Below are 56,460 nucleotides of genomic sequence, written 5' to 3' on the forward strand. Positions count from 1 at the left end.
ACACTTTGTGGGGGGCTGTTTTTTTTTATTACGCGCGGGGGGGGCCCCCCGGGCGCGCCCGCCCGGGGTCGGGGGGGGGGGCGGCCCCGCCCCCCCGGCCGCCCGCGCCCGGCCCTCAGCGGGCCGTGCCGCGGATCAGAGGCACAGCAGGGTGCTGACCGTGCTGGTGCCGCAGTTGAGGACGCTCAGCGAGCTGGTGCTGGCGAGGGTGTCGTCGATCGGGGCCGCCTCGGTCTCGGGCAGCTCCATGGTCTGGAGGTCGAGGATCGCCATGACTGTTCTCCTAACGGTGGTGAGGGGTGGAACCACCCGGCCGGGAGGCCGGGAGCAGGTGGGGCGCCTGGGCGCCGGGGGCGGACCTGGCGGGCCGTCAGCGGCCGGCGGAGGCGGCCGCGGTGCGCGGATGGCCGGTCCAGGGCAGGAACGGGGTGCCGGCCAGCGCGGTGCCGAGCGCGAGCAGCACGCCGGCGGAGCCGGTGGCGAGGTCGGTCGAAAGCCGGAGCAACTGGTCTCCGGGGAAGGCGAGTTCGCCGCGGTAGGTGACCTGGTGCAGGGCGAGCAGGCGGCGCTGCCGGTCGAGTTCGGCCGTGCCGGGGCCCCGCCCGGTGAGCGCGAGGTAGCCGAGCAGGCCGGCCCGGCCGTTGAACAGGCCCGGCTGGATCACGAACTCCGGCTCGGCGGCCCGCCGGATGCGGGGCACGGCGGAGGCCACGGGGCTGTCGGGCCGGTGGGCCAGCAGGGCGTCCAGGACCAGGCCGATCCCGGTGCTGCCGGTCTCGACGTACGGGAGCACGCGTCGCCCGTCGACCACCTGCAGCGTGCCGTCCGCGACGTCCGTGCACCGGTCGAGGTCGAGCTCCAGCAGGGACTCGGCCTGGTCGAGCAGACTCCACTCTCCCGTGTGCTCGTGGAGCCTGATCAGCGCGAGGGCGGCGCCGGAGGCCCCGGCCAGCAGGCCGGCCCGCCGCCGGGAGTCGCCGCGGCCGGCCTTCTCCAGGGCGTCGGCCGAGGCGCGCGCCAGCCCGACGGCCTGGTCCAGCAGGCCGGGTTCACCGGTGGTGGCGAAGTGCAGCAGGGCCAGCGCGATGCCGGGGCCGCCGGAGGCCAGTCCCGGGCCGGGGCTCTCGGCCGCCGGGTCGGGTAGGCGTCGCAGCAGGCCGAGCGCGGCCTCCCGCTCCCCGAGCAGGTCGAGCGCGTAGGCCACGCCGTGTCCGCCGTGGTACAGCCCGGCCGTGAGGGGACGGGTGCGGGCGGCCCGGACGAGCCACCGGACGTGCCCGGGGTCGATCTTGGAGCCGGTGGCGCGCAGGGCGTACAGGACGCCCGCCGCGCCGTGCGCGAGGCCGAGTCCGCCGTGGGTGAACTGTGCGACGTCGCCGGGGAAGAGCCGGTCGGGGCGGTCCGGGGTGGCCGTCCCGGCGATGCCCCGGGCCAGCGAGTCCCGGATCCGCGGCCAGTCGGGGACGGGCGCGGTGAGGAGGGCGCAGGCCTCGGCGCGGCGCCGGCCGACGTCGGGCCGGGGGGTGCGGCCGGCCTCGGCCGAGGGGCCGAGGAACCGCCGGATGTCGTCGGTGTAGCCGGGCGGTACGGGGAAGCGCCGTTCGATGGCGTCGGCCAGTTCGTCGGCCTTGCCGGGGTCGAGGGCCGGCAGCTGGGCCAGCGGGAGGAAGAGCCAGAGCCTGATGGCGGCCAGCGCGTACCGGTCGATGTCGGGCCCGGTGTAGCCGGCCGGTGCCGTGAAGCCGGCCGCGCCGAGCGCGGGGCGGACGAACGCGTCGGCGGGGCTGGCGAGTTCGAAGTCGATGAAGCAGACCTCGCCGGTCGGCCGGACGATCAGGTTGCGCGGGTGGAGGTCGCCGAAGACGATCCCGCGGGCGTGGATCGCGGCCAGCGACTCCTCGATCCGCCCGACGACGTCCAGCGCCTCCGAGGTGTACGTCGCGACCGCGGCCTCGTCGCTGTCCGGGTGGATGAGCGGGTAGCGGGCGGTGAGCCACTCGGTGAGCGACCGGCCGGTCACGAACTCCTCGGCCAGGAAGTGGTGTTCCCAGGCGGTCAGCAGCCCGTGCAGGGCGGGCACCCCGGGGACGCCGGCCAGGCGGGCCAGCACGTCGTGCTCGTGGTGCAGCCGGGTGACCGCGTCGACGCCGCGCTGGTCCAGGCCGGCGAACGGCCGCGCCTCCTTCAGGACGACCTGCGTGCCGTCGGGGCCTCCGCCCGCCAGGTAGACGCCGCCGGCGTTGGAGAAGTGCAGGACGCGTTCCACGGTGTAGGGCAGCCCGGAGTCCTGCTGGGCGGAGCGGGCGGCGAGGGCCGGGGCCAGGCAGTCCGGGACGGGCGCCCAGGGCGGGACGGCGAACCCGGCCCCCCGGACGTCGGGGACGAGCCGCCCGTCCGGTCCGGCGAGGGCGAGGACCCGCTCGCCGGCCTCGTTGCGGCAGTACCGCTCCGAGAACCCGCCGTAGCGCAGGAACAGTGGTCCGTCGCCCCACCGCAGGTCGCTGAGGATGTACGGCGCCCGGCGCCCGGCCAGCAGGCGGCCCAGGCCGTCGAGACATCGCTCCAGCTCGTCGTCGCCCACCGGGTAGAGGGTGCAGAACTTCCCGCTGGATCCGCGCGGTGCGTACTTGGAGTTCTGCACCTGGAGGATGGGCAGGCCGCGCAGGAACTTGAAGGTGACGCGGGTGTCCAGGCAGTAGCCGTGGACCAGTTCCAGCACCTCCTCGGCGTCCTCGACGCGGGCCGACACGTGGATCTTCCAGCCCTGCTCCGGCAGCTGGACCCCGGTCGGGCGGACGACGGACCACATCTCCAGGTCGCCGCGCTCCCAGCCGTCGGGCAGCGGCCGGGTGACGGCCTCGAACTCCTCGTGTGCGCCCCAGCGGCGGGGCGAGTCGTAGAACAGCGGGTCGGCGTAGGCGTAGGCCTCGTACCGGTTGTCCAACGGAGTCCTCCTCGGTATCGGGCCGGCCGGGTGCCACCGCGGTCGCGGGGGCGGGATCAGGGGGCGGCTGGTAACGGGCGAGGTCCTCGGCAGCCGGCTGGAAAACCGGCGGTCGATGTGACGATCCGAAGTATTGAGGTGCGACAAGTACCCCGGCAATGGCGCGAATTTCAATGTACCTGTCGCTCCAGCGCGCCGGTGCGCACGGCGTCGCGGATATTCGAGCCGGCGCGAGAACGCGATCCGTACGGCTCCGTGCCCGGTCGTCCCCGGGTTCTCCGGCGGTGCGGTGCGCCGGGCGCCGCCGGTCGGCGTGTCGGACGGCGGCCGGATCTCCACTGGCCGGGGGCCGTGTCCGGGGGGTGGACGCCCCGAGGGGTCGGTGAGGGCGCGGGGGAAGTGCGCTCCGCGGGCGCCCGGCGTACGGAGGGGAAACGTTTCCCTGCTCGACACCGTCGCGTCGCCGGCGCGATGGTGGAATCCGGCCCCGGCGGGCCCGGGGAATCCCGTCGGCCGCATCGTTGGGCTATTACGGGAGTATTTCGACAAGGGATGGGTGTGGCGCCTGTGTCGAACAGGAAAAGCGTGATCGATGGTGAATTCGACAAAGGGTTCGGAACCACCCGGAAAAGCGTCTCGCGGCCGCACCGCGGGCCCGGCCGGGCCGGTGGGGGGCGGCCGCGCCGGAAATGGGCGCGGAAGGCCGTGGGCGGGTCCGCGCGGCTCAGCGGCCGATGGGGGCGGTGCGGGCGCCGGTCAGCGCGACCAGGTCGGCGGGGGCGAGTTCGACCTCCAGGCCGCGGCGGCCGGCCGAGACGTACACCGTGGCGTGGGCGAGGGCGCTGTCGTCCACCACGGTGCGCAGCGGGCGCCGCTGGCCGAGCGGGGAGATGCCCCCGAGGACGTAGCCGCTGCTGCGCTCGGCCGCGGCGGGGTCGGCCATCGCGGCCCGCTTGCCGCCGACCGCCGCGGCGAGCGCCTTGAGGTCGAGCTGGCCGGCCACCGGGACGACGCCCACGGTGAGGACGCCGTCGACGTCGGCGACCAGGGTCTTGAACACCCGGTCGGCCGGGACGCCGAGCGCTTCGGCGGCCTCGCCACCGTAGGACGCGGCGGCCGGGTCGTGCTCGTAGGCGTGCACGGTGAACGCGACGGCGGCGCTCTCCAGGGCGACCGTGGCGGGCGTGCCCTGGCCGCCCTTCTTCGCTTTCCTGGCCATGGTGGAGGTCTCCGGGACGGGGCTTCGGCGTGCGGCCGGGTCAGTTCGGGCTGAAGGACTGGCGGGTGAGGTCGACCGCCGGGAGCGAGGGCAGCCAGCTGAGCACGGCCGTCTCGCGGCGCAGCAGCTCCAGCTCGGTGCGCAGCCGCTGCGCGGTGTCGGGGCAGGCGAGCAGCTGCTGCTTCACCGGGGTCTCGAACACCGAGGCCGCGGCCACCAGGTAGGAGAGCACCTGCGGGTCGTCCGGCAGCTCCTGGCGGCCGACCGTGCTGGCCTCCCGGGCGCCGGCCAACCGCTTCTGGTAGGCGCGGAAGGCCCGTTCGACGCCGGAGGCGAGCGCGCCCGCGCCCTCGCCGGGCTCCTCGTCGATCGGCTCGATCTCACCGGTCAGGTACGGGCCCGCGGTGTCCACCGAGCGGAGCCGGAACCGGGTGGTACCGGTGACCAGCAGCTCGTACCGGCCGTCGGGCTGCTCCTGGGCGGAGGCGACGTCGGCCACGCAGCCGACGTGGTGCAGGGCCTCCAGCGGGTCGCCGGTGGCGGTGCCGAGACCGTCGAGCGGGCCGGCCGGGCCGTCGTCGGCGCGGACCGGCGCGACCTCGCGGCCGTCCTTGATGGCGAGCACGCCGAACCGGCGCGGCTCGTCCTCGGGGAGGGCGAGCAGGTCGGCCAGCAGACGGCGGTAGCGCTCCTCGAAGACGTTCAGGGGCAGCACCAGGCCCGGGTAGAGCACGGTGTTCAGCGGGAAGAGCGGCAGCCGTTCTGTCACGGCCGACAGCGTAGTTCCCCGGGTGCCCGCCGTGCGCCCGGGTTTGCGCACGGGGAGTCCGGGCGGCCCGGGCCGCAGCCCGCGGCTATCCGCGCTGGAGCATCCGGCTGGCCCCGGCGGCGACGGTGGTGGCGAGGATCCAGCCGACGACGACCAGGCCGGAGGTGACCCACTGGTCGGCCCCGCCGGGGTTCCAGCCCTGCTGGCCGAGGTCGATGACGGGCAGCAGCTGGCCGAGCGCGTACAGCACCGGGTTCCAGTGCGGCCGCTCGTCGGCCTTGAGCGGCTGGAGCTCGTGCGTGGCGAAGTAGACGCTGCCGAGCGCCCAGGCGAGCAGCAGCCAGAGCGCCGCCCGGCCGGGGCGGAAGCCGTAGCCGACGGTGACGTCCTGGATCCGGCCCCAGACCCGGGCGGGCAGCGGCAGGGTCTGCCGGCGGCGGCGCTGCTTGGCGTAGAGCACCTCGCGGGCGTCGTCGTCGGCGCCGTCGCGGCGCAGGGCGGCGGCCAGCTGCTCGTAGGACTCGGGCTGGAACTCCACCGACGAGCCCTCCAGCCACGCGATCCGCTGCTGGACGGTGAACGGGGCGGCCGGGCGCAGGCACTCGTAGGTGAAGCCGGTGAGGCCCAGGTGCTTGCCCTGCGGCCAGGAGCCGGGGGCGTCGACGAGGTTGCCGACCTTGGCGCGGGAGAGCGAGACGGTGCCGCCCGCCGGGAAGCGGCAGGTGAACCGCAGCTCCGGGGTGTGGACGCGGCGCAGCGAGAGCTCCTGCTCCGGGCCGAGGTGGAACTCGGCGTCGGAGAGCAGGCAGGCGGCCTCGAACCGGGCGTCGGAGAGCCGGACCTCGCCGTGGGACCGGAACGGCGTGCTCGGAGCGCCGGCCGGCGGGATCTCGCCGTAGCCGGAGCCGTAGTACGTCTGCGAGCCGTACCAGCCGCCGTCCACCGAGCCGCTCAGGTAGAGGGTGTGGCCGACGGTGATCCGGACCAGGTTGAGGGCGCAGCGGTTGGCGGGGACGGCGTGCAGCTGGGCGCCGCGCAGCGAGAGCCGGCCGCCTATCCGGGCGGTGCGCAGGCTGACCTCGCCGCGGGACTCCAGCCGGTCGGCCTCGCAGTCCTGGTTGACGGCCATGCCGTCGGCGGACAGCGCCCGGCCGAACCGGTCGCCGCCCAGCACGGTCTGGTTGAGCAGCAGGTCGGTGCCGATCCGGGCGTCGGTGAGCCGGACGCCCTCGGGTATCCGGCAGCGGGCCAGGTGCAGGTCGCCCGAGGTGGCGAGGCGGGAGGCCTCCAGGCGCGGGATCAGGCAGCCGACGAAGCGCAGCGTGCCCGCCTCGGCCTCGGACATCAGGATCTTCTGTTCGAAGCGGCAGTCGTGCATCTCGACGTAGTGGTCGATGGTGCCGCCGGCCAGCCGCAGCGGGCCGGTGACCCGGACGCCGCTCAGCTTGAGCGAGGCGACCCGGCCGGGGGCGGCGGCCGGCCCGGCCAGCAGCAGCCGGGAGAGCACCTCGGCGCGGACGGTGCGCTCCGGGCCCCAGGCGACACCGCCGAACGGGTCGTCCTGCTCGGCGTCGCCCGTCCGCAGGTCGTGCACCCCGCCCTGCCGGAACGCCTCCCACAGGCCCTGCTCCACCGCGGTCCAGCCGTCCGGTGCCCGTTCCGCCATCGTTCCCCCGTCTCCCCCGGTCGTCTCGCCTTTCGTATCACGGACTGAAATGCCGGGGCGGCCAGATCCGGCCACTCCTTACACTGGGCTGCGTGATCTCACGAATCGACCTGCGCGGATCCCTCGACGACCCGCGCGACCTGCTGCCCCGTGCCGACTTCGACGTCGCGGCCGCCCTGGAGAAGGTGCGGCCGATCGCCGAGGACGTGCGCCATCGCGGGGTCGCGGCGCTGATCGAGATCACCGAGCGGTTCGACGGCGTGCGGCTGGAGTCCACCCGGGTGCCCGCCGAGCAGCTCGCCGAGGCCCTGGAGACGCTGGACCCGAAGGTCCGCGCCGCGCTGGAGGAGTCGATCCGTCGCGCCCGCATCGTCCACGCCGACCAGCGCCGCACCGGCCACACCACCCAGGTGGTGCCGGGCGGCACGGTCACCCAGCGCTGGGTGCCGGTGGACCGGGTCGGCCTGTACGTGCCGGGCGGCCTGGCCGTCTACCCGTCCTCCGTCGTGATGAACGTGGTGCCGGCCCAGGAGGCGGGCGTCCGGGGCATCGCCGTGACCTCGCCCCCGCAGAAGGCCTTCGGCGGCCGGGTGCACCCGACCATCCTGGCGGCCTGCGCGCTGCTCGGCGTCACCGAGGTGTACGCGGTCGGCGGCGCCCAGGCGGTCGCCATGTTCGCGCTCGGCACCGAGGAGTGCGAGCCGGTCACCATGGTCACCGGCCCGGGCAACATCTACGTCGCCGCGGCCAAGCGCTACTTCGCCGGCCGGATCGGCATCGACTCCGAGGCCGGCCCGACCGAGATCGCCGTCCTCGCCGACGACAGCGCGAACCCGGTGGACGTCGCCGCCGACCTCATCAGCCAGGCCGAGCACGGCCCGACCTCCGGCTCGGTGCTGGTCACCGACTCGGCCGCGCTGGCCGACGCGGTGGAGGCCGAGCTGAAGACGCAGGTCGCCCGGACGAAGCACGCCGAGCGGGTGGCCGAGGCGCTGGGCGGCCGCCAGTCCGGCATCATCCTGGTCGACGACCTCGACCAGGGCCTGGTCGTCGTCAACGCGTACGCCGCCGAGCACCTGGAGATCCAGACCCGGGACGCGCACGCCGTCGCCGCCAGGGTCCGCAACGCGGGCGCGATCTTCATCGGCCGGTGGACCCCGGTCTCGCTGGGCGACTACGCGGCCGGCTCCAACCACGTGCTGCCGACCGGCGGCTGCGCCTGCCACTCCTCGGGGCTCTCCGTGCAGACCTTCCTGCGCGGCGTCCAGGTTGTCGAGTACGACCGCGAGGCACTGGCCGGCATCGCCGCGCACGTCGTCAACCTCGCCGACGCCGAGGACCTGCCCGGTCACGGCGACGCGATCAAGGCCCGCTTCGACTGGACGGTACCCGGCACGTGACGAAGATCGACGACCTCCCCATCCGCGACGAGCTGCGCGGGCAGTCCCCGTACGGTGCCCCGCAGCTGGACGTCCCCGTCCAGCTGAACACCAACGAGAACCCGTACCGGCTCCCCGAGGAGCTGGTGGCCCGGATCGCCGAGCGCGTCGCCGAGGCCGCCCGCACCCTCAACCGCTACCCCGACCGGGACGCGGTCGAGCTGCGCACCGGCCTGGCCGCCTACCTGACCGCCACCACCGGCTTCGCCCGCACCCGCGAGCAGGTCTGGGCCGCCAACGGCTCCAACGAGATCCTCCAGCAACTGCTCCAGACCTTCGGCGGCCCCGGCCGCACCGCGATCGGCTTCGAGCCCTCGTACTCGATGCACGCCCTGATCTCCCGGGGCACCGGCACCGACTGGATCTCCGGTCCGCGCAACGAGGACTTCACCATCGACGTGGAGGCCGCCGTCGAGGCCATCGCCGAGCACCGGCCGAACGTCGTCTTCGTCTGCTCGCCGAACAACCCGACCGGCACCGCCGTCGCCGCCGACACCGTGCTGCGGCTGTACGAGGCCGCGCAGGCGGCCCGGCCCAGCCTGGTCGTCGTCGACGAGGCGTACGTCGAGTTCTCGCACCGCGCCTCGCTGCTGCCGCTGCTGGAGGGCCGCCCCAACCTGGTGGTCACCCGCACCATGTCCAAGGCCTTCGGCGCGGCGGGCCTGCGCCTGGGCTACCTGGCCGCCGACGCCGCCGTGGTGGACGCGGTGCAGCTGGTCCGGCTGCCCTACCACCTGTCGGCCGTCACCCAGGCCACCGCGCTGGCCTGCCTGGAGCACACCGACACCCTGCTCGGCTACGTCGGCCGGCTCAAGGACGAGCGCGACCGGCTGGTCGCCGCGCTGCGCGCACTGGGCCTGGAGGTGACCGAATCGGACGCCAACTTCGTCCAGTTCGGCCGCTTCGCCGACACCCACGCCGTCTGGCAGGCCATCCTCGACCGCGGCGTCCTCGTCCGGGACAACGGTGTCCCCGGGTGGCTGCGCGTCACCGCCGGCACCCCCGCCGAGAACGACGCCTTCCTGGACGCCGTCAGCACTGTGATCAAGGAGCTGTAACCCCGTATGTCCCGTATCGGACGCATCGAGCGCACCACCAAGGAGACCTCGGTCCTGGTCGAGATAGACCTCGACGGCACCGGCAGGACCGACATCTCCACGGGCGTCGGGTTCTACGACCACATGCTCGACCAGCTCGGCCGCCACGGCCTCTTCGACCTCACCGTGAAGACCGACGGCGACCTGCACATCGACACCCACCACACCATCGAGGACACCGCCCTCGCGCTGGGCGCCGCCTTCAAGCAGGCCCTCGGCGACAAGGTCGGCATCTACCGCTTCGGCAACTGCACCGTGCCGCTGGACGAGTCGCTCGCCCAGGTCACCGTCGACCTCTCCGGCCGCCCCTACCTGGTGCACACCGAGCCGGAGAACATGGCGCCGATGATCGGCGCCTACGACACCACCATGACCCGGCACATCCTGGAGTCGTTCGTGGCCCAGGCGCAGATCGCGCTGCACGTCCACGTACCCTACGGACGCAACGCCCACCACATCGTGGAGTGCCAGTTCAAGGCTCTGGCCCGGGCGCTGCGCTACGCCGCCGAGCGCGACCCGCGCGCGGCCGGCATCCTCCCCTCGACCAAGGGTGCGCTGTGAGCAAGGCCGCGATCGTCCTCATCTTCGTCGGACTCTTCCTGGCGGGCGGGGTGATCTCCTTCTGGAAGCAGAAGATCCCGAAGGGCGTCATCGCCGTGCTCGCCATAGGCTCGGTGCTCTGCCTGGCCTCCGGCGTCATGCGTCTCTGACGCCGCCGCGCCTCTGACGCCCGTGCCCCGGCCGCCGCCGCGGCGCAACGCCGCCGTACAGAGCCGCTCCGGAAACCGCCGAGCAGCCACCGAGAAAGTGGACACCTGAACATGGGCAAGAACGTCGTCGTACTCGACTACGGGTCGGGCAACCTCCGCTCGGCCCAGCGCGCCCTGGAGCGCACCGGCGCGAACGTCACCGTCACCTCCGACTTCCAGACCGCCATGGACGCGGACGGCCTGCTCGTCCCCGGCGTCGGCGCCTTCGAGGCCTGCATGCGCGGGCTGAAGGCCGTCCGCGGCGACTGGATCATCGGCCGCCGCCTCGCCGGGGGCCGTCCGGTCATGGGCATCTGCGTCGGCATGCAGATCCTCTTCGAGAAGGGGGTCGAGCACGGCGTCGAGACCGCCGGCTGCGACGAGTGGCCCGGCACCGTCGAGCCGCTGAACGCGCCGGTCGTGCCGCACATGGGCTGGAACACCGTGGACGCCCCCGAGGGCGGCCGGATGTTCGCCGGCATGGACGCCGACACCCGCTTCTACTTCGTGCACTCCTACGCGGTGCGCAGCTGGGAGCTGGAGGTGCACAGCGCGCGGATCAACCCCCCGCTCGTCTCCTGGTCCACCCACGGGGAGCCGTTCGTCGCGGCCGTCGAGAACGGCCCGCTGTGGGCCACCCAGTTCCACCCCGAGAAGTCCGGCGACGCCGGCGCCGCCCTGCTGACCAACTGGGTCGACACCCTCTGACCGGGCCGACCCCCTCTGACGATCTGAGAGTTGCAACGATGAGCCGCCTCGAACTGCTCCCCGCCGTCGACGTCCGCGACGGCCAGGCCGTCCGCCTGGTCAAGGGCGCCTCCGGCACCGAGACCTCCTTCGGCGAGCCGCTCGCCGCAGCCCTCGCCTGGCAGAGCGCCGGCGCCGAGTGGCTCCACCTGGTCGACCTCGACGCCGCCTTCGGGACGGGCTCCAACCGCGACCTGCTCCGCGAGGTCACCGGCGCGCTGGACATCAAGGTCGAGCTGTCCGGCGGCATCCGCGACGACGAGTCGCTGGCCGCCGCCCTCGCCACCGGCTGCACCCGGGTCAACCTGGGCACCGCCGCCCTGGAGAGCCCCGAGTGGGTCGCCAAGGTCATCGCCGAGCACGGCGACAAGATCGCGGTCGGCCTGGACGTGGTCGGCACCACCCTGCGCGGCCGCGGCTGGACCCGCGACGGCGGCCAGCTCTTCGACGTGCTGGCCCGCCTGGACGCCGAGGGCTGCGCCCGCTACGTCGTCACCGACGTCAACCGCGACGGCACCCTGACCGGCCCCAACCTCCAGCTGCTGCGCGACGTCTGCGCCGCCACCGACAAGCCGGTCGTCGCCTCCGGCGGCGTCTCCTCGCTGGACGACCTGCGGGCGATCGCCACGCTGGTCGGCGAGGGAGTCGAGGGCGCCATCGTCGGCAAGGCACTCTACGAGCAGAAGTTCACCCTCGAAGAGGCCCTGGAGGCGGTTTCAGGATGACGGAATGTCAGGTCGTGCGCGGCCGGGTCGCCGGATTCTCCCCCTGGGAGGGCGAGTTCGGCTACTCGCGGGCGGTCGCGGCCGGGGACCACGTGCACGTGGCCGGCTCCACCGCCTGGGTCGACGGGAAGATCGAGCACGAGGGCGACCCGTACGGGCAGACCCTCGCCGCCTTCGGCGTCGGCCTCCAGGCCCTGGCCGCGTACGGACTGACCGCGGACGACGTGGTCCGCACCCGGATGTACATCACCCACGTCCGCGACGCCGACGAGGTGGGCCGCGCCCACCGCGCCCTCTTCGAGGCCGCCCGCCCGGTCGCCACCATGGTGGTGGTCGCCGGGCTGATCGACACCCGGATGATGGTCGAGGTCGAGATCGACGCCTACCGCGCCGGGCTCGCAAGCACCATGGAAGCTCTGGAAGGCAAACAGCCGTGACCCTCGCAGTACGAGTCATCCCCTGCCTGGACGTCGACGCCGGCCGAGTGGTCAAGGGCGTCAACTTCCAGAACCTGCGCGACGCCGGCGACCCGGTCGAGATGGCCAAGCTCTACGACGCCGAGGGCGCCGACGAGCTGACCTTCCTCGACATCACCGCCTCCTCGGGGGACCGCGAGACCACCTACGACGTGGTGCGCCGCACCGCCGAGCAGGTCTTCATCCCGCTCACCGTCGGCGGCGGCATCCGCGCCGTCGAGGACGTCGACAAGCTGCTGCGGGCCGGCGCCGACAAGGTCGGCGTCAACACCGCGGCGATCGCCCGCCCGGAGCTGATCCGCGAGATCGCGCAGCGCTTCGGCCGCCAGGTGCTGGTGCTCTCGGTGGACGCCCGGCGCTGCCCGGAGGGCACCGAGACGCCGTCCGGCTTCGAGGTCACCACCCACGGAGGGCGCCAGGGCACCGGCCTGGACGCCGTCGAGTGGGCCGGCCGGGCGGCCGAGCTGGGCGCGGGCGAGATCCTGCTCAACTCGATGGACGCGGACGGCACCAAGGACGGCTACGACCTGGACATGATCCGGGCGGTCCGCAAGGCCGTCTCCGTCCCGGTGATCGCCTCCGGGGGCGCCGGCAAGCTGGGCGACTTCGCCCCGGCGGTGGAGGCCGGCGCGGACGCCGTGCTCGCCGCCAGCGTCTTCCACTTCGGCGACCTGCGGATCGGCGAGGTCAAGAACGCGCTGCGCGAGGCCGGGCAGCTCGTCCGCTGAGCCCCGGCCGGTGCCGTCCACGTCCTCACCGGACGCGGACGGCACCGGCGCACGCGCTCAGGACTCCTTCGGCGGCTCGCCCTTGATCAGGGCGAACGGCGCGCCGAACGGGTCCGCCAGCCAGGCGATCCGGCCGACGTCCGGGACCTGCTCGGGGCCCATCAGCACCGTGCCCCCGGCCGTCTGGCCCCGGCCGACCAGCTCGTCCACCTGCTCGGTGGCGAAGTACGGCGTCCAGGACGGCGGCTGGCCCTCGCCCATGATCGGTGCGATGCCGCCGAAGCTCGTCGCCCGCTGGTCGCCGTCGGCGGTGGAGACCACCAGGTACTCCATCCCCGGGGCCGGGAACTTCTCCGAGCGCCACCCGAACAGCGTCCGGTAGAAGCCGAAGCCGGCCTGCTGGTCACTGGTGTGCAGCTCGGCCCAGACCAGCGCGTTGTCGGTGGACACCGCGTCCAGGCCCTGGGTGGTGCCGGCCTGCCAGAGCGCGAACTGCGCCCCCTGCGGGTCGGTGATCTGGGCCATCCGCCCGGCGTCCATGACGTCGAACGGCGCGACCCGGACGGTGCCGCCGGCCTGCTCGACGGCCTTGGCGGTGGCATCCGCGTCGGGCGTCCTGAAGTACGTTGTCCAGCTGGACCGCGCGCCCTCCTCGGTGAGCGGCCCGATCGCGGCCACGGTCTTGCCGTCGGCCTGCAGGAATCCGTAGCCGCCGGCCTCCGGGCCGAGGCCCTGGTACGTCCAGCCGAACACCGCGCCGTAGAACGCGGCGGCCGCGGCCGGGTCCGGGGTGCCCAGGTCGATCCAGCAGGGCGCGCCGGTGGGGAAGTCGGTAGTGAGCATGGGGGTGGTGCTCCTTCGACGGGAAAGGGCGGCCGGGCGGTTTCGCGGGGGCGCGCACGCACCCCACCCCGGCCATCTGCGAGTCTGCACCCCGCCACCCACATCCGCAGCCGGACGCAGCCGAGCCGCCGGTCCCGTGTCGCCCGGCGGCCCTACGACGTCGCCGGGGGCAGCGGGAGGACGTGCCGCAGGGCGGTGACGGCGTCCGGCGGGCCGTCGACGGACAGCTCCGTCCGCTCGCCGCGGCCGTAGACGAAGAGCAGCAGCTCGCCCGGCTCGCCGGTGATCCGGACGGTCGGCGCGCCCGCCGGGCCGACCGTCAGGCTCCGTCCGTCGGGGTGGCGCAGCTCCAGCCGGGCGGGGGAGCGGCGGCCCGCCTCCAGCCGGGCGAGCAGCGGCAGCCGGCGCCAGAGCGCCTCGGCCCGCCCCGGCGGCACCGGCTGCGGCCGCCACTGCGGGCCCGCCCGGCGGACGTCCTCGGCGTGTACGAAGTACTCGACGGTGTTGCCGGCCTCGTCGGCGCCGGGCAGCGCGAACAGCGAGAGCAGCGGCGGGCCGGAGCGGAACCGCCGCACCAGCTCCTCGTAGGGGCGCTCGGCGTACCCGTCCTGCACCCGGTGGGTCCAGCCGGCCAGCGGGCCGAGCCGGATGCCCGCCGCGGCGTCCGGCCGGCCCTCCCGGATCACCAGGTGGGCGGCGAGGTCGCGGGTGGACCACCCGGCACAGAGGGTGGGGGCGTCCGGCCCGGCGGCGGCCAGCAGTTCGGCCAGCCGGTGGCGCTCGGCGAGGGCGTGGTTCGACATGGTCAGAAGCGTAGGGCCCGGGTGCCCCGGGGGTGTGCGGACGGGGGCTACTTCAGGTGCCCGGTGAGCCTGGTGCCGCCCGGGTGGTTGCTGGCCGTCAGGGTGCAGGTGTAGTCCCGCCAGCCCTGCTGGTAGAAGGTCATCGACGGGCCGACCGGGTACCCGTAGTACGGCCCGCCGCCGCCCTGGCGGGTTTCCGCCGCGGCCTGCGGCTCCTTGCACCCGTCCCGCATCGCCTTGCTGATCTGGCTGTCACCGGTCAGCCCGTCCGGCAGCAGCAGGGTGCCGATCGCCTCGCCGTCGTGCGCGCCCTCGCAGGGACGCGCCTCCGGCTTGGTGACCGACTTGTTCAGCTGCGGGTGGTCGAAGCAGGAGCCGGCCGTGAAGAAGGTGTACGGCACCGCCTTGGTGGGCGTCGGGGTGGGCGTCGGGGTGGGTGTGGGGGTCGGGCTCGGGGTGGTGGCGGCGGGGGCGGGCGGGGGAGGCAGCGCGGACGGCTTCCTCTCCGGCCAGAGCAGCACGGTGGCCACCACCGCGAGCAGGACGGCCAGCACGGCCGAGACGGCGAGGACCAGGCCCCGCGACGGGCGGGCGGCGGCTTCGTCCGGCCGCGCGGGGACCGGCGGCTCGGGGGACGGCTGCTCGGAGGTCATGGCCACGAGGATGGCCCAACCCGGGGCCGCCCGGCAGGCGGTTGGCACAACTCGTACGAACAGACCGGCGCGCCGGGGCGGGCGGCCGGCGTTCGGATAGGCTCGCCCCGGCACGACACGATCCCAGGAGCATGCGGATGCGCGTCGGAATCACCGGTCACCGGGGCCTGTCGGGTGGCATCACCGAGATGCTGGTCCGCGGGGACCTCTGGAAGCTGGTCACCACCTTCGGCCCGTACGAACTGGTCGGCGTCACCTGCGCCGACGAGGGCCCGGAGACCTGGTTCGCCAGGTCGGTACTGGAGCACGGCGGCAAGCTGGAGGTCATCGTCCCCGCGGGGGCGCCCGTCGTGGGCCGCGCCGACGACGCGCACCGGGGCACCCGGATGCGGCTGATGAACGAGGCCAACGCCGTCCACCGGCTGGCCGCGCCCGAGCACGGCGGCCTCGGCGACGACACCGGGCGGGCCATGGTCGGCATGATCGACGAACTGATCGCGGTCTGGGACGGCGGGCCCGGCAGCGAGCCCGCCCGGGTCGCCGCACTGGCGCAGCGGGCCGGGCTCTTCGTCCACCGGATCTGGCCCGCCGGCTGCGAACGGCCGCTCTGAACGGCCGGGCCCCGACGGGAGGTCCGCCCGCCCGCCGGTCCCCCGTCCACGCGCGCCCGCCGGCCCGGCCGCGATCCGGACGGGGGACCGGCGGGCCGGGCCGGGCTGACACAATGGCCCCATGTCCACCCCCACCACGCCCGCCGCCCCCGGCTCCACCGCCCTGGACCCCGCGATCGCCGCCCGGCTCAAGCGCACCGACGACGGCCTGCTCCCGGCCGTCGCGCAGCAGTACGACACCGGTGAGGTCCTGATGCTGGGCTGGATGGACGACGAGGCGCTGCACCGCACCCTCACCACCGGCCGCTGCACCTACTGGAGCCGCAGCCGCCGCGAGTACTGGGTCAAGGGCGACACCTCCGGCCACGTCCAGGAGGTCAAGTCCGTCGCGCTGGACTGCGACGGCGACACCCTGCTGGTCCGGGTGGACCAGACCGGCGCCGCCTGCCACACCGGCGACCGCACCTGCTTCGACGCCGACGTGCTCCCGCTCTCCTGACCCGTTCCTACCCTTTAAGGTGCCGCCCGCCATGGACCTCGAAGCCTTCCGCAAGCTCGCCGTCGACACCCGGGTCATCCCGGTCACCCGCAGGCTCCTCGCGGACGGCCTCACCCCGATCGGCCTCTACCGCAGCCTCGGCGGCGAGCGCCCCGGCACCTTCCTGCTGGAGTCCGCCGAGCAGGGCCGCAGCTGGTCCCGGTACTCCTTCGTCGGCGTCCGCAGCGCGGCCGTGCTCACCGCCGGCGAGGACGGCGAGGCCCGCTGGCACGGCGCCCCGCCGGTCGGCATCCCCACCACCGGCGACCCGCTGGAGGTGCTGCGCGCCACCCTGGTGGCGCTGCACACCCCGCGCCACACCGACGACGGCCTGCCCCCGCTCACCGGCGGCTTGGTCGGCTACCTCGGCTACGACGTCGTCCGCCGGCTGGAGAAGCTGCCCGACCTCAACCCGGACGACCTGAAGCTCCCCGAGCTGACCATGCTGCTGGCCACCGACCTCGCGGTCCTGGACCACGCCGACGGCACCGTGCTGCTGATCGCCAACGCGGTCAACCACAACGACCTGGCCAGCGGCGTCGACGAGGCCTACGCGGACGCGGTGGCCCGGCTCGACGCGATGGAGGCCGACCTGCTGCAGCCGGTCGACCCGGGCCTGGCCACCTTCACCCCGTCCGGCCCCGGCGAGGTCCGCTCGCCGTTCGGCGGCGAGCCGTACCGGGCCGCCGTCGAGGAGGTCAAGGAGCGGATCAGGGCCGGCGAGGCGTTCCAGGTGGTGCCCTCGCAGCGGTTCGAAGCCCCCTGCCCCGCCTCCGCGCTGGACGTCTACCGCGTGCTGCGCACCACCAACCCCAGCCCGTACATGTACCTCTTCCGGTTCCCCGGCCCGGACGGCGGGGCCGAGGGCGGCTTCGACGTGGTCGGCTCCAGCCCGGAGGCCCTGGTCAAGGTCACCGAGGGCGAGGCGATGCTGCACCCGATCGCCGGCACCCGGCACCGCGGCGCCACCCCGCACGAGGACGCCGGGCTGGCCGCCGAGCTGCTCGCCGACCCCAAGGAGCGGGCCGAGCACCTGATGCTGGTCGACCTCGGCCGCAACGACCTCGGGCGGGTCTGCGAGCCGGGCAGCGTCGAGGTGGTCGACTTCATGCAGATCGAGCGGTACAGCCACGTCATGCACATCGTCTCCACGGTCACCGGCAAGGTCGCCGAGGGGCGGACCGCCTTCGACGTGCTGACCGCCTGCTTCCCCGCGGGCACCCTCTCCGGCGCGCCGAAGCCGCGCGCCATGCGCATCATCGAGGAGCTGGAGCCCACCCGCCGGGGCCTGTACGGCGGCTGCGTCGGCTACCTGGACTTCGCCGGGGACTCCGACACCGCGATCGCCATCCGCACCGCCGTCCTGCGCGACGGCACCGCGTACGTGCAGGCGGGCGCGGGCGTGGTCGCCGACTCGGACCCGCACGGCGAGGACACCGAGTGCCGCAACAAGGCCGCGGCCGTCCTGCGGGCGGTGGCCACCGCGAATACGCTGCGCACGCCGACGCTGTGAGCCGCGGCAAGGAGGCGGGATGTCGGAGGAGCAGGACGCCGGATCGGCCTGGGACGCCCTGGAGGGTGTGAGGATCCCGCGCGGGTACCAGGTGGAGATCACCGCCGGGAAGATCATCATGACGCCGCGGACGGCGGAGCAGCCGGGCGTCGTCCGGGGCGCCGAACAGCAGGTCCGCGAGCAGCTCGCCGGGCACGGCACCGTGCTCTCCGGCGTCGTCGTGGACTTCCCGTCCCCGCAGTACGGCTACGCGCCGGACCTCGCCCTGGTCGCGCCCGGCGCGCGGCGCAACGCCCGGCAGCGGTTCGAGGCGCGTGACCTGGAGGCGGTGCTGGAGGTCGTCCCGCGCTCGCGCCAGGACGACGACTTCGTCCGCAAACAGCGGTACCTCGCCGCCTCCGGGATCCCGCTGTACGTGGTGGTCGACCCGGCCGCGGCGGTCTGCACGGTGCACAGCCACCCGCTGCAGGGCGGGACGTACCGGGAGGCGGAGCGGGTGCCGTTCGGCAACGACCTGTTCCTGCCGCTGCCGGGGCGGACGCTGGTGCTGCGCACCGACGACTTTCCCGCCGGGCCGCCGACCCCGGGTGCGGGCCCGGGGGCCGGGCGGGGGATAGTGGACGGGTGAGCGTTCCTACCCAGTCCCGTGCCGAAGCCGATCCCGCCGCCCCCGCCAAGGCCGGGCGGCGCACGCTCGGCCTGATGCTGCTGCTGACCGTGCTGGGCGCGGTGCTGGTGCTGACCGCCGTCGGCCGGGTCTGGGCCGAGGGCGTGGCCGGCACCCTGAAGGTGTCCGTCACCGGCGGGAGGATCTCCGAGCTGCCCGGCGGGCTGGCGCTGGTGGCGCTGGCGGCGGCCGTCGCGGTGTTCGCGGTGCGCGGCGCCGGTCGGGTCGCGGTCGGGGCGCTGACGCTCCTCGCCGGTCTCGGGGCGGCGGCCGCCGCCGCGGCCGGGGCGGGCGACACCGCCGCGCTGGACGGCGAGGCGGCCCGCAAGCTCGCCCTCTCCGGCACCACGGCGGCCGGGATCACCCACACCGCCTGGCCCTGGGTGGCCCTGCTCGGCGGGGTGCTGCTGGCGCTGGCCGGGCTGCTCACCACCTGGTACGGGCGCGGTTGGCCGGCCATGGGCAGCCGCTACGAGGCCCCCACCCGCAAGGCGCCGACGAAGGCCGCGGAGTCCCCGGCCGACCTCTGGAAGGCGCTGGACCGCGGCGAGGACCCGACCGCGCTCTGAGGCGTCGCGCCGCGGCGCGACGGTGCCCGCCGCCCGGTGGCCGCGGTGCGGGCGCAGTGTGACCCGATAGACGAGTACCCGCCTTGGGGCGCCGGTGTGTGGCCCGGCACAATGGAACACGTCAACCCGCCAGGGGCCGGCAGGCCCGGCCGGGCCCCGGAGAACCAAGGAGCAGCATCAGATGGCAGCAGCAGCACACGGCCACAACCCCGCCGCCTGGACCGGCGTGACCATCGCCTTCGTCGGTTTTGCGATCGCGGGTGTCGCGATGATCCTGCCGTCGGTGCTGCTGGTCTGTGCCGGCCTGGCGGTCGTCCTGATCGGTGGCGTGGTCGGCAAGGCCATGTCGATGGCGGGCATGGGCAAGCAGCCCAGCACCATGGTGTACACCCCGGAGGAGCAGGCCGCGCTGGCCGCCGCCTGACCTCCCCGGAACCCTGTGAACGGCGGGCGCCTGCCCGCCGTTTTCGTTTCCCGCCCGGGCGCGGTCTGCCGCCCCGCTGTGTCACGGTGCCCGCCGGCCGCACCGGACGGGCAGAATCAGGGGCGTGACCGCCTCCTCCGCCGCCCCCGCCCGGCCGCCCGTCCTGCGCCGGCTGGGCGCGCCGCTGACCGCCCTGGCCGCGGTGGCCGCCCCCACCGTGTACGTCGCCGCGGTGGACCCGAACGCCCCCGGCCACTACCCGACCTGCCCGTTCCTGACGCTCACCGGCTGGTGGTGCCCGGGCTGCGGCGGACTGCGCTGCGTCCACGCGCTCACCCATGGGGACCTCAGCGGCGCGCTGCACGACAACGCGCCCGCGGTGCTGCTGTTCGCGGTGCTGGCGGTGCTCTGGCTGCGCTGGGTGTGGGCGGCGGTGCGCGGCGGGCCGACGCCGCGGCTCGCGCTCGGTGCGCGGCGCTGGGTGCTGGTGGCGCTGCTCCTGCTGGTCTTCACGGTGGTGCGCAACCTGCCGGTCGGGGCGGGGCTGGCGCCGGCGTCGGTCTGAGCCGGACACTCGGTGTGAATACGGTGAAACCGCAGTTCGGGGCCGCCGTTGGGGGCGTCCGTTCCGCGAGACGCGCGCCGGGCGGATGCGCCCCGCGCCCCCGGGTGCCGATACCATCGAAGGGCCGGTGGCCCTCATGGCCCCCCGGCTCATCGCTAGAACGACTAGCAGATTAATGATGGGGGCGCTCGCGTGAGTGTGCTCGACACGATCATCGACGGGGTCCGCGAGGATCTCGCCGAACGGCAGGCCCGGGTCTCCCTGGACGAGCTCAAGGAGCTCGCCGCCAAGGCCCCGGACGCCAAGGACGGCGTCGCCGCCCTCAAGGGCGACGGCGTGCGGGTGATCTGCGAGGTCAAGCGCTCCAGCCCGTCCAAGGGTGCACTGGCCGCGATCGCCGACCCGGCCGCCCTGGCGGCCGACTACGCGGCCGGCGGTGCCGCCGCGATCAGCGTCCTGACCGAGCAGCGCCGCTTCGGCGGGTCGCTCGCCGACCTGGACGCCGTCCGCGCCGCGGTGGACACCCCGCTGCTGCGCAAGGACTTCATCGTCACCGCCTACCAGCTGTGGGAGGCCCGCGCCCACGGCGCCGACCTCGCGCTGCTGATCGTCGCCGCCCTCGACCAGCCGGCCCTCGTGTCGCTGATCGAGCGCGCCGAGTCGATCGGCCTCACCCCGCTGGTCGAGGTGCACGACGAGGAGGAGATCGCCCGCGCGGTGGACGCCGGCGCGAGGATCATCGGCGTCAACGCCCGCAACCTGAAGACCCTCGAAGTGGACCGCAACACCTTCGGCAACGTCGTCCACGCGATCCCGGACGGCATCGTCAAGGTCGCCGAGTCCGGCGTGCGGGGCCCGCTGGACGTGATCTCCTACGCCAACCTCGGCGCCGACGCGGTGCTGGTCGGCGAGTCGCTGGTGACCGGCAAGGACCCGCGCGCCGCCGTGGCCGACCTGGTCGCGGCCGGTGCCCACCCCGCCCTGCGGCACAAGGACTGACCCCGCCGCCATGAAACTCGCCTCCCGTCTCGCCCCCGGCTGCCGCCCGCGCGGCTGCCGCGCGCCCGCACGCCGGGTGCTGGGCAGGCGGGTGCGCTACGTGATCGGCTGCGAGCCCGGGCAGGTGCAGGGCCGGCGATGGCGCAGGACGCGCGGCTGAACCAGCCGTTCCGACGTCACTGCCGTCATCTTCCAGAAGGACTTCACCATGTCCGAGAAGGACTACCTGCCCGGCGCCGAGGTGCCGGACGCCCGCGGCTACTTCGGCGCCTACGGGGGCCGCTTCATCCCGGAGGCGCTGGTCGCCGCCGTGGAGCAGGTCGCCGAGGAGTACGAGAAGGCCAAGGCCGACCCGGCCTTCGCCGCCGAGCTGGACGCGCTGCTCAAGGACTACACCGGCCGCCCCAGCCCGCTCACCGACGTGCACCGCTTCTCCGCGGAGGCGGGCGGCGCGCGCGTCCTGCTCAAGCGCGAGGACCTCAACCACACCGGCTCGCACAAGATCAACAACGTGCTGGGTCAGGCGCTGCTCACCCGGCGGATGGGCAAGACCCGGATCATCGCCGAGACCGGCGCCGGCCAGCACGGCGTGGCCACCGCCACCGCCTGCGCGCTGTTCGGCTTCGACTGCACGATCTACATGGGCGAGGTCGACACGCAGCGCCAGGCGCTGAACGTCGCCCGGATGCGGATGCTCGGCGCCGAGGTCGTCTCGGTGAAGTCCGGCAGCCGCACCCTCAAGGACGCCATCAACGAGGCCTTCCGCGACTGGGTCGCCAACGTCGACTCCACCCACTACCTGTTCGGCACGGTCGCCGGCCCGCACCCGTTCCCGATGATGGTCCGGGACTTCCACCGGGTCATCGGCGTCGAGGCCAGGCAGCAGGTCCTCGACCGGACCGGCAGGCTGCCGGACGCCGTCGTCGCCTGCGTCGGCGGCGGCTCCAACGCGATGGGCATCTTCCACGAGTTCATCCCGGACGCGGACGTGCGCCTGATCGGCTGCGAGGCGGCCGGCGAGGGCGCCGAGACCCCGAAGCACGCCGCCACCCTGACCAAGGGCGACCCGGGCGTGCTGCACGGCTCCCGCACCTACGTCCTCCAGGACGAGGACGGCCAGACCATCGAGTCGCACTCCATCTCGGCCGGCCTCGACTACCCGGGCGTCGGCCCGGAGCACGCCTGGCTGAAGGACACCGGCCGGGCCGAGTACCGCCCGGTCACCGACGACGCCGCCATGCAGGCGCTGCGGCTGCTGTCCCGCACCGAGGGCATCATCCCGGCCATCGAGAGCGCCCACGCGCTGGCCGGCGCCCTGGAGCTGGGCCGCGAGCTCGGGCCCGGGGCCACCATCCTGGTCTCGCTCTCCGGACGCGGCGACAAGGACATGCACACCGCGGCCGAGTACTTCGGCCTGTACGACGGGGCCGGCGACAAGCCGGCCGACGGCGCCGGCAACGGGGGTAAGTGACCATGGCTTCGAAGCTCAGCGGCATCCTGGCCGCCGCCAAGGCGGAGAACCGCGCCGCGCTGATCGGCTACCTGCCGGCCGGCTTCCCGAGCGTGGACGGCGGCGTGCGCGCCGTCAACGCGCTGGTCGAGGGCGGCTGCGACGTCGTCGAGGTCGGCCTGCCGCACTCCGACCCGGTGCTGGACGGCCCGACCATCCAGACCGCGGACGACATCGCGCTGCGGGCCGGCGTGCGGATCAAGGACGTGCTGCGCACCGTCCAGGAGGTGGCCGGCGCCCACCCCGGGGCGGCGGTGCTGGTCATGACCTACTGGAACCCGGTGGAGCGCTACGGCACCGCGCGGTTCGCGGCCGACCTGGCCGCCGCCGGTGGCGCCGGCTGCATCCTCCCGGACCTGCCGGTGGAGGAGTCCGAGGAGTGGCGCAAGGCGGCGGACGAGCACGGTCTCGACACCGTCTTCGTGGTCGCCCCGAGCAGCAAGGACAAGCGCCTCGCCGAGGTCACCGCGGCGGGCTCCGGCTTCGTCTACGCGGCCGCGGTGATGGGCGTGACCGGCTCCCGGGCCCAGGTCGGCGACCTCGCCGAGGACCTGGTCGCCCGGACCCGGGCCACCACCGACCTGCCGGTCTGCGTCGGCCTCGGCGTCTCGACGGCCGACCAGGCCGCCCAGGTGGCCGGCTTCGCCGACGGCGTCATCGTCGGCTCCGCCTTCGTCCAGCGGATCCTGGACGCCGACGGTGACGAACAGGCCGCGCTGGCGGCCGTCCGCACCCTGGCCGGCGAGCTGGCGGAGGGCGTCCGCCGCCGGTAGGCACCGCTCCACGACGGCCCGTCGCCCCCGTTCGCCGGGGGCGGCGGGCCGTCGTCGTGCCCGCGGGAACCCGAACGGGTGAACAGTGGCGCTCCGTCGCATCAGCGGGGGTTGACGGGCGTTGAGTGGAGGGACGAGTGCACGAACGACGTGCGCGGCACGTGGAGCGAACGGAAGGGGTCCGCCGGTGCCTGGTCTCCAGCGAGCGGTTCTGCTGCGGGCGGCCGCGGCCGTGCTGGTGCTGGGGGCCGCGGTCGGGGCGGACCACACCGTGGTGGGGGAGGCGCTGGCCAAGCGGGGTGCGGAGCGCGCCGAGCGGGAGGCGTACGTCTGCGCGCAGGCGGCCCGGGTGGAGGCGCTGGCCAGGGCCGCCAGGTCGCGTCCGCAGGGGCGGCCGGGGCTGGAGGACCGGGGGCGGCCGCCCGGCTGCGGTACGAACGGCCGCTAGCCGGGAACAGGACAGAGCCGCACAAGGTGTCACTCATTCGGCTTAATTCCTGAATATGGAGGAACCACCCTTCAGTCCTTACGGTTCATCAGGGCGTGAAGGTGTTTTCCGAGGGGGTTACCTCTATGGCGGCCGGACCGGCGTCGCGCAGCGGTGCGGTGTGGACGGAGTGGGTCAGTACGGCGGCGCGGCTGGGCCTCGCGGTGGTCTGGGGCTGGGCCGGGCTGGCCAAGATCGCCGACCCGGCGGAGGCCGCCCAGGCCGTGCGGGCGTACGAGATCCTGCCCGAGTCGCTGGTGAAACCGGTGGGGTACGCCCTGCCCTTCCTGGAGCTGGCGCTCGCGCTGCTGCTGCTGATCGGCCTGGGGGTGCGGCTGGTGGCCGCGGTCTCCGCGGTGCTGCTGCTCGCGTTCATCGGGGGGATCGCCTCCGCCTGGGCGCGCGGCATCTCGATCGACTGCGGCTGCTTCGGCGGCGGCGGGGCGGTGGACGCCTCGAAGACCGAGTACCTCCAGGAGATCCTGCGCGACACCGGCTTCCTGGTGCTGGCCGGCTGGCTGATCTGGCGGCCCCGCACCAGGTTCTCCGTGGACGGCTGGCTGGCGACCTGACCGGCGGGCACCCCGCACCCACCCCGACCAGTCCCCCGATTGTGGATGTCAATGCAGATGAGCGAGAAGAACCGAGAAGGCAAGCGCACCGCCCGCGAGCGGATGCTGGCGGAGCGGGCGGCCGACGAGGCCCGCGGCAGGCGGAAGAAGAAGCTGGTGGTCGGCGGGGTGGTGCTGGCGGTGATCGCCGCCGCCGTGATCACCGGCGTGGTGGTGCAGAACCAGCGGTCCAAGCCGGAGACCCCGACCGCGGCCCCGGCCGGCACGACCGGTGACAAGAACCTGGTCATCCCGGTCGGCGCGGCCGACGCGCCGTCCGTGCTCACCGTCTACGAGGACCCGCGCTGCCCCGCCTGCGGCAGCTTCGAGCGCGAGTTCTCGCCGACGGTCGACCAGCTGGAGGACGCCGGCAAGATCGCCACCAACTACCACATCGTGTCGTTCATCGACCGGGCCGTGCCGGGCAAGGGCTCGAAGTACGCGGCCAACGCGCTGGCCTGCGCCCAGGACGCCGGGCAATTCCGCGACTACCACGACGTGCTCTACCGCAACCAGCCCGACGAGACCAGCGACGCCTTCGGCAACAAGGCCGTGCTGATCAACCTGGCCAAGCAGGTCGAGGGCCTGGACACCCCGGCCTTCGAGGCCTGCGTCAACGAGAACAAGTTCGGCGGGTGGGTCTCGGCCGTCCAGCAGGACTTCGACAAGTCCACCTACAAGTCGACGCCGACGGTGCTGCTCAACGGCCAGCCGATCTACCCGAAGAACGGCACCGACGAGATCACCCCGCAGAACCTGGTGAAGTGGGTGGACGCCGCCAACCAGGGCAAGCAGCCCGCCGCGGCCGGCTCGCACGGCCAGTCCCCGGCGCCGACGAGCACCGCCTCGGAGAGCAACAACCCCTCGCCGTCCGCCGGCTGAGAAACCGCCCGCCCGGCCGCCCGCCGCCGCCCCCTCCCCGTCCGGAGGGGGCGGCGCGCCGCCGCGGGTACCGCGTTGTTCGGGATCTGTGACCCCTGGGGTGCCCGGGGCGGGCCGCCGACCCTGTAGCGTCGGAGCTGCCATGGATATCGCCTACATTCCCAGCCCGTCGCGGGGCGTCCTGTACCTCGGACCGATCCCGCTGCGCGCCTACGCCTTCTGCATCATCCTCGGTGTCGTCGTGGCCGTCTGGCTCGGCAGCAAGCGCTGGGTCGCCCGGGGCGGTGGCAAGCACACGGTCGGCGACATCGCCGTCTGGGCTGTGCCGTTCGGCCTGGTCGGCGGCCGGCTCTACCACGTGATCACCGACAACCAGCTGTACTTCGGCGAGGGCAGGAACCCCTGGAACGCCTTCAAGATCTGGGAGGGCGGCCTCGGGATCTGGGGCGCGATCGCGCTGGGCGCGGTCGGCGCCTGGATCGGTGCCCGCCGCCGGGGCGTGCCGCTGCCCGCGTACGCCGACGCGATCGCGCCGGGCATCGCGCTGGCCCAGGCCCTCGGCCGCTGGGGCAACTGGTTCAACCAGGAGCTGTACGGCCGGGAGACCACGCTGCCGTGGGGCCTGGAGATCCACAAGACGCTGCCGAACGGCCAGGTCGTCACGGGGACCTACCACCCGACCTTCCTCTACGAGTCGATCTGGTGCGTTGGGGTCGCGCTGCTGGTGATCTGGGCGGACCGCCGGTTCACCCTCGGCCACGGCCGGGCCTTCGCGCTGTACGTGGCCGCGTACACGGTGGGCCGGTTCTGGACCGAGTGGCTGCGCATCGACGAGGCGCACACCTTCTTCGGGCTGCGGCTCAACGACTGGGTGGCGATCGTGGTCTTCCTGGGCGCCGTCGCGTACCTCGTGATCGTGGGGAAGAAGCGGCCGGGCCGCGAGGACCCGGCGAGCATCGACCCGATGGCGCACGACCTCGAGGCCGCCGCCGACGCGGGCCCGGAGGCCCCCGCGGCGGCGCAGGAGACCCCCGCGGACGGGAAGCCGTCCCGGCCCGTGGACAAAAAGACGGACGCGGAGCCCGCCGCGGTGGCCGCCGACAAGACCGGCAAGGACGCCGAGAACCTCACCTGACCTGCGACTTTCCCGTTCCTCCGGCCGCCCCCGCGATCCTCGCGAAGGGCGGCCGGAGTGCTGTTCGGACAGCCTTACTTTGCTGGAAATGCCCAGGTCAGGAGGGCTACGTTCGAGGCAGACCAATCGAACGGAGGGGACCCCCGTGAGCGTGACCACCCTGGAACCCGAGGCCGTGAGCCACCCCCGCATACCCGCGGCCGGGCACCACCGCGACGTGAACGGCGGGTGGCTGCGGCCGGCCGTGTTCGGCGCGATGGACGGCCTGGTCTCCAACTTCGCGCTGATGACCGGCGTGGTCGGCGGCGCGGTCTCCAGCGGCACGGTGGTGCTCACCGGCCTCGCCGGGCTGGCGGCCGGTGCCTGCTCGATGGCGGCGGGGGAGTACACCTCGGTGGCCTCGCAGCGCGAGCTGGTCCAGGCCGAGATCGAGGCCGAGCGGCTGGAGCTGAGCCGCAACCCGCAGGGCGAGCTGGCCGAGCTGGCCCAGCTCTACGTGGCGCGCGGGGTGGAGCCCGGGCTGGCGCACGAGGTGGCCCGCCAGCTCTCCGCCGACCCGAACCGGACGTTGGAGGTCCACGTCCGGGAGGAACTGGGCGTCGACCCCCACGACCTGCCCTCGCCGTGGGTCGCGGCCGGCTCCTCGTTCGTCTGCTTCGCGGTCGGCGCGCTGCTGCCGCTGCTGCCGTACCTGCTGGGCGCGACCTCGCTGCTGCCGGCGCTGCTGCTCTCCGTGGCCGGCCTCTTCGCCTGCGGCGCGGTGGTGGCCAGGGTGACGGCCCGCTCCTGGTGGTTCAGCGGGCTGCGGCAGCTGGTGCTGGGCGGCGCGGCGGCCGGGGTGACGTTCCTGCTGGGGTGGCTGATCGGCGGACAGGTCGGCTGACCGGCGGGCAGGCCGCCGGGCGGCGGAAGCCGGCCGGGCGGCCCGCCGGCGGCGTCGTGGGATGGTACAGCACGGTGCATGATTATGCGGCGGAACGCGTGACGTTCCGCACATGGTGTGGGGAGGCCGCCTGGCCTAGTCTCATCATCCGGGCTCCGGAACCGCGAATTCGCATCCCGGGGCCGACTCCGGGAATGGAATCGCAGGGGACCTTGATCGGCTTCTGTGGCCGGGGGATTTCGCCCCTGTTTCGAACGGCCCCACGCCGGGCACAATCGTCGGGACGTGCACTGTGGCACGTCCTCTCACTGCGCCCTTGACCTGCGCATCCGTCCGCGATGTGGACGCGATATTCCGCTTCCCGGGATCTTGGGCATCATGTAACTTGCACGAAATCGCATCAGGGCCAACGTCGTCCCTACTGCAACAAGCACCTCGAATGACGACGACGGGAGAGCCGATGCTGTCTGCATCCATGCACTCCGCCAACGAGCCCCAGGCCGGCGCAGCGCGCCCGCCGTACGCGCTCGTTCCGGATGCGCGACCTGCTGCTCAGGGCCTGTACGACCCGCGAAACGAGCACGACGCCTGCGGCGTCGGTTTCGTCGCCACGCTGACCGGCATCGCCGACCACAAGATCGTCGAGCAGGCGCTGACCGTCCTGCGCAACCTGGAGCACCGCGGCGCCACCGGCGCCGAGCCGGACTCCGGTGACGGCGCGGGCATCCTGACCCAGGTCCCGGACGCGTTCCTGCGCACCAAGGTCTCCTTCGAGCTGCCCGCCGCCGGCTCGTACGCGGTCGGCATCGCCTTCCTGCCCGACGAGGACGCGGCCTCCGCCGCCGCCGTCGCGCAGATCGAGGCCATCGCCGCCGAGGAGGGCCTCACCGTCCTCGGCTGGCGCGACGTCCCGGTCAGCCCGGACCTGCTGGGCGCCACCGCCCGCAGCGTGATGCCGCGCTTCCGCCAGGTCTTCCTGTCGCAGGGGGAGACCAGCGGCATCGCCCTGGACCGGCTCGCCTTCGTCGTCCGCAAGCGCTCCGAGCGCGAGGCCGGTGTCTACTTCCCGTCGCTCTCCGCGCGCACCATCGTCTACAAGGGCATGCTGACCACCGGCCAGCTGGAGCCCTTCTTCCCCGACCTGTCGGACCGGCTCTACGCCTCCGCGCTCGGCCTGGTGCACTCGCGGTTCTCCACCAACACCTTCCCGAGCTGGCCGCTCGCCCACCCGTACCGCTTCGTCGCGCACAACGGCGAGATCAACACGGTCAAGGGCAACCGGAACTGGATGACCGCCCGGGAGTCCCAGCTCGCCACCGACCTGATCCCCGGCGACCTGAGCCGCATCTTCCCGGTCTGCACCCCGGACCACTCCGACTCGGCCTCCTTCGACGAGGTCCTGGAGCTGCTCCACCTCGGCGGCCGCTCGCTGCCGCACTCGGTGCTGATGATGATCCCGGAGGCGTGGGAGAACCACGCCACCATGGACCCGGCCCGCCGCGCGTTCTACCAGTACCACTCCAACCTGATGGAGCCCTGGGACGGCCCGGCCTGCGTCACCTTCACCGACGGCACCCAGATCGGCGCCGTGCTCGACCGCAACGGCCTGCGCCCGGCCCGCTACTGGATCACCGAGGACGGCCTGGTCGTCCTCTCCTCCGAGGTCGGCGTGCTCGACATCGAGCAGGAGAAGGTCGCCAGGAAGGGCCGCCTCCAGCCCGGCCGGATGTTCCTCATCGACACCGCGGAGCACCGCATCGTCGAGGACGAGGAGATCAAGTCGGCGCTGGCCTCCGAGCACCCCTACGGGGAGTGGGTCGCCGGCGGTCAGATCCAGCTCGCCAAGTTGCCCGAGCGCGAGCATATCGCGCACACCCACGCCTCGGTGACGCGCCGTCAGCAGACCTTCGGCTACACCGAGGAGGAGCTGCGGGTCATCCTGGCGCCGATGGCGAAGACCGGCGGCGAGGCGCTCGGCTCGATGGGCACCGACAGCCCGATCGCCGCGCTCTCCGAGAAGCCGCGCCTGCTGTTCGACTACTTCGTGCAGCTCTTCGCGCAGGTCACCAACCCGCCGCTGGACGCCATCCGCGAGGAGCTCGTCACCTCGCTGCTGTCCAACCTCGGCCCCGAGGGCAACCTGCTGGCCGCCGAGGCCGCCGCCTGCCGTTCCGTCGGCATCACCTTCCCGGTGATCGACAACGACGAGCTGGCCAAGCTGGTCCACATCAACGCCGACGGCGACCAGCCCGGCCTCAAGGCCGTCACCCTGTCCGGCCTGTACAAGGTCTCCACCGGCGGCGGGGGCCTGGCCGCCCGCCTGGCCGAGATCGCCGCCGAGGCCGACGCCGCGATCGCCGACGGCGCCCGGATCGTCGTGCTCTCCGACCGGCACTCCGACGCCGAGCACGCCCCGATTCCCTCGCTGCTGCTCACCTCCGCGATCCACCACCACCTGATCCGCACCAAGCAGCGCACCCAGGTGTCGCTGCTGGTCGAGGCCGGCGACGTCCGCGAGGTGCACCACGTCGCGCTGCTCATCGGCTACGGCGCCGGCGCGGTCAACCCCTACCTGGCCATGGAGTCCGTCGAGGACCTCGTCGCCCAGGGCGTCTTCATCGAGGGCGGCGAGCCCGAGAAGGCCATCAAGAACCTGATCAAGGCGCTCGGCAAGGGCGTGCTCAAGGTCATGTCCAAGATGGGCATCTCCACCGTCGCCTCCTACCGCGGCGCGCAGGTCTTCGAGGCGATCGGCCTCTCCCGCGAGCTGGTCGGCGCCTACTTCGCCGGCACCACCACCAAGCTCGGCGGCATCGGCCTGGACGAGATCGCCAAGGAGGTGGCCGCCCGCCACGCCAAGGCGTACCCGGCCTCCGGCATCCCCGCCGCGCACCGCGCGCTGGACATCGGCGGCGAGTACCAGTGGCGCCGCGAGGGCGAGCCCCACCTGTTCGACCCGGACACCGTCTTCCGCCTCCAGCACTCCACCCGCAACCGCCGGTACGACATCTTCAAGCAGTACACGGACCGGGTGAACGAGCAGTCCGAGCGGCTGATGACGCTGCGCGGCCTGTTCCAGCTGGACGGCCTCGGCCGCACCCCGGTCCCCGTCGACGAGGTCGAGCCGGTCTCCGAGATCGTCAAGCGCTTCTCCACCGGCGCCATGTCGTACGGCTCGATCTCCCGCGAGGCGCACGAGACCCTGGCCATCGCGATGAACCGCCTCGGCGGCAAGTCCAACACCGGTGAGGGCGGCGAGGACCCGGACCGCCTGTACGACCCCGAGCGCCGCTCGGCGATCAAGCAGGTCGCCTCCGGCCGGTTCGGCGTCACCTCCGAGTACCTGGTCAACGCGGACGACATCCAGATCAAGATGGCCCAGGGCGCCAAGCCCGGCGAGGGCGGCCAGCTGCCCGGCCACAAGGTCTACCCGTGGGTCGCCAAGACCCGGCACTCCACCCCGGGCGTCGGCCTGATCTCCCCGCCGCCGCACCACGACATCTACTCCATCGAGGATCTCGCCCAGCTGATCCACGACCTGAAGAACGCCAACCCGGCGGCCCGCATCCACGTGAAGCTGGTCTCCGAGGTCGGCGTCGGCACCGTCGCCGCAGGCGTCTCCAAGGCGCACGCCGACGTGGTGCTGGTCTCCGGTCACGACGGCGGCACCGGCGCCTCGCCGCTGACCTCGCTGAAGCACGCGGGCGGCCCCTGGGAGCTCGGTCTCGCCGAGACCCAGCAGACCCTGCTGCTCAACGGCCTGCGCGACCGCATCGTCGTCCAGACCGACGGCCAGCTCAAGACCGGCCGCGACGTCGTCATCGCCGCACTGCTGGGCGCCGAGGAGTTCGGCTTCGCGACCGCCCCGCTGGTCGTCTCCGGCTGCATCATGATGCGCGTCTGCCACCTCGACACCTGCCCGGTCGGCGTCGCCACCCAGAACCCGGTGCTGCGCGACCGCTTCTCCGGCAAGCCCGAGTTCGTGGTCAACTTCTTCGAGTTCATCGCGGAGGAGGTCCGGGAGATCCTGGCGGAGCTGGGCTTCCGCTCGATCGAGGAGGCCGTCGGCCACGCCGAGCACATCAACGCCCAGGCCGCGATCGACCACTGGAAGGCCGCCGGGCTCGACCTGGCCCCGCTCTTCCACGTCCCCGAGCTGCCCGAGGGCGCGGCCCTGCACTGCACCACCACGCAGGACCACGCGCTCGACAAGGCCCTGGACAACCAGCTGATCGAGCTCGCCGAGGACGCCCTGGAGCGCGGCGACGCCGTCCGCATCCAGCTGCCGATCCGCAACGTCAACCGCACGGTCGGCACCATGCTCGGCCACGAGGTGACCAAGCGGTACCGCGGCGAGGGCCTGCCCGAGGGCACCATCGACGTCACCTTCACCGGCTCGGCCGGCCAGTCGTTCGGCGCCTTCGTGCCGCGCGGTGTGACGCTGCGCCTGGAGGGCGACGCCAACGACTACGTCGGCAAGGGCCTCTCCGGCGGCGTGGTCGTCGTCCGGCCGGCCCGCGACGCCGCCGCGATCGGCGCCGACGCGCAGAACCACGTCATCGCCGGCAACACCATCGGCTACGGCGCCACCAGCGGCCGCGTCCACCTGCGCGGCAAGGCCGGCGAGCGTTTCGCCGTCCGCAACTCCGGTGCGACCCTGGTGGTCGAGGGCGTGGGCGACCACGGCCTGGAGTACATGACCGGCGGCCGGGTCGTCATCCTCGGCGAGACCGGCCGCAACCTGGCGGCGGGCATGTCCGGCGGCATCGCCTACGTGCTGGACCTGCGCCCCGCCAACGTGAACGACGGCATGGTGGGCATCGAGGCCCCGACCGCCGCCGACCGCGACTGGCTGCGCGAGACCGTGCAGCAGCACTACGAGGAGACCGGCTCCACCGTGGCCGCCGAGCTCCTGGCCGACTGGGGCGGCGGGGTCTCCCGCTTCTCCAAGATCATGCCGACCGACTACAAGGCAGTGCTCGCCGCCAAGGACGCCGCTGAGCGCGATGGCCTCTCCGAGGCCGAGACCACTCGCAAGATGATGGAGGCGGCACGTGGCTGACCCCAAGGGCTTCCTGACCACCGGCAAGCAGCTGGCCGAGCGCCGGCCCGTGGACGTCCGTCTGCGGGACTGGAACGAGGTCTACGTCGAGCGCAGCCTCCTGCCGATCATCACCAAGCAGGCCGGCCGCTGCATGGACTGCGGCATCCCGTTCTGCCACAACGGCTGCCCGCTCGGGAACCTCATCCCCGAGTGGAACGACCTCGCCTACCGGGACGACTTCGCCGGCGCCATCGAGCGCCTGCACGCGACGAACAACTTCCCGGAGTTCACCGGGCGGCTCTGCCCGGCGCCCTGCGAGTCCGCGTGCGTCCTCGGCATCAACCAGGACGCGGTGACCATCAAGAACGTCGAGGTCACCATCATCGACAAGGCCTGGGACAACGGCGGCGTCACGCCGCAGGTCCCGGAGCGCCTCTCCGGCAAGACCGTGGCCGTCGTCGGCTCCGGCCCGGCCGGCCTGGCGGTCGCCCAGCAGCTCACCCGGGCCGGGCACACCGTGGTGGTGTACGAGCGCGCCGACCGCGTCGGCGGCCTGCTGCGCTACGGCATCCCCGAGTTCAAGATGGAGAAGCGCCACATCAACCGCCGCATCGAGCAGATGCGCGCGGAGGGCACCCGGTTCCGTACCGGTGTCCACGTGGGCGAGGACATCACCGGGCAGCAGCTGCGCGAGCGCTTCGACGCGGTCGTCGTCGCCGCCGGCGCCACCACCGCCCGCGACCTGCCGGTGCCCGGGCGCGAGCTCAAGGGCATCCACCAGGCCATGGAGTACCTGCCGCTGGCCAACAAGGTGCAGGAGGGCGACTTCGTCGAGCCGCCGATCAGCGCCAAGGGCAAGCACGTCATCGTCATCGGCGGCGGCGACACCGGTGCCGACTGCCTCGGCACCGCGCTGCGCCAGGGGGCGGCCTCGGTCACCCAGCTGGAGATCATGCCGCGTCCGGGCGACTCGCGCCCCGGCCACCAGCCCTGGCCGACCATGCCGATGACCTACAAGGTCACCTCGGCCCACGAGGAGGGCGGTGAGCGCGTTTACTCCGTCAACACCACCCACTTCAGCGGCGACGAGGACGGCAACGTCCAGGAGCTGCACCTCGTCGAGGTCGAGTTCAAGGACGGCCGCTTCGAGCCGGTGCCCGGCACCGAGCGCGCCATCCCGGCGCAGCTGGTCACCCTGGCGATGGGCTTCACCGGCACGGACGTGAAGAACGGCCTGGTCGACCAGCTGGGCGTCGAGCTGGACGCCCGGGGTAATGTGGCCCGGGACGGAAAGTTCGCCACCAACGTCGATGGCGTCTACGTCTGCGGCGACGCCGGCCGAGGCCAGTCGCTGATCGTCTGGGCCATCGCGGAGGGCCGTTCGGCCGCCGCCGCGGTGGACCGCTACCTGGGCGGCAAGACCCCGCTGCCCGCCCCGATCCGTCCGACGGACCGCCCGCTGGTGGTCTGACGTACACCCGAGCCCGCCGGCGGCCCCACCGCCGGCGGGTCCGGACCCCCTGATCGCCCGGTACCGCATTACCGGGAGTTCGAGCCGCTGCCCCCGTCAGCGTCGCCGGGCCTGCACGGTGCCATGGCGCCTGCCCTCTCCCCGACCAGTGGAGGGCGGGCGCCGTTTCGCGTTCCCGGGGAGCCGGGCCTTCCGGGACGGAGCCGCACGGGCCCGTTGCGGCCGTGCGCCCGCTCGCCGGCGCGCCCGTACGGCTCAGCCGCGGAGCAGCAGCTCGGCCGCCTCGGTACGGGCGTAGAGCACCGTGCGCCCGGTGCGGTGGCGGGCCAGCAGGCCGGCCTCGCGCAGGGCGGTGAGGTGGTGCGAGACGTTCGCCGGGGAGCCGCCGGTGCGGGCGGCGAGCTCACTGGTCGAGGCCGGCGACTCCAGCTCGGCGAGCAGCCGGGCCCGGGTGCGGCCCAGCACGCCGGCCAGCCCGTCCGGAGCGGTGGCGCCGGCGCTCTCCCAGAGCGTGGCCACCCCGCGCGGCGGATAGACCAGCCCGGGCTGCCCCTCGGGCTCCACCTGCCAGACCATGCCCGGCCAGATGAACACCGACGGCACCAGCACCAGGCCGCGTCCGCCGTCCAGCCGCCGCTCGATCTCGTACCGCCGCTGCGCCACCGTCATCCGGCCGTCCTGCCACCGCACCTTCGGGTGCAGGCCGTCGAACAGCGCCGCCGGGCCGTCGGCCGCCATCCGCCGTGCCCGGTAGAGGATCTCGCCCTCGACCAGCCGGACGATCCGGCCCCAGTACGGCTCCACGGCCGCCGACCAGTACGCCCGGACCTCACCGGCCAGCCGCTCCAGCCCGGGCCCCGGGTCGGCGTACAGCCCGGCCACCAGCGGCGGCAACGGCTGCCCGACCAGGTCCAGTTCGGCCCGGACGACGTCCGGCGCGGTGGCCGTCAGCGCGGCGAGCTCGGCCTCGATGCCGGGCGCGGTGGCGGCCGGCAGGGCGGTCAGGAACTGCGGCAGGTGCCAGGCCGGCATCGGCACCAGCTGCGACAGCAGCTCGTAGCGGACCCCGCCGGCCGCCAGCCGCTCGCGGGCCCGGCGCACCCACGGCAGGTGGACGGCCTTGGCGCCGGGGTCCTTGAGCACCTGGACGCTCATCACCACCTCGACCACGCGCGAGCCGGCGAAGCGGGTGGCGGCGAGGTCCTGGGCCGAGAAGTCCAAGGTGAGCACGGGTGTCTCCGGTACGGAAGCGGTCGGGATCCGGTCGGGGGCCGATGGGGATCCGGCCGGATTCGGCTGAGATTCGATCATGATGGAATCTCTGGGCGCAGCATCCCATCGCCGGGAGGCTCGGTCCATGACCACCGCCACGCTCCCCCCGCTCCGGGACCGGCTCGGCCTCCCGGAGACCGCCGGCCGCCACCGCCTGATCGGGGCCCACCTCGTCGACAGCCTCGGCACCGGGCTGATCCTCGCCTTCACCCTCGTCTACTTCGCCCGCACCACCAGCCTGACCCTGGCCGCCATCGGCGCCGCGGTCAGCACCGCCCGGCTGGTCGCCCTGCCCACCGCGATCGCCGTCGGCCCGCTCATCGACCGGTACGGCGCCCGCCCGGTGGCGGCCTGCGGCAACGCGCTCTCCGCACTCGCCTACGGCGGCTTCCTGCTCGCCGGGCAGGTCTGGCAGATCGTGCTGGTCTGCCTGCTCGCCCAGATCGGGCACGTCTCCTACTGGACCTCCAGCACCGGCCTGGTGGTGCTGGCCTCCGCCGAGGGCGAGCGGACCCGCTGGTTCGCGCTGGTGCAGACGCTGCGCAACACCGGGATGGGGCTGGGCGGGGCGCTCGGCGCCGTCCTGGTGGCCGGGGACGGGACGGGCGGGCTGCGGGCGCTGGTGGTCCTCAACGCGGCCAGCTACGCGGTGGCGGCGGGCCTGCTGGCCTCCTGGCGGCCGGCCGCCGCGGAGCCCGCAGAGCCCACGGCGTCCGCGGCGTCCGCAGCGGCCGCGGGGCGGACGGCGCCGGGGGCGGAGGGGCAACGGGACGGCGGCTACCGGGCGGTGCTGCGGGACCGGCGCTACCTGCTGCTGGTCGTCGTCCACCTGGCCTTCGTCTTCGGCTCGATGATCATCAGCATGCTGCTCGCCGTCTACCTCACCGAGGGCCTGCACCGCGAGGCCTGGCTGGCCGGATCGCTGCTCGTCCTCAACGGCGTCCAGGTGGTGCTCACCCAGAACGCGGTGGCCCGCCGGCTGGAACGGTTCCGGCCCACCCGGGTGGTCGCCGCCGGCGCCCTGCTCAACGCGCTCTCCTTCGGCCTCTTCGCCCTGATGGCCGCCGCACCCGGCTGGATCGTGACCGCCGGACTGTTCACCGCGATGGCGGTCTTCAACCTCGCCGAGACCGTCGCCACCCCCTACGCCGAGGAGCTCAGCGTCTCGCTCGCCGACCCCGCCCGCCGCGGCCGCTACCTCGCCGTCTACCAGCTCTCCTGGAACACCGGCCAGGCCGTCGCCCCCGCCCTGCTCACCCTCCTCCTCTCCCACGGCGCCGCCTGGCCCTGGCTGTTCCTGCTGGTGCTGAGCCTGGCCGCGGTGCCCGGACTGCTGCGCCTCGAACGCCTCGGCTGACGGACTGTTGTTTGTCGGTGCCAGGTGGCAGACTGCGGCCGACGGCCGGGGGGCTGCGCGAGGTGCGGAGGTTGACGGGATGAGCATGACCCAGGCGGGCGGGGGCGCCACAGTACGGCGCCTCCTGCTGGGCTCCCAGCTGCGAAGGCTGCGGGAGGCCAGGGGCGTCAGCCGCGAGGAGGCCGGCTACTCGATCCGCGCCTCGGAGTCGAAGATCAGCCGCATGGAACTCGGCCGGGTCGGCTTCAAGGAGCGCGACGTCGCCGACCTCCTCACCCTGTACGGCGTCGAGGCCGAGCAGGAGCGGGCCGGTGTCCTCGGCCTGGTCCGCGACGCCAACGCGACGTCCTGGTGGCACGCGTACGGCGACGTGCTGCCCGGCTGGTTCCAGACCTACCTCGGGCTGGAGGAGGCCGCCTCCGACATCCGCAGCTACGAGGTCCAGTTCGTCCACGGGCTGCTGCAGACCGCCGACTACGCCCGGGCCGTCATCACGCACGGCGGGCACGTCACCGAGCCGGACGAGGTCGAGCGGCGGGTCGACGTCCGGCTGAGGCGCCAGCAGGTGCTCACCGCCGAGCGGGCGCCACGACTGCTCGCCGTCCTCGACGAGGCCGCGCTGCGGCGCCCCTGGGGCGGCCCGGAGGCGATGCGGGCCCAGATCGACCGGCTGCTGGAGCTGACCGAACTGCCCAACGTGGTCCTCCAGGTGATGCCGCTCGGCTTCGGCGGACTGCGCGCGGAGGGCGGCGCCTTCTCGGTGCTCGGCTTCGCCGAGCCGGAGCTCGCGGACGTCGTCTACCTGGAGCAGTTCACCACCGCGCTGTACCTGGACAAGCCCGCCGAGGTGGCCGAGTACGCGGGCGCGATGGACGGCCTGGCGGCCGACGGACTCTCCCCCGAGCGGACCCGGGAACTTCTCCGCTCCGTACGCCAAGAGCTCTGAAGCATAAGTACGATGAGGCCCGATCAGATCTGATCGGGGGAGGGCCTGGCCGTCTTCCCGAATCGGCACGAGAGGGATCAGATGTCGTACCTTTCCGAGTTGGCGCTGCAGTACATCGACGGCGAATGGCGGGCGGGCAGCGGCTCCTGGGACATCGTCGACGTCGACCCCTACACCGGCGACAAGCTCGCCGGCATCACCGTCGCCACCGTCGAAGAGGTCGACCAGGCCTACCGGGCCGCCGAGCGGGCGCAGAAGGAGTGGGCCGCCACCAACCCCTACGCCCGCCGCCTGGTCTTCGAGCGCGCGCTGCGCATCATCGAGGAGCGCGAGCAGGAGATCACCGAGGCGATCACGGCCGAGCTGGGCGGCACCGCCCTCAAGGCCGGCTTCGAACTCGCCCTCACCAAGGACATGCTGCGCGAGTCGATGCAGCTCTCGCTGCGCGCCGAGGGCCGGCTGCTGCCCTCGCCGGTGGACGGCAAGGAGAACCGCCTCTACCGCCTGCCGGTCGGCGTGGTCGGGGTGATCAGCCCGTTCAACTTCCCGCTGTTCCTGTCGGTCAAGGCGGTCGCCCCGGCGCTGGCGCTCGGCAACGGCGTCGTGCTCAAGCCGCACCAGGAGACCCCGGTCGTCGGTGGCACCCTCATCGCCAGGATCTTCGAGGAGGCGGGCCTGCCGGCCGGCCTGCTCAACGTCGTGATCACCGACATCGCCGAGATCGGCGACGCCTTCATCGAGCACCCCGTGCCCAAGGTGATCTCCTTCACCGGCTCCGACAAGGTCGGCCGGCACGTCGCCACCGTCGCCGCCTCGCACTTCAAGCGGACCGTCCTCGAACTCGGCGGCAACAGCGCACTGATCGTCCTCGACGACGCCGACCTCGACTACGCGGTGGACGCCGCCGTGTTCAGCCGCTTCGCCCACCAGGGCCAGGTCTGCATGGCCGCCAACCGGGTGCTGGTCGACCGCAGCGTCGCCGACGAGTTCACCGAGAAGTTCGTCGCCAAGGTCGCCACCCTGCGGGTCGGCGACCCCAGGGACCCGGCCACCCAGCTCGGCCCGCTGATCAACCCCGTCCAGGTCGACTCCATCACCGCCCAGGTCGACCAGGCGATCGCCGCCGGCGCCACCGCCCTGCTGCGCGGCGAGGCCAACGGCAGCCTGATGGCCCCGGTCGTCCTCGGCGACCTGCCGGCCGACGCGCCCATCCTCCGGCGCGAACTCTTCGGCCCCGTCGTCCTGGTGGTGCCCTTCGACGGCGAGGACGAGGCCGTCCGGATCGCCAACGACACCCCCTTCGGCCTCAGCGGCGCCGTCCACACCGCGGACGTCGAGCGCGGCGTGCGGGTGGCGCAGCGGATCGAGACCGGCATGATCCACGTCAACGACGGCACGATCGCCGACGAGGCCGTGGTGCCCTTCGGCGGCGAGAAGAACTCGGGCGTGGGCCGGCTGAACGGCGAGTCCACGGTGGACGCCTTCACCACGGTGAAGTGGATCTCCATCCAGCACGGGCGCAGCCGCTTCCCGTTCTGACGGACGGCGGTTCGGCGCAGCCCCCGGCGGTGGGGCCCTGGCAGTGGGGGAGCCCCCGGTGGCGGGGCCCGGCCTCGGCGGGGGCTCCGCCGTACCGGTCCCGCCGGGTGGCTGCCCCATCGGGCCGCTTTCCGGAAGTGGCGGGTACGGTTCCCGCCCGGCGCCTAGGCTGCCCGGGGAACGACCGGAACGGCCCGATGGGGGACCGAGAATGACCGAACGTCAGAACATCGTCGCAAACTGGGCGGACGGCGGGGCCGACGGCCCGCGCATGCCCACCGACCTGCGCCCGGACGTCCCGCACCCCGCCCGGATGTACGACTACTACCTCGGCGGCAAGGACAACTTCCCCGCCGACCGGGCGGCCGCCGAGAAGGTCCTCGCGCTCAGCCCGCTGGTGCGGATCAGCGCCCTCGCCAACCGGGCCTTCCTCGGCCGGGCCGTCCACCACCTCGCGGCCGACGGCATCCGGCAGTTCATCGACATCGGCACCGGCATCCCCACGGCCGGCAACACCCACGAGGTCGCCCAGCGCGTCCACCCCGACGCCCGGGTCGTCTACCTCGACAACGACCCGATCGTGCTGGTGCACAGCCGCGCCCTGCTCAGCGGCACCACCCCGGAAAGCACCGCCGTCGTCCGGGCCGACCTGCGCGACCCGGCCGCGATCCTCCGGACGCCCGAGGTGCGCGCGCTCCTCGACTCCGGGCGGCCCGTGGGCCTGCTGCTCTTCGCCGTCCTGCACTTCATCGACGACCAGGACGACCCGCACGGCATCGTGCGCACCCTCGTCGACGCCCTGCCCGCCGGCAGCCGGCTCGCGCTCTCGCACGCCACCGGCGACTTCACCGCCCCCGCCGACGCCGCCAAGGGCCCGGCCGTCTACCGCAACGCCTCCGCCCGGCTCACCATGCGCACCCGCGAACAGGTGCTGCGCTTCTTCGACGGCCTGGAGCTGGCCGAACCCGGCCTCGTCACCGCCCCCCTCTGGCGGCCCGACCAGCCCGCCCAGCCCACCGACGCCGAGGTCGCCTTCTGGGCCGGCGTGGGCCACAAGCCCTAGCCGCCACGGCCGCCGCCGGCCCGCGGGAAGGTCAGGCGGCCGGGTAGCGGATCAGATCACCGGTGACGAGGTCGAAGGCGAACGGGTCCGGCACCGGCCGTCATGACGATCTCGTCGCCGGACACCTCGATCTTCCATCCCGAGGGCGGCGTCAGGCTCCGTGCGTAGGCCAGGAGCCGGGCGTGCCGCGCGGGGACGTGGAACCCGGTCACGCCGCCATCCTCGCACCGCGGCGCCGTTCTCCGGCGGTTGGCCGGACGCGAGCGGCCCCGGACCGTCGAGAGCGGTCCGGGGCCGGTCGGTGCGTGCGTCGGGTCAGAACACCGGCTGGCCGGCGCGGACCAGGCGCCAGGACTCACCGGCGAAGTCGGCCGGGTCGATGACGCCCTTGGCCTTCACCCAGGCGATCATCGCGTTGCGGATCTCGTCCGAGTTGGCCCACACCTTGGGGGCCGCGGCGACGTGCGGGAAGTTGCCGCCGCCGTTGGCACGGTAGTTGTTGACGGCCAGGACGAACTGGGCGGCGGGGTCGACCGGCTTGCCCTCGAAGGTGAGGTTGACGATGCGGGAGCCGGCCGGCTGCGCGATGTCGATGTCGTAGGCCAGGCCGTACACCGAGTCGTAGTTGTAGTCCGGGGTGTTCTGGGCGTTGGTCAGGGTGGCCTTGTCGACCGGGGCGCCCGGGGCGAGCTGGTTGTAGTACCGGGCCGAGAACTCCAGGTAGTCCTTGAGCTGGGCGCCCGTCAGGATGCGGGCCTCCAGGGTGTTCTCGTAGATGTACAGGCCGGCCGCGTCGCGCAGCTTGACCTGGCCGGCCGGGATCTTCGCCGTGCGGTTGAACGGGGCGGCCTGGGCGAGCACGGGCAGCTTGGCGTACTGGCCGCCGGCCAGCGCGGCCTTGACGACGTCGGCCTGGACCCGGCCGATCAGGTCGATGATCGGGACGTCCTTGAACGGCGCGTCGGCGATCGACAGCTCGACCTTCGCGGTGCCGATGACCTGGTTGACGTACGCGACCACCTTCTTGTGCTGGTCGGTCATCAGGTTGACGATCTCCGGGTCCTCCGGAACGGTGTTGGAGTTCAGCACCCGGGAGGACAGCGAGACGACCTTCCAGGCGCCGTTGTCGAACTCCACCTCGAAGTCGAAGCAGGTCAGCCGCTGGCCCCAGCAGAGCGGCTCGGAGAGCACGACGGTCCGGCCGGTCTCCTTGTTGACGACCAGGCGCTGCGGGATCTCCTTGTGCGCGTGGCCCACCAGGACGGCGTCGATGCCGGGCACCTGCTCGGCCAGCGCGACCGAGGCGTTCTCCGCCCAGGGCAGCTGGTCGCCGTAGGAGGTGGCCTCGTCCATGCCGGAGTGGCAGGCCACCACGATGACGTCGGCGCCGGCGGCCTTCACCTTCGGGACCCAGGTCTTCGCGGTCTCGACGATGCCTGGGAAGGTCATCTTGCCGGCGACGTTGGCCTTGTCCCAGATCGCGATGCCCGGGTTGGTCAGGCCGAGGATGCCGACCTTCAGGGCCGGGCCGTTGCCCAGCTTCAGCTTGCGGATGACGTACGGCGGGAAGGCCGGCTTGTCGTTCCTGGCGTTCAGCGCGTTGGCGCCCAGCAGCGGGAAGTCCAGCTGCTCCTCGTAGGCGCGCAGGGTGTCGATGCCGTAGTTGAACTCGTGGTTGCCGAGCGCCGCGGCGGTGTACTCCATGGTGTTCATGGCCAGTGCCATGGGGTGCTCGGGTGCGGTGTCGGCCTCGGTGGCGATCGGCTCAACGCGGGCGAAGTAGTAGGTCAGCTGGGTGCCCTGGATGGTGTCGCCCGCGTCGATGAGCAGGCAGCGGTCCCAGCCCTTCTCCTCGCGGACCTGCTTGGCCAGGCTGGAGATCTTGGCGAGGCCGACCTCGTTGTGCGCCTTGTCGGCGTACACCGCGTCGGTGAAGTAGTCCCAGTTGAGCACCCGGCCGTGCAGGTCGGTGGTGCCCATGACGGTGAAGGCCTGCTTCTTGGCGGGCTTGCCCTTGGCGCGGGCGTCGTCCGGGCCGGCCGCCGCGGCGGGGGAGGCGGCGGCGAGCGAGGCACCGCCGGCGAGGGCCGCACCGGCGGCGGTGGCGGCGGACCGGGTGACGAAGTCACGGCGGTTCAGGGACATGGACGGCTCTCCCGGGTGGGGACTGCGGACGGATCGTCAACGATGCGTCCGCGGAGGTCATGGTGACGCGCGTAGAGGTACGCGCGTAGAAGTGTGCCGTGCAGTCAGGCGGATTGGTAGCCCCGGGACGTTTCCAGCAGGTGAGATCTTGGCGACTCGTTCGTGACGCGGCCGGGCGGGTGCTGCGCGGTTCGGGCCCGACCGGACGAAGCGGGCGGACGGGCCCGCGGCCCACCTCCGCAGCCCCCGTCCGGACCTCGACCGGGCAGGCCCGGGCGGACGCGCCCGGAAAACGCGCCACCCGCCGCGCCGTGCGGACACGGCGGGCGGGTGGAACGGCTGCCCGGAAACGGACCCGGAGGTCCTAGATGTAGCCCTCGCGCACGGCGTGGGCGACCGCGTGGGCCCGGTTGCGCAGCTGCAGACGGGTGGTCAGACCGTGCAGCACGTTCTTGACGGTGCGCTCCGAGTACGACAGCCGGGCCGCGATCTCCCCGGTGTCCCACCCCTCGGCGACCAGCCGCAGCACGTCCGACTCACGCTCCGACAGCCCCGTCGGCGCGTGCCCGGGCATCCCCTGGACACTGCGCTGCAACCGGCCCACCTGGCTGATCAGGCGGCCCAGCAGATCGGCCGGCAGGTCCCCGTCGCCGCGCGCCGCGGCGAGCACCGCCCGGCCCAGCCGTTCGGCGGTCGCCTCCCGGCGCCAGAGGATCGCGGCCACCCCGCACTCCACCGCCTCCAGCAGCTCGGCCTCGCGCATCCGCTCGACGACCAGGACCACCTTCTGGTCCGCGCCGCGCACCAGCCGGCGCAGCGTCGCCACCACGGCGGCGTCCGCCGACTCGGCGAGCAGCACGGTGACCGCGCCGGGCGTCACCGCGGCGTCGTCCGCCATCAGCTCCAGGCCCGGGTGGCGGCGCAGCTGCGCCTCCGCGCCGGCCCGCGAGATCGGGTCCGCGGCCCGCACCACCACGCCGGTGCGCAGGCCGCCGGCCGGGGCCGCCGAGGCCGCGGCGGCATGGCGCACGGGCGCGGGACGCTGGGGCGGCACGGCACGAGTCGGCGTCGCCGTCGCCGGCAGCCGCCGGGCGGCGCCGCGGTGGTCGGGCTCGGTGTGCAGGACAGTCAATCTGGCCCCCTCCTGGAGAATCCCGGCCCGCCACCCGGACATCCGGGCATGCCGCGCGCTGGGGGGGCGTTGCATGAACCCGACCGGGCGGGGGACCGTGCAGTGAAGCGTCCCGGGGCAGGGGTGCCCCCGGGAGCCCGGGGCTGCGGTGCCCCCGTGGCTCCATGCTTTCCCGCGGCGGGCGGCCACGGCCATCGTGGTCCACCACGAGATCGGGCCGCCCGCCGGCGCCCTCACGGCACCGCGGGAGCGCCCTCCGGAGCGGCCGAACCTGCCCCAGGAGGCAGCCCGGAGGTAAGGTGCGAAGCGGCGTCGGCCTACGGGTTGTGCGGACAAGCGAGGCCGCGCCGGGCCCCGGGGAGACGGCCGCCGCACCCGCCGGACAGGGGTGCGACGAGAATCACACCGCTAGCCCAGGCGCTGATACCCCGTCAAGCCGTTTCCCTGAATGACGGCGAAGAGTGCCCGACCGGCCGCGCCGGAGGGAACGACGGGGAGGGGAAACAGATGAGCACCGTCAGGATCCGCGGACCGCAGCAGGCCGCACCCGTGCACCTCACCGCCCGCGACCGCCAGCTCGGCCGGATCACCGCCCTCGCCGACCGCGCCCGGGCCGGCACCGGCGGCGTCCTCCTGCTCACCGGCGCGGCCGGCACCGGCCGCAGCACCCTGCTCGCCGAGGCCGCCCGCCGCGCGGCCGCCGAGGGCACCACCGTGCTGTGGGCCCGCTGCTCCGCCGACGAGGCCGGCACCCCGTACGCGGCCGCCCGCCAGCTGTTCGAGACCGGCCCCGACGAGCGCCCCGTGCGCGCCGACGGCGGCGAACGGGCCCGCTCCGACAGGCCCCACAGCGCTGAACGGGCCCGCTTCGACGACGCCGACCACGGCGAACGGACCGACCGCGGCGAACGGACCGACCACGGCCGGTGGGCCGGACAGGCCGGACGGACCGGGACGGGCGGCCCGACGGACCCGGCCGAGCGGCCCGCAGACCCCGCCACCACCGACCTCTGGGCCCTGCTGCGCCTGCACGCCGCCCACAGCCCCGTCCTGCTCGCCGTCGACGACATCCACCACGCCGACCGGCCCACCTGCGACTGGCTGCTCCAGGTCGCCCGCCGGATCGACCGCCTGCCCGTCCTCCTGCTCGCCACCGAACGCCGCCAGTCCGTCCTCGGCACCCCGCCCACCCGCTTCGGCCGCGGCCTGCCCCCCGGCCTGGCCGAGACCGTCCCGCTCGGCCCGCTCGACACCCCCGCCGCCGCCCGCCTCGCCGCACACCACCTCGGCCCCGCCACCCCGACCGCCCTCACCGCCGACTGCGTCCGCGCCACCGGCGGCAACCCGCTGCTGCTCACCGCCCTCCTCGGCGACCTGCACCACCACCCCGCACCCGCCCCGCAGGCCCTCCCCGACCACTGCACCCGCCTGCCCGGCGACGCCTTCCCCGACGCCGTCGAGGCCTGGCTGCGCGCCGGCGGCGACCGCGCCCTCACCGCGGCCCGCGTCATCGCCCGGATGCACGAACACCCCGCCGCCCGCACCGCACCACTGCCCGTCGCCGGCCACGACGACCCCGCGGCCATGCTCGCCGAACTCGCCGACGCCGACCCCGACCAACTCGCCGGCTGGCTCGCCGACCTCACCGCCCAGGGCCTGCTCGACGACCCCGGCCCCGGCCGCTGGCCCCGCTTCGCCCACCCGCTGCTCGCCGACGCCGTCCTCGCCGGCCACGAGCCGGGCCACCGCGCCCGCGTCCACCGCGCCGCCGCCACCTTCCTGCACCGCGTCGGCGCCCCCGACGAACGCGTCGCCGGACACCTCCTCTTCACCCCCGCCCCCGGCCCCCGCTGGGCCGTCGACACCCTCCGCCACGCCGCCCGCAAGGCCGCCGACGCCGACCGCCCCGCCGACGCCGTCACCCTGCTGCGCCGCGTCCTCGCCGAACCGCTCGGCGACCGCCGGCGCGCCCTGGTGCTCACCGAACTGGGCAGCCTGGAGGTGACCCTCGGCCCCGACGAGCGCACCGCGGGCGTCCGCCGCCTCGCCGAGGCCGTCCACCTCCAGCAGTCCGACGAGGGCGTCTTCCGCACCGCCAACACGCTCGGCGCCGTCCTCGCCGCCCGCGGCGACGCCCCCGCCGCGCTGGAGCTGATGGAGGAGCTGGCCGAGCGCTTCGCCGACCGCGACGACCTCGTCCACGCCGTGCAGGCCGCCGCCGCACTGATCGCCGCACACGACGGGCGCAGCTGGATCCAGGTGGTCGAGCGCGTCCAGGGGTTCGCCGCCCGCTCCTCCCAGCGGCTCGCACCGCCCGCCTACGCGCTGCTCACCGAGTTCGACTCGACCAGCGGGGTGCTCTCCGCCGCCGAGGTCGGCGGGCGGATCGAGGAACTGCTCGCCGCCCCGGTCGACCCGCTCTGCCGCTCCTACGTCCTGGTCTCCGCCGCCACCCTGGCCCAGTGGGCCGACCTGCTCCCCGAGGCCGACCGGCTGGTCGAGCGCGGCCTCGCCGCGTACCGGGGGCCGTCGCTCGACCCGGGCTACCAGTGCCTGCTGAGCGTCCGGGCCGAGGCGCGGGTGATGCGCGGGGAGTACCAGGCGCTGCTGGACGACCTCGCCCTCACCGGGCCGGCACCCTCCGGGCCGCGCGGCCCGGGCGAGACCGGCCCGGGTGAGCTCGGGCGGGGCGAGACCGGGTGGGACGAGTCCGGACGGGCCGCGGGCGAGACCGGCGGCCGGGCCGGCCGGTCGCTGCCGGCCCGTGCCGAGCGTGCCGAGCGGTCGGTCTGGTCCTGGTGGTGCGGCGCCCAGCCGGAGGACGGGCCAGGCCCGAACAGGTACGGCCCGAACGGGCAGGGACCTCACGGCGACGGACCCGGCGGGCACGGACCGGACGGTCCCGAGAGCACCGAGGCCGCCCGCGCCCGCTACGCCGGGCTGCTCGGCCAGCAGAACGCCCACCTGGTCGCCCAGGCCGTCCTCGCCCTCACCGAGACCGGCCGGTACTGGCAGGCCCACGGCCTGGCCCGGGCCGTCGCCGCCGACCGCGCCCAGGGCTCCTGGGAGTGGAACGAGTACCTGTACGCCCGCGGCATGCTCCGGCTGGCCACCGGCGAGCCCGCCGCGGCCCTCGCCGACCTGCTGGAGTGCGGGCGCCGGCAGGACGAACGACAGGTCCTCAGCCCGATCGTCACCCCCTGGCGCTCCGCCGCCGCCGACTGCCACACCCTGCTCGGCGAACCCGGCCCCGCCGTCGCCCTCGCCGAGGAGGAGCTGCGGCTCGCCCGCGTCTGGGGCACCCCGCGCACCGTCGGCCGCGCCCTGCGCGCCCTCGCCGCCGCCACCGGCGGCCGGCACGGGCTCGACCTCGCCGCCGAGGCCGTCGACCTCCTGCGCGGCGCCGGGGTGGAGACCGAACTGATCCCCGCACTGATCACCTACGGCCGGCTGCTCGCCGACGGCGGCCGGCGCGGCGCCGCCCGCCGGGCCCTGCGGGACGCCGCCGTCCGGGCCGAACAGCTCGGCGCCGTCCGGCTGCGGGCGGTCGCCGTGGAGTCGCTGCGCGCCTCCGGCGCCCGGCTCGGCCGCGGCGAACACGCCGGGACGGAGGCCCTGACCGACAGCGAACTGCGGATCTGCCGGATGGCGGCGGCCGGGAGCTCCAACGCGGAGATCGCCGGGATGCTGCACCTCGCCGTACGGACGGTGGAGACCCACCTGACCAACAGCTTCCGCAAGCTCGGCGTCCGGCGCCGGGCGGAGCTGGCGGGCGTGCTGGGGGGCTGAGACCGCCCGCGGCGGGCACGGCCGACCGGACCACGGCCGACCGCGCCCGCCCAGGGGTCAGCCCGTGAGGCCCGCCGCCATCAGCTCCACCTCGTGCGCGAGTTCGGCGCCCGGGTCACCCGCACCCGGCCGCCAGCGCTCCCACGTCAGGGCCCGCAGGTAGCCGTCCACCGCCACCGGCAGCCGCAGGCCGACGACCGGCTCCGTGCCCGGCCCCGGCCCCAGCTCCGCGAGCCGGTCCAGCAGCCCCTCCAGCAGCGCGTCCAGCTTCGCCGGGTCCGGCGGCCGCGGAACGCCGCGCAGGTAGACCCGCAGCTCCTCCAACTCCGTCCAGACCGGCCGGGGTTGCGGCGGAACCGGCCCGCCCGCACCGCCCCGGCCGCCCGACCCGCCCTGGCCCCCTGCGCCGCCCCTGCCACCCGCGCCACCCCGGCCACCCGCGCCGCCCTGCCCGCCGGGCCAGAGCAGCACCCCCGCCCCGTACAACGCCGCCACGATCCCCGGCCACCAGGCACCGCCCAGCCCCGCGAGGTGCAACCCCAGCCCACCCGCACCGGCCGCGCAACCCACCAGGTTCCGGGTCGACTCCAGATACCCCAGCACCCGCCGCCCGCCCGAACCCCCGCCGCCCCCACGGCCGTTCGGACCGGCCGGACCGCCGGCGCCGCCGGAGCCGGTACCGCTACTGGTAACCACGGATCTCCTCGAACGCCCCGTCCAACGAGCCCGTCCCGTCGAACAACTTCCCCCCGGTCAGGTCCGCGATCCCCTGCAACTGCGTCTTCGCCGCGTCACCGAACAGGATCGGGAACACCGGCACCGCCTTCTGCGCCGACGAGAGCCCGTTGTAGAAGTCCTTGAAGTCCCGGTCCGACGCACCCTCGTTGCTCTCGCCGTCCGTCATCACCACGATCGACGTGAACCGGTCGTCCTTGGCCTCGGCCTGCTGCCGCTCGATCAGCTTGTACGCCTCCTCCACCGAGCTGTACACCGCCGTACCGCCGTCCGCCGACAACGCCTGCACGTCCGCGTTGATCGACGCCAGCTCCTGCTGCGCGTCCGCCGCCGGCACCGCATGCGTCTTCGTCGACTTCACCTTCGAGGCGAAGGACATCAACGTCACCTCCTCGCGGTTGCGGAACCGCCGCACCCCCCGCGTGTCGTCCGCCCCCGTCAACCGCCCCAGCGCCCTCTTCAACGACGCCAACCGGTCACCCGCCATCGAACCCGACGTGTCCAGCACGTACACCGTCCGCGACGGCCGCCGCAGCTCGTTCTGGTACGACGCCAGCAACCCGTCCGCCACCGACTTCGACCCCGGGAACGGCAGCTCACGCCGCCGGTCGCCGGGCAACGACGACGCCGGGGCCGCACCCGCCGCCACCGGACGGCGCAGCGTCAGCTCCGAGATCCGCTTCTGCACGTCGTCCTTGAGCAGGTACGCCGTCAACCGCTGGAACGAGTCCCGCTCACGCTGCGCCGACGACCCCAGCAGGGTCAACGGGTAGTCCGCCGACACCACCCCGTCCGTCGGCCGCACCACCGTCAGCCGCTGCCCCTCCGCCAGCGTCCTGTTCATCGACAACAGCACCGACTCGTAGTTCACCAACGCCCCGACCCGGCCCTGCTCGGCCCGGCCGTACGCCTGCGCCAGCCAGCCCGACGAACCCGACGTCAGCTTCTGCCCCGTGAAGAACCTCTTCAGCGACGGCGTCGCCTTCTGCACGTCCGCGTCCGTCAGCGCCGACTCCGCCCCCGAGAACGCCGAGGCCACCGCGACCAGCGCCGAGAAGCCCGAGTTCGACCGCGACGGATCCGCCATCCCGTACGACAGCTTCCCGGCCGAGGCCGCATCCGCCACCTGCGCCCAGCTCACCTTCGAACCGTCGCCCCAGCCGAGCTCGTTGAGCGTCGCCGACCGCACGCCCACCGCCACCGGCGACACCATCACCGGCGTCTCCGACAGCAGCTTCGACCGGCCCGAGTCGTCCAGCCGCAGGTAGTGGTTGGACGGAAACCACACCGCGTCGTACTTCCCGTCCGCCCGCCCCGACGACACGGCGTCCGCCCCGTCCAGCGAACCCGTCCACACGAACTGGACCGTCACCCCGGTGGCCTTCTGCGCCTCCTCCAACACCGGCGCCATGTCCTGCAGTTCACTGCCGGCCAGCACCCGCAGCACACCCGCCTGCGCGGTCGGGGCCGGCGCGTCGCTCGGCCTCGGGGCCGGGGACGAACCGGAGGAGGAGGTGCACGCCGTCGCCACCAGCAGGGCCACCCCCGCCGCGATCACCCGGCCGCCCTGCAGCACCGCGGTCTTCGCACGCATACCCGTCGCCATCCCCCGTCACTTCCCCTTGGCCGCGTTGATCAGTTTGTTCAGGACCGCCACCGTCGGCACCTGCGCCTGCTGCACGCCGGCCGCCGCCAGGTCGGAGGCGTACGCCGGTCCCTGCCGGCCCTGGACGGCCTTGCCGAGCGCCCCCGGGTCCGCCTGCGGACGGAAGCCGTACTTGGCCTCCAGGTCCCGCAGGACCTGGTCGTCCCGCAGCACCGCGGCGAGCTTCTCGGCGCCCGGCTTGAGCGCCACCAGGGTGTGGTCGCTGAACACCGTGGTGTCCGGGTACAGCACCACCAGATCGCCCGCCGAACCACCGGGCGTGGACACGCCCTTGGCGGTCAGCGCCGCCATCTGCGACTCGTACGCCAGCACCGGCCCGTTGCCCACCCCGGACAGGAAGTCCTTGAACGGGCCGTCGCTGCTGGTCTTCTGGTCGCCCTGGACCGAGGTCACCTGCCGGACCACGTCCTTGACCGCGCCCACGCCGGCGTCGTCCGACACCACCTGGTGGCCGTTGGCCAGGTACGAGACGGTCGCCAGGTACAGCGCCCCGGAGGAGGACGTGGACGGGTCGGTGGTGGTCAGGAAGAGCAGCCCCCTCAACTCGTTGTGACTGCCGGCCCCCTTGAGGTCCTGCCACTTCCGGCCCTCCTGCACGGCCTTCAGGTAGGCGTCCATCTTCAGCGTCCAGACCGCGGGCTCCGAGCTGCTCTGGCCGGCCAGGCCGTTCTCCTTGAGTACCTCCGCCATCGACCGGTGGGCGAGCACCACCAGCGGCGAGTAGAACGGCCGCACCGGCTCGCTCTTGATCTGCCGCTGCTTGCGGATCTCCTCCGCCGGCGAGAGGCTCGCCGGGAAGGCGAAGTCGTACTTCGCGAGATCGCTCTCGCCCATCAGCCAGGAGCCGGTGGTGTCGGTGGTGACCTTCAGGCCCTGCTTCTGCAACTCCGCGACGACATCCGGGTCCGCGAAGAACTCCCTCTTCTCCGAGCCGATCAGGCCGGAAATGGTGACGACCCCGTCCGAGCCGTCGGGCTCGTCACCCGGCCAGAGCAGTGCGACTCCCACCCCGGCAAGCAGCGCCAGCGCCGCCAGTACCCCGAACACACGCCTCATGCCGAACGTTTCCCCCTCGCCCACTCCGAGCCCGGGCGGTACACCCGGGTGACGAGCGTCCCGCCGGGGCGGGAGCGGAGGCCGAAGGGGTGGTGAACCAGGGGTGAACACCCCTTCACGGAATCGCATCGGGGAGCGGGCCGACGGCGACCGCGCGCACACCTGTCCGACCATGTGTCAGATTGTTCAACTCGCCTTCCGGCAAAGGTCATCCCGCTGTCCGGACGCACGTCGATGTTACGCGTCGGTAATCCGTACTCTCAGCACTATGCGCCGAGCAAAAATCGTCTGTACCCTCGGGCCCGCCACCGACTCGTACGACCAGATCAAGGCACTGGTCGTCGCCGGGATGGACATCGCCCGATTCAACCTGAGCCACGGCTCCCACATCGAGCACGAGGAACGCTACCGCCGGGTCCGCAAGGCCGCGGACGAGACCGGCCGCAGCGTCGGCGTGCTCGCCGACCTTCAAGGCCCGAAGATCCGGCTCGACACCTTCGCCGAAGGACCCGTACTTCTCGAACGCGGCGACGAGTTCACCATCTCCACCGACAAGGACGTCGTCGGAGACCAGCACATCTGCGGCACCACCTACGCCGGCCTCGCCGGCGACGTCACCCGCGGCGAGCGGATCCTCGTCGACGACGGCCGCGTCACCCTCGAAGTCGTCGACGTCGACGGACCCCTCGTCCGCTGCACCGTCATCGAGGGCGGCCTCGTCTCCGACCACAAGGGCCTCAACCTCCCCGGCGTCGCCGTCTCCGTGCCCGCACTCAGCGACAAGGACGTCGACGACCTGCGCTGGGCCCTGAGGACCGGCGCCGACCTCGTCGCCCTCTCCTTCGTCCGCAGCGGCCGCGACATCGAGGACGTCCACCGCGTCATGGCCGAGGAGGGGCGCTTCGTCCCCGTCATCGCCAAGGTGGAGAAGCCGCAGGCGGTCGACAACCTGGACTCCATCGTGGACGCCTTCGACGGCATCATGGTGGCCCGCGGCGACCTGGGCGTGGAGATGCCCCTCGAACAGGTCCCGATGGTCCAGAAGCGCGCCGTCAAGCTGGCCAGGCGCAACGCCAAGCCCGTCATCGTCGCCACCCAGATGCTCGACTCGATGATCAACGCCTCCCGCCCGACCCGCGCCGAGGCCTCCGACGTCGCCAACGCCGTCCTCGACGGCACCGACGCGGTGATGCTCTCCGGCGAGACGTCGGTCGGCAAGTACCCCGTCGAGACGGTCCTGACCATGGGCCGCATCATCGAGGCGGCGGAGGGCGACGCCCTCGCCGCCGGCCTGCCCCCGCTCACCCCCAGCAACAAGCCCCGCACCCAGGGCGGCGCCGTCGCCCGCGCCGCCGCCGAGATCGGCGACTTCCTCGGCGCCAAGTACCTCATCGCCTTCACCCAGTCCGGAGACACCGCCCGCCGCCTCACCCGCTACCGCTCGCCCATCCCCGTCCTCGCCTTCACCTACGAACCCGCCGTCCGCAGCCAACTCGCCCTCACCTGGGGCGTCGAGACCTTCCTCGGCCCCTTCGCCCCCACCACGGACGAGATGGTCGAACAGGTCGACGCGGCACTGCTCTCCCTGGGCCGCTGCCAGAAGGGCGACATCGTCGTCATCACCGCCGGCTCGCCCCCCGGCCTCGCCGGCTCCACCAACCTCGTCCGCGTCCACCACGTGGGGGCGTTGGACAACTGACCGCGCCCCCGGGTGCGGTCGGGGCGGCGCCCCTCCGAGGGGTGCCGCCCGCCCGGCCGGTCAGGGCGTGTAGACGTCGACGTCCGTGGTGGAGGTGTCGACAGCGTCACCCTCCGTCCCCCCGACCAGGTAGATCCGTCCGTCGCCGCCGACTGCCGCCGCCGCGCAGTCCCTGGCGTGCGGCATGCTCTCGGCGGGCTCCCAGCGGTCCGTCCCCGGCGAATACGCGTAGGTCACCGCTGTCGGCGTGTCCCCGGGCTCGGATGCGCCCCCGAACACGAGGATCCGCCCGTCCGGGGCCGTCGCCCCCGCAGCCCGCCCCTTCGGCCCCGGCATGGGCGCCGCCTGGCTCCACTCCCGGGTACTCGGCGTGTAGACCTCCACCGTGCTCGTGGGAACGTCGGGTTCCGCTGCGGTGTACCCGCCGATCACGTAGACCCTCCCGTCCGCACCGGTCGCGGCCACCGCGCCTTCACGGGCCGTCGGCATCGGCGGTCCGGTCTGCCAGGTCCTGGAATCCGCGTCGAAGATCACCGTTTCGTCGCCGTCGAAGACGTAGACGTTCCCCGCGGCATCCGAAGCGGCCGAGGGGAACAGCATCTCCACGGGCAGACTGGGCATCGCCTGCCATGCTCCGTAACCGGGCGTGTACACCTCGACGGCCGTGCCCGAGTAGGCGTCGTCGCCGCCGATGGCCAGGATCCGGCCGTCCCCGTCGGTGACGGCCGCCAGCCTGTCCCGCGCGCTCAACAATGCGGGCATCGTTGTCCAGGAGCCGCTGCTCGGGTCGTAGTTCTCCACCAGATCGCTGCGCGCGAAGTCCGACGGCCCCGGGTTCGGCGTCGTGGCCGCCCATCCGCCGACGGCGTAGACCGTTCCGTCACAGTCGGTCGCCGCGGCGAGGAAGTAGCGCTGCGTGGAGATCGGCGCCGCCGACGACCAGCTGTCGTGCGGGCCGCCCGGATCGGGGTTCACGGTCAGGCAGGCCGGCACGAGCGCCGGACGTGCGGCAGCGGCACCGTCCGGCAGCGCCGCGCCCGCGGCGGCCAGCATGAACGCGCCGAGCAGGGCCGGCCACCGTCGCGCGTTGACTCGCGCCATCGGTATCACCTGTTCCACGTGGAGGTGACTGTCGGTCAAGTAGGGCGCCGGTGTGGCGCGCAAGCGGCATCAGGACCCTCCGCCGCCCGGCGGTCCCGGAACTCCAGCGCACCACGGGCCGCCGTGCCATGCACGCCGGACGGCACGGTCGAGCCGAGGTTGCACCTCCTCCACGGCCGCCACATGCTGAAAGGGGAGCGTCGGCACCCGACCGCGCGGCTCCCGCAATCCCCTCCCCGGAAACGAGTGCGACGTCACGCACGGACGGAGGAGCCATGGCCCACGAGGACCCCCCGCAGCGCGGAGGCGGGGGCATCGCACCCCGGCTGTCCCGCGACTGGCCGCTGGTGGCGGCCGCAGGCACGGCAGTGCTGAGCTTCTTCATGCTCTTCGCCCCCTGGGTCTCGGACACGTACACCACCGTCGACGCCTTCGGGGAGGGCATGCAGGCGGCCGGGCCGGCGTTGATCATCGTGGTGGTCCTGGCCTTCCTCGGCCTCGTCGGCGCGGCATTCGCACGGGACGACCGGAGATTCGCCGTGATCGCGCTGATCCCGGCGTCCGTTCTGCTGGTCCTCTACATCGTCAAAGTGGCCGACGTCTCCGACCTGGTGGACCTGAACAACCAGCTGACCGAGACCTCGGCCTCGACCGGAGCCGGCCTCTGGATCGGCCTGCTCGCCGCCATCGCCACAGCGGCCTTCACCGTGGTGGCGGCCGTCCGGCGGGACCGGCCCCCGACACAGGACGAGGCCGAGTGGCACGTCGGTGCGAAGCCACCGGTGAATGTGCCGCCCCCGCCGCCCTACGACCCGCCCAAGCCGCCGGCGACCTAGGAGCTGAGGGACATGGGCAGAACACCCGGGGCGCCGCTTCGGGGGTACCGGCGGGCGATTCGGCTCCTGGCCGCCACCGCGACGGCCGGCCTGACCGCCGTCGCGGTCGCCGCGTGCGGCTCCGGCGGTTCGTCGCCCGCCGCCTCCACCACGGCCGCGCCGGCGACCCGGACCGTCACCGTGACGGCCACCGCCCCGTCCGCCAGCGACCTCTCCGCGTCGCCCACGCCGGGCTCGCCCACCTCCGGGCCGCCCGGCTCCGGTTCGCCCACGACGACCTTCACGGCCGGAACGCAGTACCTCAGCGACAACGACCCGTTCTCCTCCACCTACGGCGTCGAGAACGGTGCGGCACTCGTGAACGGCACGAACTACGCCCACAGCGTCTCCCTCAGGACGGATCTCACCTCCATCCCGTCCAACGCGGCCGAGTACAACCTCGAACGCTCCTGGCAGACGTTCAGCGCCACGATCGGGGCCCGCGACGACTCGCCCACGGGCACGGTCCTGACCTTCGAAGTCCTCGTCGACGGCAGGTCCGTGGCCCAGCAGACCCTCTCGCTCGGGCAGTCGCAGCAGCTCACCGTCGACGTCAGGAACGCGTTGCGCCTGAAGATCGTGGTCACCTACGCCACGACGGCGGACCTGTCCCCCTACAGCTACGGGGTCTGGGGCGACGCCAGGCTCGGGGCGTAGTCCCCGGTCCCGGCGGCACCGTCAGTACTTGGGGCCGATGTGGGCGTCCATGAGGGCGACGGACTCCTTGCGGGCGACGGAGACGTTGACCGTGCCGCCGGAGCGGGTGACGGACTTCCACTGCACGCCGACGGCGTCGAGGGTGGCCGTGAAGAGGTGGACGATGTCGGTCGAGGTGTTGGTGAAGAAGTACCGCGGGTACTCGTAGCGCTTCTGGACGCCGCCGACCGTCCGCGTCGTCCAGTTGGTGATCCGGCAGCCGTCGGAGTGGACCAGGCCGCGCAGGAACTCCCAGGGGTTGGCGTCGACGATGTCCTGCTGCCAGGGCTCAAGGGCTATCGGACGACGGTGCTTCGGGCCGGGGCCGTGCTGGGGGAAGAGGCAGGGCCAGTGCTTGCTCGTGCTGACCACGCTGGTGTACCCGACGGCCCGGACGCGTCGGACCTTGTTGTGCGGCATGACGGAGGCGACGGCCCGTGCGCACTCGTCGATGAGTCCGGGCCAGGCGTCGCCGCAGGCGATCCGGAGGGCGTGGACGTTGCGGCGGCCCTCGCTGATGCAGCCGTCACCGAGGTAGAGGCCCAGGAGATAGGCGTAGTCGGGGCGTGGAAGTGCAGGGTTCAGGCCGCTGTGGCGCACCGGGCAGTCGGCGGCCGGACGGGGGTCGGGTGCGGCACCCGTGGCCCAGGCGCGGACGGTGAACCGGGAGATTCCGGTGGCGCGGCTCACCTGGCTGAGGGTCAGGCCGGATGCGTGGAGGTTGATCGCTCGCTGGCGCGTGGCCGTGTCGTACATGTGGCCGAGCCTGCGTGCCCGGGTCGCGTGGAACCCGGAAGTCGGGCGAATCTTCAGTCGAAATAATGAAGATCGCCAACCGTAAGGTGATCCTAAGTAGTCTTAGAATCGAAGGAAAAGTACCCCGAGTGGGATTCGAACCCACGCTGGATGGTGTTTGAGACCATTGCCTCTTCCGCTGGGCTATCGGGGCAACCGCTGAATCGAAGGTTGCCCCCGACCCTGCTGCGTCTCAAACATACCGCGTCTAGGTACCCTCGTGCATGCAGTACCCCGCCGGAACTAGGAGCCCCGTGAGCACCGCCGACGAGCAGCCCGAGCCGCTTGAGACCGACATGCCCCAGATCACCCGGATTGTGATCGCCGAGGACGAGGCTTTGATCCGCCTCGACCTGAAGGAGATGCTCGAAGAGGAGGGGTACACCGTCGTCGGCGAGGCCGGCGATGGGGCTACGGCGGTGCGGCTGGTCGAGGAGCTCCGCCCCGACCTGGCGATCCTGGACGTGAAGATGCCGGTCCTGGACGGGCTCTCCGCCGCCGAGCAGATCCACGAGGCGCACCTGGCGCCGGTCCTGATGCTGACCGCGTTCTCGCAGCGGGAGCTGGTGGACCGGGCGCGGGACGCCGGTGCGATGGCGTACATCGTGAAGCCGTTCTCCAAGAGCGACCTCGTGCCCGCGATCGAGATGGCCGTCTCGCGGTACACGGAGATGCGGACGCTGGAGGAGGAGATCGCGGATCTCACCCAGCGGCTGGAGACCCGGAAGCTGGTGGACCGGGCGAAGAGCGTGCTGCAGACGAAGTTCGGGCTGAACGAGCCGGCCGCGTTCCGGTGGATCCAGAAGACCTCGATGGACCGCCGGATGACGATGGCCGCGGTCGCGGAGGCCGTGATCGAAGAGGGCGAGGCCCAGGACAAGAAGAAGGCCGAGGAGGCCAAGGGCGAGTAGCGCGACGACGAGGGGCCCGGCGGCTGGACGCAGCCGCCGGGCCCCTTCGTCGTACCGGGGGTGGGTCAGTCCTCGCCGAGGTACGCCTTGCGGACGGACTCGTCGTGCAGCAGGTCGGCGCCGGTGCCCTGGAGGACGATGCG

The 56,460-nt window shown here is 73.4% G+C and carries 52 protein-coding genes and 1 tRNA gene (1 of these 53 only partly in view); 35 read left to right on the forward strand and 18 right to left on the reverse strand.

Going from position 1 to position 56,460, the window contains the following annotated elements:
• Positions 1–135 precede the first annotated feature (135 nt).
• The 5 genes from ACFC1F_RS15435 to ACFC1F_RS15455 form a co-directional block, all read right to left on the reverse strand.
• On the reverse strand, positions 136–273 hold the full coding sequence (locus ACFC1F_RS15435) for a SapB/AmfS family lanthipeptide (protein WP_176189324.1): 138 nt from the start codon (positions 271–273) through the stop codon (positions 136–138).
• A 97-nt stretch (positions 274–370) separates the two neighbouring features.
• Positions 371–2,944, reverse strand: coding sequence for a class III lanthionine synthetase LanKC (gene lanKC / locus ACFC1F_RS15440; RefSeq protein ID WP_376158603.1), 2,574 nt, complete (start codon positions 2,942–2,944; stop codon positions 371–373).
• Positions 2,945–3,668: 724 nt separating this feature from the next.
• Positions 3,669–4,163: a Cys-tRNA(Pro) deacylase gene (gene ybaK, locus ACFC1F_RS15445; protein ID WP_148645540.1), complete on the reverse strand. Its 495-nt coding sequence runs from the start codon at positions 4,161–4,163 to the stop codon at positions 3,669–3,671.
• A 40-nt stretch (positions 4,164–4,203) separates the two neighbouring features.
• Positions 4,204–4,932, reverse strand: a complete 729-nt coding sequence (locus ACFC1F_RS15450) for an LON peptidase substrate-binding domain-containing protein (RefSeq protein ID WP_209411982.1) — start codon at positions 4,930–4,932, stop codon at positions 4,204–4,206.
• Positions 4,933–5,017: 85 nt separating this feature from the next.
• Complete coding sequence (locus ACFC1F_RS15455) at positions 5,018–6,598, reverse strand: oxidoreductase (RefSeq protein ID WP_376158605.1); 1,581 nt, start codon at positions 6,596–6,598, stop codon at positions 5,018–5,020.
• Positions 6,599–6,690: 92 nt separating this feature from the next.
• Here ACFC1F_RS15455 and hisD point away from each other — a divergent pair, with 92 nt between their 5' ends.
• From hisD to hisF, 8 genes are all read left to right on the forward strand, one after another.
• Entirely contained in the window at positions 6,691–7,998 is a 1,308-nt protein-coding gene (gene hisD, locus ACFC1F_RS15460; RefSeq protein WP_376158607.1) for a histidinol dehydrogenase, read from the forward strand.
• A complete protein-coding gene (locus tag ACFC1F_RS15465) occupies positions 7,995–9,095 on the forward strand; it encodes a histidinol-phosphate transaminase (protein WP_376158609.1) in 1,101 nt (366 codons plus the stop codon). The genes hisD and ACFC1F_RS15465 overlap by 4 nt, the downstream gene beginning before the upstream one ends.
• Before the next feature lie 6 nt (positions 9,096–9,101).
• Positions 9,102–9,695 carry an imidazoleglycerol-phosphate dehydratase HisB gene (hisB, locus tag ACFC1F_RS15470; RefSeq protein ID WP_209411986.1) on the forward strand — a complete coding sequence of 198 codons (594 nt, stop codon included), beginning with the start codon at positions 9,102–9,104 and terminating at the stop codon, positions 9,693–9,695.
• Positions 9,692–9,844: a hypothetical protein gene (locus tag ACFC1F_RS15475; RefSeq protein WP_174315760.1), complete on the forward strand. Its 153-nt coding sequence runs from the start codon at positions 9,692–9,694 to the stop codon at positions 9,842–9,844. The genes hisB and ACFC1F_RS15475 overlap by 4 nt, the downstream gene beginning before the upstream one ends.
• Positions 9,845–9,955: 111 nt before the next feature.
• Positions 9,956–10,591 (forward strand): imidazole glycerol phosphate synthase subunit HisH, encoded by a 636-nt coding sequence (hisH, locus tag ACFC1F_RS15480; RefSeq protein ID WP_376158612.1) that lies wholly within the window; start codon positions 9,956–9,958, stop codon positions 10,589–10,591.
• 38 nt (positions 10,592–10,629) lie between these two features.
• On the forward strand, positions 10,630–11,355 hold the full coding sequence (priA, locus tag ACFC1F_RS15485) for a bifunctional 1-(5-phosphoribosyl)-5-((5-phosphoribosylamino)methylideneamino)imidazole-4-carboxamide isomerase/phosphoribosylanthranilate isomerase PriA (protein WP_376158614.1): 726 nt from the start codon (positions 10,630–10,632) through the stop codon (positions 11,353–11,355).
• Positions 11,352–11,792: a Rid family hydrolase gene (locus tag ACFC1F_RS15490; protein WP_209411987.1), complete on the forward strand. Its 441-nt coding sequence runs from the start codon at positions 11,352–11,354 to the stop codon at positions 11,790–11,792. Before priA ends, ACFC1F_RS15490 begins: the two co-directional genes overlap by 4 nt.
• Positions 11,789–12,559, forward strand: a complete 771-nt coding sequence (gene hisF / locus ACFC1F_RS15495; RefSeq protein WP_376158616.1) for an imidazole glycerol phosphate synthase subunit HisF — start codon at positions 11,789–11,791, stop codon at positions 12,557–12,559. The genes ACFC1F_RS15490 and hisF overlap by 4 nt, the downstream gene beginning before the upstream one ends.
• A gap of 57 nt (positions 12,560–12,616) precedes the next feature.
• On the opposite strand, the gene ACFC1F_RS15500 is transcribed toward hisF, so the two are convergent.
• The 3 genes from ACFC1F_RS15500 to ACFC1F_RS15510 all read right to left on the reverse strand — a co-directional run bounded on the left by ACFC1F_RS15500 (position 12,617) and on the right by ACFC1F_RS15510 (position 14,858).
• Positions 12,617–13,402, reverse strand: a complete 786-nt coding sequence (locus ACFC1F_RS15500) for a VOC family protein (protein ID WP_376158618.1) — start codon at positions 13,400–13,402, stop codon at positions 12,617–12,619.
• A gap of 152 nt (positions 13,403–13,554) precedes the next feature.
• Positions 13,555–14,205, reverse strand: a complete 651-nt coding sequence (locus tag ACFC1F_RS15505; protein WP_376158620.1) for a TIGR03085 family metal-binding protein — start codon at positions 14,203–14,205, stop codon at positions 13,555–13,557.
• A gap of 47 nt (positions 14,206–14,252) precedes the next feature.
• Positions 14,253–14,858, reverse strand: a complete 606-nt coding sequence (locus tag ACFC1F_RS15510) for a hypothetical protein (RefSeq protein ID WP_376158622.1) — start codon at positions 14,856–14,858, stop codon at positions 14,253–14,255.
• A gap of 137 nt (positions 14,859–14,995) precedes the next feature.
• On the opposite strand from ACFC1F_RS15510, the gene ACFC1F_RS15515 reads away from it, so the two are divergent.
• The 18 genes from ACFC1F_RS15515 to ACFC1F_RS15600 all read left to right on the forward strand — a co-directional run bounded on the left by ACFC1F_RS15515 (position 14,996) and on the right by ACFC1F_RS15600 (position 33,540).
• A complete protein-coding gene (locus tag ACFC1F_RS15515; RefSeq protein WP_209411991.1) occupies positions 14,996–15,469 on the forward strand; it encodes a hypothetical protein in 474 nt (157 codons plus the stop codon).
• A gap of 121 nt (positions 15,470–15,590) precedes the next feature.
• Positions 15,591–15,968 (forward strand): phosphoribosyl-AMP cyclohydrolase, encoded by a 378-nt coding sequence (hisI, locus tag ACFC1F_RS15520; RefSeq protein WP_376158624.1) that lies wholly within the window; start codon positions 15,591–15,593, stop codon positions 15,966–15,968.
• 31 nt (positions 15,969–15,999) lie between these two features.
• The gene (locus ACFC1F_RS15525) at positions 16,000–17,520 is read left to right on the forward strand and encodes an anthranilate synthase component I (protein ID WP_376158626.1); all 1,521 of its coding nucleotides are present in this window, start codon (positions 16,000–16,002) and stop codon (positions 17,518–17,520) included.
• 19 nt (positions 17,521–17,539) lie between these two features.
• Entirely contained in the window at positions 17,540–18,148 is a 609-nt protein-coding gene (locus tag ACFC1F_RS15530; protein WP_376158628.1) for a Uma2 family endonuclease, read from the forward strand.
• Entirely contained in the window at positions 18,145–18,756 is a 612-nt protein-coding gene (locus tag ACFC1F_RS15535) for a TIGR02234 family membrane protein (RefSeq protein WP_376158630.1), read from the forward strand. The genes ACFC1F_RS15530 and ACFC1F_RS15535 overlap by 4 nt, the downstream gene beginning before the upstream one ends.
• A 181-nt stretch (positions 18,757–18,937) precedes the next feature.
• Positions 18,938–19,180: an HGxxPAAW family protein gene (locus tag ACFC1F_RS15540; protein WP_209411996.1), complete on the forward strand. Its 243-nt coding sequence runs from the start codon at positions 18,938–18,940 to the stop codon at positions 19,178–19,180.
• Between the two features lie 124 nt (positions 19,181–19,304).
• Entirely contained in the window at positions 19,305–19,745 is a 441-nt protein-coding gene (locus tag ACFC1F_RS15545; protein ID WP_376158632.1) for a DUF2752 domain-containing protein, read from the forward strand.
• Between the two features lie 192 nt (positions 19,746–19,937).
• Entirely contained in the window at positions 19,938–20,744 is an 807-nt protein-coding gene (gene trpC / locus ACFC1F_RS15550) for an indole-3-glycerol phosphate synthase TrpC (RefSeq protein WP_209411998.1), read from the forward strand.
• A gap of 10 nt (positions 20,745–20,754) precedes the next feature.
• Entirely contained in the window at positions 20,755–20,904 is a 150-nt protein-coding gene (trpM, locus tag ACFC1F_RS15555) for a tryptophan biosynthesis modulator TrpM (RefSeq protein ID WP_174315761.1), read from the forward strand.
• 48 nt (positions 20,905–20,952) lie between these two features.
• On the forward strand, positions 20,953–22,215 hold the full coding sequence (gene trpB / locus ACFC1F_RS15560) for a tryptophan synthase subunit beta (protein ID WP_209411999.1): 1,263 nt from the start codon (positions 20,953–20,955) through the stop codon (positions 22,213–22,215).
• A gap of 2 nt (positions 22,216–22,217) precedes the next feature.
• Complete coding sequence (trpA, locus tag ACFC1F_RS15565; protein WP_148645564.1) at positions 22,218–23,027, forward strand: tryptophan synthase subunit alpha; 810 nt, start codon at positions 22,218–22,220, stop codon at positions 23,025–23,027.
• 187 nt (positions 23,028–23,214) lie between these two features.
• Positions 23,215–23,475, forward strand: coding sequence for a hypothetical protein (locus ACFC1F_RS15570; protein WP_209412001.1), 261 nt, complete (start codon positions 23,215–23,217; stop codon positions 23,473–23,475).
• Positions 23,476–23,600: 125 nt separating this feature from the next.
• Complete coding sequence (locus ACFC1F_RS15575) at positions 23,601–24,086, forward strand: MauE/DoxX family redox-associated membrane protein (RefSeq protein ID WP_376158635.1); 486 nt, start codon at positions 23,601–23,603, stop codon at positions 24,084–24,086.
• A 57-nt stretch (positions 24,087–24,143) separates the two neighbouring features.
• On the forward strand, positions 24,144–25,007 hold the full coding sequence (locus tag ACFC1F_RS15580; protein ID WP_376158637.1) for a DsbA family protein: 864 nt from the start codon (positions 24,144–24,146) through the stop codon (positions 25,005–25,007).
• 142 nt (positions 25,008–25,149) lie between these two features.
• Entirely contained in the window at positions 25,150–26,142 is a 993-nt protein-coding gene (lgt, locus tag ACFC1F_RS15585; protein WP_209412004.1) for a prolipoprotein diacylglyceryl transferase, read from the forward strand.
• Positions 26,143–26,293: 151 nt separating this feature from the next.
• The gene (locus tag ACFC1F_RS15590) at positions 26,294–27,025 is read left to right on the forward strand and encodes a VIT1/CCC1 transporter family protein (RefSeq protein WP_376158669.1); all 732 of its coding nucleotides are present in this window, start codon (positions 26,294–26,296) and stop codon (positions 27,023–27,025) included.
• Between the two features lie 475 nt (positions 27,026–27,500).
• Positions 27,501–32,087, forward strand: a complete 4,587-nt coding sequence (gene gltB, locus ACFC1F_RS15595) for a glutamate synthase large subunit (protein ID WP_376158671.1) — start codon at positions 27,501–27,503, stop codon at positions 32,085–32,087.
• Entirely contained in the window at positions 32,080–33,540 is a 1,461-nt protein-coding gene (locus ACFC1F_RS15600; protein WP_376158639.1) for a glutamate synthase subunit beta, read from the forward strand. Before gltB ends, ACFC1F_RS15600 begins: the two co-directional genes overlap by 8 nt.
• A gap of 255 nt (positions 33,541–33,795) precedes the next feature.
• Here ACFC1F_RS15600 and ACFC1F_RS15605 read toward each other — a convergent pair whose 3' ends face one another.
• The gene (locus tag ACFC1F_RS15605; RefSeq protein WP_307853075.1) at positions 33,796–34,770 is read right to left on the reverse strand and encodes a winged helix-turn-helix domain-containing protein; all 975 of its coding nucleotides are present in this window, start codon (positions 34,768–34,770) and stop codon (positions 33,796–33,798) included.
• A gap of 127 nt (positions 34,771–34,897) precedes the next feature.
• Between ACFC1F_RS15605 and ACFC1F_RS15610 the strand changes: the two genes are divergently transcribed.
• The 4 genes from ACFC1F_RS15610 (at position 34,898) to ACFC1F_RS15625 (ending at position 39,717) form a co-directional block, all read left to right on the forward strand.
• Positions 34,898–36,169 (forward strand): MFS transporter, encoded by a 1,272-nt coding sequence (locus tag ACFC1F_RS15610; RefSeq protein WP_376158641.1) that lies wholly within the window; start codon positions 34,898–34,900, stop codon positions 36,167–36,169.
• 79 nt (positions 36,170–36,248) lie between these two features.
• On the forward strand, positions 36,249–37,115 hold the full coding sequence (locus tag ACFC1F_RS15615) for a helix-turn-helix domain-containing protein (RefSeq protein ID WP_376158643.1): 867 nt from the start codon (positions 36,249–36,251) through the stop codon (positions 37,113–37,115).
• An 81-nt stretch (positions 37,116–37,196) separates the two neighbouring features.
• Entirely contained in the window at positions 37,197–38,654 is a 1,458-nt protein-coding gene (locus ACFC1F_RS15620; protein WP_376158644.1) for an aldehyde dehydrogenase family protein, read from the forward strand.
• A 211-nt stretch (positions 38,655–38,865) separates the two neighbouring features.
• Complete coding sequence (locus ACFC1F_RS15625; RefSeq protein WP_209412010.1) at positions 38,866–39,717, forward strand: SAM-dependent methyltransferase; 852 nt, start codon at positions 38,866–38,868, stop codon at positions 39,715–39,717.
• 315 nt (positions 39,718–40,032) lie between these two features.
• Here ACFC1F_RS15625 and ACFC1F_RS15630 read toward each other — a convergent pair whose 3' ends face one another.
• Positions 40,033–41,862 carry a bifunctional metallophosphatase/5'-nucleotidase gene (locus ACFC1F_RS15630; RefSeq protein ID WP_376158645.1) on the reverse strand — a complete coding sequence of 610 codons (1,830 nt, stop codon included), beginning with the start codon at positions 41,860–41,862 and terminating at the stop codon, positions 40,033–40,035.
• A gap of 364 nt (positions 41,863–42,226) precedes the next feature.
• On the reverse strand, positions 42,227–42,892 hold the full coding sequence (locus tag ACFC1F_RS15635; RefSeq protein ID WP_307853086.1) for a response regulator transcription factor: 666 nt from the start codon (positions 42,890–42,892) through the stop codon (positions 42,227–42,229).
• 609 nt (positions 42,893–43,501) lie between these two features.
• Here ACFC1F_RS15635 and ACFC1F_RS15640 point away from each other — a divergent pair.
• The gene (locus tag ACFC1F_RS15640; protein ID WP_376158646.1) at positions 43,502–46,783 is read left to right on the forward strand and encodes an AAA family ATPase; all 3,282 of its coding nucleotides are present in this window, start codon (positions 43,502–43,504) and stop codon (positions 46,781–46,783) included.
• Positions 46,784–46,840: 57 nt separating this feature from the next.
• On the opposite strand, the gene ACFC1F_RS15645 is transcribed toward ACFC1F_RS15640, so the two are convergent.
• From ACFC1F_RS15645 to ACFC1F_RS15655, 3 genes are read right to left on the reverse strand one after another with little or no spacing between them, the layout of a single operon-like run.
• Positions 46,841–47,479: a hypothetical protein gene (locus ACFC1F_RS15645; RefSeq protein ID WP_376158648.1), complete on the reverse strand. Its 639-nt coding sequence runs from the start codon at positions 47,477–47,479 to the stop codon at positions 46,841–46,843.
• Positions 47,466–49,112, reverse strand: a complete 1,647-nt coding sequence (locus tag ACFC1F_RS15650) for a VWA domain-containing protein (protein WP_376158650.1) — start codon at positions 49,110–49,112, stop codon at positions 47,466–47,468. Before ACFC1F_RS15650 ends, ACFC1F_RS15645 begins: the two co-directional genes overlap by 14 nt.
• Positions 49,113–49,130: 18 nt before the next feature.
• Positions 49,131–50,240, reverse strand: coding sequence for a hypothetical protein (locus ACFC1F_RS15655; protein WP_376158652.1), 1,110 nt, complete (start codon positions 50,238–50,240; stop codon positions 49,131–49,133).
• A gap of 268 nt (positions 50,241–50,508) precedes the next feature.
• On the opposite strand from ACFC1F_RS15655, the gene pyk reads away from it, so the two are divergent.
• Positions 50,509–51,939 carry a pyruvate kinase gene (gene pyk / locus ACFC1F_RS15660; RefSeq protein WP_376158654.1) on the forward strand — a complete coding sequence of 477 codons (1,431 nt, stop codon included), beginning with the start codon at positions 50,509–50,511 and terminating at the stop codon, positions 51,937–51,939.
• A gap of 60 nt (positions 51,940–51,999) precedes the next feature.
• Here the strand turns inward: pyk and ACFC1F_RS15665 are convergent, their stop codons facing one another.
• Positions 52,000–53,040, reverse strand: coding sequence for a Kelch repeat-containing protein (locus ACFC1F_RS15665; RefSeq protein WP_376158656.1), 1,041 nt, complete (start codon positions 53,038–53,040; stop codon positions 52,000–52,002).
• Positions 53,041–53,315: 275 nt separating this feature from the next.
• On the opposite strand from ACFC1F_RS15665, the gene ACFC1F_RS15670 reads away from it, so the two are divergent.
• Positions 53,316–53,876 carry a hypothetical protein gene (locus tag ACFC1F_RS15670; RefSeq protein WP_376158658.1) on the forward strand — a complete coding sequence of 187 codons (561 nt, stop codon included), beginning with the start codon at positions 53,316–53,318 and terminating at the stop codon, positions 53,874–53,876.
• Between the two features lie 12 nt (positions 53,877–53,888).
• Positions 53,889–54,572, forward strand: a complete 684-nt coding sequence (locus tag ACFC1F_RS15675) for an NPCBM/NEW2 domain-containing protein (RefSeq protein ID WP_376158660.1) — start codon at positions 53,889–53,891, stop codon at positions 54,570–54,572.
• 21 nt (positions 54,573–54,593) lie between these two features.
• Here ACFC1F_RS15675 and ACFC1F_RS15680 read toward each other — a convergent pair whose 3' ends face one another.
• Together ACFC1F_RS15680 and ACFC1F_RS15685 are read right to left on the reverse strand one after the other, a co-directional pair.
• Entirely contained in the window at positions 54,594–55,367 is a 774-nt protein-coding gene (locus ACFC1F_RS15680; protein ID WP_376158662.1) for a transcriptional regulator, read from the reverse strand.
• 120 nt (positions 55,368–55,487) lie between these two features.
• A tRNA-Leu gene (locus ACFC1F_RS15685) sits at positions 55,488–55,560 on the reverse strand.
• A 70-nt stretch (positions 55,561–55,630) separates the two neighbouring features.
• Between ACFC1F_RS15685 and ACFC1F_RS15690 the strand changes: the two genes are divergently transcribed.
• Entirely contained in the window at positions 55,631–56,317 is a 687-nt protein-coding gene (locus ACFC1F_RS15690; RefSeq protein WP_374106000.1) for an ANTAR domain-containing response regulator, read from the forward strand.
• Between the two features lie 65 nt (positions 56,318–56,382).
• Here the strand turns inward: ACFC1F_RS15690 and ACFC1F_RS15695 are convergent, their stop codons facing one another.
• Positions 56,383–56,460, reverse strand: the final stretch of a protein-coding gene (locus ACFC1F_RS15695; protein ID WP_209412021.1) for an ABC transporter ATP-binding protein. The gene runs 639 nt beyond the window's last position; only the last 78 of its 717 coding nucleotides appear in the window; the start codon falls outside the window, past its right edge; the stop codon is at positions 56,383–56,385.

The sequence above is a fragment of the Kitasatospora sp. NPDC056181 genome (assembly GCF_042266225.1).
In the GTDB taxonomy this organism is placed as follows: Bacteria; Actinomycetota; Actinomycetes; order Streptomycetales; family Streptomycetaceae; genus Kitasatospora.

Excerpts from the sequence above, each read along its gene's own strand:
- ACFC1F_RS15435 (WP_176189324.1), bottom strand. The coding sequence starts at position 273 with ATGGCGATCCTCGACCTCCAGACCATGGAGCTGCCCGAGACCGAGGCG.
- ybaK (WP_148645540.1), bottom strand. The coding sequence starts at position 4,163 with ATGGCCAGGAAAGCGAAGAAGGGCGGCCAGGGCACGCCCGCCACGGTC.
- ACFC1F_RS15455 (WP_376158605.1), bottom strand. The coding sequence starts at position 6,598 with ATGGCGGAACGGGCACCGGACGGCTGGACCGCGGTGGAGCAGGGCCTG.
- hisB (WP_209411986.1), top strand. The coding sequence starts at position 9,102 with ATGTCCCGTATCGGACGCATCGAGCGCACCACCAAGGAGACCTCGGTC.
- hisH (WP_376158612.1), top strand. The coding sequence starts at position 9,956 with ATGGGCAAGAACGTCGTCGTACTCGACTACGGGTCGGGCAACCTCCGC.
- priA (WP_376158614.1), top strand. The coding sequence starts at position 10,630 with ATGAGCCGCCTCGAACTGCTCCCCGCCGTCGACGTCCGCGACGGCCAG.
- ACFC1F_RS15490 (WP_209411987.1), top strand. The coding sequence starts at position 11,352 with ATGACGGAATGTCAGGTCGTGCGCGGCCGGGTCGCCGGATTCTCCCCC.
- ACFC1F_RS15500 (WP_376158618.1), bottom strand. The coding sequence starts at position 13,402 with ATGCTCACTACCGACTTCCCCACCGGCGCGCCCTGCTGGATCGACCTG.
- ACFC1F_RS15505 (WP_376158620.1), bottom strand. The coding sequence starts at position 14,205 with ATGTCGAACCACGCCCTCGCCGAGCGCCACCGGCTGGCCGAACTGCTG.
- ACFC1F_RS15510 (WP_376158622.1), bottom strand. The coding sequence starts at position 14,858 with ATGACCTCCGAGCAGCCGTCCCCCGAGCCGCCGGTCCCCGCGCGGCCG.
- ACFC1F_RS15515 (WP_209411991.1), top strand. The coding sequence starts at position 14,996 with ATGCGCGTCGGAATCACCGGTCACCGGGGCCTGTCGGGTGGCATCACC.
- hisI (WP_376158624.1), top strand. The coding sequence starts at position 15,591 with ATGTCCACCCCCACCACGCCCGCCGCCCCCGGCTCCACCGCCCTGGAC.
- ACFC1F_RS15525 (WP_376158626.1), top strand. The coding sequence starts at position 16,000 with ATGGACCTCGAAGCCTTCCGCAAGCTCGCCGTCGACACCCGGGTCATC.
- ACFC1F_RS15530 (WP_376158628.1), top strand. The coding sequence starts at position 17,540 with ATGTCGGAGGAGCAGGACGCCGGATCGGCCTGGGACGCCCTGGAGGGT.
- ACFC1F_RS15540 (WP_209411996.1), top strand. The coding sequence starts at position 18,938 with ATGGCAGCAGCAGCACACGGCCACAACCCCGCCGCCTGGACCGGCGTG.
- trpM (WP_174315761.1), top strand. The coding sequence starts at position 20,755 with ATGAAACTCGCCTCCCGTCTCGCCCCCGGCTGCCGCCCGCGCGGCTGC.
- trpB (WP_209411999.1), top strand. The coding sequence starts at position 20,953 with ATGTCCGAGAAGGACTACCTGCCCGGCGCCGAGGTGCCGGACGCCCGC.
- trpA (WP_148645564.1), top strand. The coding sequence starts at position 22,218 with ATGGCTTCGAAGCTCAGCGGCATCCTGGCCGCCGCCAAGGCGGAGAAC.
- ACFC1F_RS15575 (WP_376158635.1), top strand. The coding sequence starts at position 23,601 with ATGGCGGCCGGACCGGCGTCGCGCAGCGGTGCGGTGTGGACGGAGTGG.
- ACFC1F_RS15580 (WP_376158637.1), top strand. The coding sequence starts at position 24,144 with ATGAGCGAGAAGAACCGAGAAGGCAAGCGCACCGCCCGCGAGCGGATG.
- lgt (WP_209412004.1), top strand. The coding sequence starts at position 25,150 with ATGGATATCGCCTACATTCCCAGCCCGTCGCGGGGCGTCCTGTACCTC.
- gltB (WP_376158671.1), top strand. The coding sequence starts at position 27,501 with ATGCACTCCGCCAACGAGCCCCAGGCCGGCGCAGCGCGCCCGCCGTAC.
- ACFC1F_RS15610 (WP_376158641.1), top strand. The coding sequence starts at position 34,898 with ATGACCACCGCCACGCTCCCCCCGCTCCGGGACCGGCTCGGCCTCCCG.
- ACFC1F_RS15615 (WP_376158643.1), top strand. The coding sequence starts at position 36,249 with ATGAGCATGACCCAGGCGGGCGGGGGCGCCACAGTACGGCGCCTCCTG.
- ACFC1F_RS15620 (WP_376158644.1), top strand. The coding sequence starts at position 37,197 with ATGTCGTACCTTTCCGAGTTGGCGCTGCAGTACATCGACGGCGAATGG.
- ACFC1F_RS15625 (WP_209412010.1), top strand. The coding sequence starts at position 38,866 with ATGACCGAACGTCAGAACATCGTCGCAAACTGGGCGGACGGCGGGGCC.
- ACFC1F_RS15630 (WP_376158645.1), bottom strand. The coding sequence starts at position 41,862 with ATGTCCCTGAACCGCCGTGACTTCGTCACCCGGTCCGCCGCCACCGCC.
- ACFC1F_RS15640 (WP_376158646.1), top strand. The coding sequence starts at position 43,502 with ATGAGCACCGTCAGGATCCGCGGACCGCAGCAGGCCGCACCCGTGCAC.
- ACFC1F_RS15650 (WP_376158650.1), bottom strand. The coding sequence starts at position 49,112 with ATGCGTGCGAAGACCGCGGTGCTGCAGGGCGGCCGGGTGATCGCGGCG.
- ACFC1F_RS15655 (WP_376158652.1), bottom strand. The coding sequence starts at position 50,240 with ATGAGGCGTGTGTTCGGGGTACTGGCGGCGCTGGCGCTGCTTGCCGGG.
- pyk (WP_376158654.1), top strand. The coding sequence starts at position 50,509 with ATGCGCCGAGCAAAAATCGTCTGTACCCTCGGGCCCGCCACCGACTCG.
- ACFC1F_RS15665 (WP_376158656.1), bottom strand. The coding sequence starts at position 53,040 with ATGGCGCGAGTCAACGCGCGACGGTGGCCGGCCCTGCTCGGCGCGTTC.
- ACFC1F_RS15670 (WP_376158658.1), top strand. The coding sequence starts at position 53,316 with ATGGCCCACGAGGACCCCCCGCAGCGCGGAGGCGGGGGCATCGCACCC.
- ACFC1F_RS15675 (WP_376158660.1), top strand. The coding sequence starts at position 53,889 with ATGGGCAGAACACCCGGGGCGCCGCTTCGGGGGTACCGGCGGGCGATT.
- ACFC1F_RS15680 (WP_376158662.1), bottom strand. The coding sequence starts at position 55,367 with ATGTACGACACGGCCACGCGCCAGCGAGCGATCAACCTCCACGCATCC.
- ACFC1F_RS15690 (WP_374106000.1), top strand. The coding sequence starts at position 55,631 with ATGCAGTACCCCGCCGGAACTAGGAGCCCCGTGAGCACCGCCGACGAG.